General features: G+C 63.7%; 56 protein-coding genes and 2 pseudogenes (1 of these 58 cut by a window edge). 38 read left to right on the forward strand and 20 right to left on the reverse strand.

Annotation, left to right across the window (positions count from 1 at the left end; genetic code table 11):
- The coding region (locus GEU01_RS01505; protein WP_019084660.1) for an IS5/IS1182 family transposase at positions 1-369 on the forward strand (369 nt) is incomplete at its 5' end.
- Between the two features lie 56 nt (positions 370-425).
- On the opposite strand, the gene GEU01_RS01510 is transcribed toward GEU01_RS01505, so the two are convergent.
- The 4 genes from GEU01_RS01510 to rpsD form a co-directional block, all read right to left on the reverse strand.
- A complete protein-coding gene (locus GEU01_RS01510) occupies positions 426-1,211 on the reverse strand; it encodes an RNA methyltransferase (protein ID WP_026018400.1) in 786 nt (261 codons plus the stop codon).
- Entirely contained in the window at positions 1,208-2,572 is a 1,365-nt protein-coding gene (gene cysS, locus GEU01_RS01515) for a cysteine--tRNA ligase (RefSeq protein ID WP_019084662.1), read from the reverse strand. Before cysS ends, GEU01_RS01510 begins: the two co-directional genes overlap by 4 nt.
- An 86-nt stretch (positions 2,573-2,658) precedes the next feature.
- Positions 2,659-4,221 (reverse strand): peptide chain release factor 3, encoded by a 1,563-nt coding sequence (locus tag GEU01_RS01520; RefSeq protein ID WP_010506991.1) that lies wholly within the window; start codon positions 4,219-4,221, stop codon positions 2,659-2,661.
- Positions 4,222-4,339: 118 nt separating this feature from the next.
- Positions 4,340-4,957: a 30S ribosomal protein S4 gene (gene rpsD / locus GEU01_RS01525; protein WP_010506989.1), complete on the reverse strand. Its 618-nt coding sequence runs from the start codon at positions 4,955-4,957 to the stop codon at positions 4,340-4,342.
- A 315-nt stretch (positions 4,958-5,272) separates the two neighbouring features.
- Between rpsD and GEU01_RS01530 the strand changes: the two genes are divergently transcribed.
- The gene (locus GEU01_RS01530; RefSeq protein ID WP_010506987.1) at positions 5,273-5,821 is read left to right on the forward strand and encodes an HdeD family acid-resistance protein; all 549 of its coding nucleotides are present in this window, start codon (positions 5,273-5,275) and stop codon (positions 5,819-5,821) included.
- Here the strand turns inward: GEU01_RS01530 and GEU01_RS01535 are convergent.
- The gene (locus GEU01_RS01535) at positions 5,800-6,573 is read right to left on the reverse strand and encodes an NADPH-dependent F420 reductase (protein WP_019084663.1); all 774 of its coding nucleotides are present in this window, start codon (positions 6,571-6,573) and stop codon (positions 5,800-5,802) included. The genes GEU01_RS01530 and GEU01_RS01535 overlap by 22 nt on opposite strands.
- 123 nt (positions 6,574-6,696) lie before the next feature.
- Between GEU01_RS01535 and GEU01_RS01540 the strand changes: the two genes are divergently transcribed.
- Entirely contained in the window at positions 6,697-7,044 is a 348-nt protein-coding gene (locus GEU01_RS01540) for a hypothetical protein (RefSeq protein ID WP_019084664.1), read from the forward strand.
- Between the two features lie 13 nt (positions 7,045-7,057).
- On the opposite strand, the gene GEU01_RS01545 is transcribed toward GEU01_RS01540, so the two are convergent.
- From GEU01_RS01545 to alaS, 3 genes are all read right to left on the reverse strand, one after another.
- Positions 7,058-7,921 carry an endonuclease/exonuclease/phosphatase family protein gene (locus tag GEU01_RS01545; protein ID WP_019084665.1) on the reverse strand — a complete coding sequence of 288 codons (864 nt, stop codon included), beginning with the start codon at positions 7,919-7,921 and terminating at the stop codon, positions 7,058-7,060.
- 52 nt (positions 7,922-7,973) lie between these two features.
- Positions 7,974-8,666, reverse strand: coding sequence for a carbonic anhydrase (locus tag GEU01_RS01550; protein ID WP_019084666.1), 693 nt, complete (start codon positions 8,664-8,666; stop codon positions 7,974-7,976).
- 295 nt (positions 8,667-8,961) lie between these two features.
- Entirely contained in the window at positions 8,962-11,604 is a 2,643-nt protein-coding gene (alaS, locus tag GEU01_RS01555) for an alanine--tRNA ligase (protein WP_019084667.1), read from the reverse strand.
- 167 nt (positions 11,605-11,771) lie between these two features.
- On the opposite strand from alaS, the gene GEU01_RS01560 reads away from it, so the two are divergent.
- The gene (locus GEU01_RS01560; protein WP_019084668.1) at positions 11,772-12,476 is read left to right on the forward strand and encodes a TenA family protein; all 705 of its coding nucleotides are present in this window, start codon (positions 11,772-11,774) and stop codon (positions 12,474-12,476) included.
- Here the strand turns inward: GEU01_RS01560 and GEU01_RS01565 are convergent.
- The 4 genes from GEU01_RS01565 to aroB all read right to left on the reverse strand — a co-directional run bounded on the left by GEU01_RS01565 (position 12,398) and on the right by aroB (position 17,794).
- Complete coding sequence (locus tag GEU01_RS01565; protein ID WP_019084669.1) at positions 12,398-12,922, reverse strand: GtrA family protein; 525 nt, start codon at positions 12,920-12,922, stop codon at positions 12,398-12,400. The genes GEU01_RS01560 and GEU01_RS01565 overlap by 79 nt on opposite strands.
- Before the next feature lie 160 nt (positions 12,923-13,082).
- Positions 13,083-14,177 (reverse strand): OmpA family protein, encoded by a 1,095-nt coding sequence (locus tag GEU01_RS01570; RefSeq protein WP_010506977.1) that lies wholly within the window; start codon positions 14,175-14,177, stop codon positions 13,083-13,085.
- Positions 14,178-14,583: 406 nt separating this feature from the next.
- Positions 14,584-15,783: an OmpA family protein gene (locus GEU01_RS01575; RefSeq protein ID WP_010506976.1), complete on the reverse strand. Its 1,200-nt coding sequence runs from the start codon at positions 15,781-15,783 to the stop codon at positions 14,584-14,586.
- Between the two features lie 277 nt (positions 15,784-16,060).
- Positions 16,061-17,794, reverse strand: a complete 1,734-nt coding sequence (gene aroB, locus GEU01_RS01580) for a 3-dehydroquinate synthase (RefSeq protein WP_019084670.1) — start codon at positions 17,792-17,794, stop codon at positions 16,061-16,063.
- Between the two features lie 128 nt (positions 17,795-17,922).
- Here aroB and GEU01_RS22200 point away from each other — a divergent pair, with 128 nt between their 5' ends.
- The 3 genes from GEU01_RS22200 to GEU01_RS01595 all read left to right on the forward strand — a co-directional run bounded on the left by GEU01_RS22200 (position 17,923) and on the right by GEU01_RS01595 (position 20,136).
- Complete coding sequence (locus GEU01_RS22200; protein WP_042710754.1) at positions 17,923-18,168, forward strand: hypothetical protein; 246 nt, start codon at positions 17,923-17,925, stop codon at positions 18,166-18,168.
- Between the two features lie 12 nt (positions 18,169-18,180).
- Positions 18,181-19,104, forward strand: a complete 924-nt coding sequence (locus GEU01_RS01590) for a tyrosine recombinase (RefSeq protein WP_019084672.1) — start codon at positions 18,181-18,183, stop codon at positions 19,102-19,104.
- 75 nt (positions 19,105-19,179) lie between these two features.
- Complete coding sequence (locus GEU01_RS01595) at positions 19,180-20,136, forward strand: acetyl-CoA carboxylase carboxyltransferase subunit alpha (RefSeq protein WP_026018403.1); 957 nt, start codon at positions 19,180-19,182, stop codon at positions 20,134-20,136.
- 112 nt (positions 20,137-20,248) lie between these two features.
- Here the strand turns inward: GEU01_RS01595 and GEU01_RS01605 are convergent, their stop codons facing one another.
- Positions 20,249-21,007, reverse strand: coding sequence for a competence/damage-inducible protein A (locus tag GEU01_RS01605; RefSeq protein ID WP_026018404.1), 759 nt, complete (start codon positions 21,005-21,007; stop codon positions 20,249-20,251).
- Between the two features lie 96 nt (positions 21,008-21,103).
- Between GEU01_RS01605 and GEU01_RS01610 the strand changes: the two genes are divergently transcribed.
- The gene (locus GEU01_RS01610; protein ID WP_019084673.1) at positions 21,104-22,021 is read left to right on the forward strand and encodes an SMP-30/gluconolactonase/LRE family protein; all 918 of its coding nucleotides are present in this window, start codon (positions 21,104-21,106) and stop codon (positions 22,019-22,021) included.
- Between the two features lie 116 nt (positions 22,022-22,137).
- Here GEU01_RS01610 and mutT read toward each other — a convergent pair.
- The 3 genes and pseudogenes from mutT to GEU01_RS01625 all read right to left on the reverse strand — a co-directional run bounded on the left by mutT (position 22,138) and on the right by GEU01_RS01625 (position 25,407).
- Positions 22,138-23,146 (reverse strand): annotated as a pseudogene (mutT, locus tag GEU01_RS26650) (8-oxo-dGTP diphosphatase MutT).
- The gene (locus tag GEU01_RS01620; RefSeq protein ID WP_026018405.1) at positions 23,143-24,264 is read right to left on the reverse strand and encodes an aromatic ring-hydroxylating oxygenase subunit alpha; all 1,122 of its coding nucleotides are present in this window, start codon (positions 24,262-24,264) and stop codon (positions 23,143-23,145) included. Before GEU01_RS01620 ends, mutT begins: the two are co-directional and overlap by 4 nt.
- Positions 24,265-24,534: 270 nt before the next feature.
- The gene (locus tag GEU01_RS01625; protein WP_019084678.1) at positions 24,535-25,407 is read right to left on the reverse strand and encodes an ATP-binding protein; all 873 of its coding nucleotides are present in this window, start codon (positions 25,405-25,407) and stop codon (positions 24,535-24,537) included.
- Positions 25,408-25,579: 172 nt separating this feature from the next.
- On the opposite strand from GEU01_RS01625, the gene yajC reads away from it, so the two are divergent.
- Together yajC and GEU01_RS01635 are read left to right on the forward strand one after the other, a co-directional pair.
- A complete protein-coding gene (yajC, locus tag GEU01_RS01630; protein ID WP_010506956.1) occupies positions 25,580-25,969 on the forward strand; it encodes a preprotein translocase subunit YajC in 390 nt (129 codons plus the stop codon).
- Between the two features lie 86 nt (positions 25,970-26,055).
- Positions 26,056-27,489 carry a sugar porter family MFS transporter gene (locus GEU01_RS01635; RefSeq protein WP_198284433.1) on the forward strand — a complete coding sequence of 478 codons (1,434 nt, stop codon included), beginning with the start codon at positions 26,056-26,058 and terminating at the stop codon, positions 27,487-27,489.
- 77 nt (positions 27,490-27,566) lie between these two features.
- On the opposite strand, the gene GEU01_RS01640 is transcribed toward GEU01_RS01635, so the two are convergent.
- Positions 27,567-28,175: a superoxide dismutase gene (locus tag GEU01_RS01640; protein WP_025437554.1), complete on the reverse strand. Its 609-nt coding sequence runs from the start codon at positions 28,173-28,175 to the stop codon at positions 27,567-27,569.
- A gap of 129 nt (positions 28,176-28,304) precedes the next feature.
- Between GEU01_RS01640 and GEU01_RS01645 the strand changes: the two genes are divergently transcribed.
- Positions 28,305-29,159: a squalene/phytoene synthase family protein gene (locus GEU01_RS01645; RefSeq protein WP_026018407.1), complete on the forward strand. Its 855-nt coding sequence runs from the start codon at positions 28,305-28,307 to the stop codon at positions 29,157-29,159.
- 132 nt (positions 29,160-29,291) lie between these two features.
- Here GEU01_RS01645 and GEU01_RS01650 read toward each other — a convergent pair whose 3' ends face one another.
- Positions 29,292-30,194, reverse strand: a complete 903-nt coding sequence (locus GEU01_RS01650; protein ID WP_265000850.1) for an NAD(P)-dependent oxidoreductase — start codon at positions 30,192-30,194, stop codon at positions 29,292-29,294.
- Positions 30,195-30,349: 155 nt separating this feature from the next.
- Between GEU01_RS01650 and GEU01_RS01655 the strand changes: the two genes are divergently transcribed.
- Positions 30,350-31,303, forward strand: a complete 954-nt coding sequence (locus tag GEU01_RS01655; protein WP_019084683.1) for a bifunctional enoyl-CoA hydratase/phosphate acetyltransferase — start codon at positions 30,350-30,352, stop codon at positions 31,301-31,303.
- A 343-nt stretch (positions 31,304-31,646) separates the two neighbouring features.
- Complete coding sequence (locus tag GEU01_RS01665) at positions 31,647-33,143, forward strand: malate:quinone oxidoreductase (protein WP_019084685.1); 1,497 nt, start codon at positions 31,647-31,649, stop codon at positions 33,141-33,143.
- A gap of 55 nt (positions 33,144-33,198) precedes the next feature.
- On the opposite strand, the gene GEU01_RS01670 is transcribed toward GEU01_RS01665, so the two are convergent.
- Positions 33,199-33,807: a LabA-like NYN domain-containing protein gene (locus tag GEU01_RS01670; RefSeq protein WP_010507757.1), complete on the reverse strand. Its 609-nt coding sequence runs from the start codon at positions 33,805-33,807 to the stop codon at positions 33,199-33,201.
- Between the two features lie 194 nt (positions 33,808-34,001).
- Here GEU01_RS01670 and folK point away from each other — a divergent pair, with 194 nt between their 5' ends.
- The 20 genes and pseudogenes from folK to gloA all read left to right on the forward strand — a co-directional run bounded on the left by folK (position 34,002) and on the right by gloA (position 53,273).
- Positions 34,002-34,538, forward strand: coding sequence for a 2-amino-4-hydroxy-6-hydroxymethyldihydropteridine diphosphokinase (folK, locus tag GEU01_RS01675; RefSeq protein ID WP_026018408.1), 537 nt, complete (start codon positions 34,002-34,004; stop codon positions 34,536-34,538).
- Between the two features lie 82 nt (positions 34,539-34,620).
- A pseudogene (rpoZ, locus tag GEU01_RS22210) lies at positions 34,621-35,016 on the forward strand (DNA-directed RNA polymerase subunit omega).
- A gap of 60 nt (positions 35,017-35,076) precedes the next feature.
- A complete protein-coding gene (locus GEU01_RS01685; RefSeq protein WP_019084688.1) occupies positions 35,077-37,362 on the forward strand; it encodes a RelA/SpoT family protein in 2,286 nt (761 codons plus the stop codon).
- A gap of 3 nt (positions 37,363-37,365) precedes the next feature.
- A complete protein-coding gene (gene acpS, locus GEU01_RS01690; RefSeq protein ID WP_019084689.1) occupies positions 37,366-37,779 on the forward strand; it encodes a holo-ACP synthase in 414 nt (137 codons plus the stop codon).
- 126 nt (positions 37,780-37,905) lie between these two features.
- Positions 37,906-38,712 (forward strand): signal peptidase I, encoded by an 807-nt coding sequence (lepB, locus tag GEU01_RS01695; protein ID WP_010507752.1) that lies wholly within the window; start codon positions 37,906-37,908, stop codon positions 38,710-38,712.
- A 2-nt stretch (positions 38,713-38,714) separates the two neighbouring features.
- The gene (rnc, locus tag GEU01_RS01700; RefSeq protein ID WP_019084690.1) at positions 38,715-39,491 is read left to right on the forward strand and encodes a ribonuclease III; all 777 of its coding nucleotides are present in this window, start codon (positions 38,715-38,717) and stop codon (positions 39,489-39,491) included.
- Positions 39,488-40,402: a GTPase Era gene (gene era / locus GEU01_RS01705; protein ID WP_019084691.1), complete on the forward strand. Its 915-nt coding sequence runs from the start codon at positions 39,488-39,490 to the stop codon at positions 40,400-40,402. The genes rnc and era overlap by 4 nt, the downstream gene beginning before the upstream one ends.
- A gap of 115 nt (positions 40,403-40,517) precedes the next feature.
- The gene (gene pyrH, locus GEU01_RS01710; RefSeq protein WP_019084692.1) at positions 40,518-41,258 is read left to right on the forward strand and encodes a UMP kinase; all 741 of its coding nucleotides are present in this window, start codon (positions 40,518-40,520) and stop codon (positions 41,256-41,258) included.
- 75 nt (positions 41,259-41,333) lie between these two features.
- Complete coding sequence (gene frr / locus GEU01_RS01715) at positions 41,334-41,900, forward strand: ribosome recycling factor (RefSeq protein ID WP_019084693.1); 567 nt, start codon at positions 41,334-41,336, stop codon at positions 41,898-41,900.
- 128 nt (positions 41,901-42,028) lie between these two features.
- Positions 42,029-42,703 carry a polyprenyl diphosphate synthase gene (gene uppS / locus GEU01_RS01720; protein ID WP_231289832.1) on the forward strand — a complete coding sequence of 225 codons (675 nt, stop codon included), beginning with the start codon at positions 42,029-42,031 and terminating at the stop codon, positions 42,701-42,703.
- Entirely contained in the window at positions 42,687-43,541 is an 855-nt protein-coding gene (locus GEU01_RS01725; protein ID WP_019084694.1) for a phosphatidate cytidylyltransferase, read from the forward strand. The genes uppS and GEU01_RS01725 overlap by 17 nt, the downstream gene beginning before the upstream one ends.
- 44 nt (positions 43,542-43,585) lie before the next feature.
- Entirely contained in the window at positions 43,586-44,743 is a 1,158-nt protein-coding gene (gene dxr, locus GEU01_RS01730; RefSeq protein ID WP_019084695.1) for a 1-deoxy-D-xylulose-5-phosphate reductoisomerase, read from the forward strand.
- Between the two features lie 48 nt (positions 44,744-44,791).
- Positions 44,792-45,898, forward strand: coding sequence for an RIP metalloprotease RseP (gene rseP / locus GEU01_RS01735; protein ID WP_019084696.1), 1,107 nt, complete (start codon positions 44,792-44,794; stop codon positions 45,896-45,898).
- A gap of 192 nt (positions 45,899-46,090) precedes the next feature.
- Entirely contained in the window at positions 46,091-48,505 is a 2,415-nt protein-coding gene (gene bamA / locus GEU01_RS01740; protein WP_019084697.1) for an outer membrane protein assembly factor BamA, read from the forward strand.
- A 7-nt stretch (positions 48,506-48,512) separates the two neighbouring features.
- Positions 48,513-49,358, forward strand: coding sequence for an OmpH family outer membrane protein (locus GEU01_RS01745; protein WP_019084698.1), 846 nt, complete (start codon positions 48,513-48,515; stop codon positions 49,356-49,358).
- Positions 49,315-50,454 (forward strand): UDP-3-O-(3-hydroxymyristoyl)glucosamine N-acyltransferase, encoded by a 1,140-nt coding sequence (gene lpxD, locus GEU01_RS01750; RefSeq protein ID WP_019084699.1) that lies wholly within the window; start codon positions 49,315-49,317, stop codon positions 50,452-50,454. Before GEU01_RS01745 ends, lpxD begins: the two co-directional genes overlap by 44 nt.
- Before the next feature lie 90 nt (positions 50,455-50,544).
- Entirely contained in the window at positions 50,545-51,030 is a 486-nt protein-coding gene (gene fabZ, locus GEU01_RS01755; RefSeq protein WP_026018411.1) for a 3-hydroxyacyl-ACP dehydratase FabZ, read from the forward strand.
- A 131-nt stretch (positions 51,031-51,161) separates the two neighbouring features.
- Complete coding sequence (lpxA, locus tag GEU01_RS01760) at positions 51,162-52,013, forward strand: acyl-ACP--UDP-N-acetylglucosamine O-acyltransferase (protein WP_019084700.1); 852 nt, start codon at positions 51,162-51,164, stop codon at positions 52,011-52,013.
- Positions 52,003-52,869 (forward strand): LpxI family protein, encoded by an 867-nt coding sequence (locus tag GEU01_RS01765; protein ID WP_010507734.1) that lies wholly within the window; start codon positions 52,003-52,005, stop codon positions 52,867-52,869. Before lpxA ends, GEU01_RS01765 begins: the two co-directional genes overlap by 11 nt.
- Positions 52,870-52,883: 14 nt before the next feature.
- Positions 52,884-53,273 carry a lactoylglutathione lyase gene (gloA, locus tag GEU01_RS01770; RefSeq protein ID WP_010507733.1) on the forward strand — a complete coding sequence of 130 codons (390 nt, stop codon included), beginning with the start codon at positions 52,884-52,886 and terminating at the stop codon, positions 53,271-53,273.
- Between the two features lie 15 nt (positions 53,274-53,288).
- Here gloA and GEU01_RS01775 read toward each other — a convergent pair whose 3' ends face one another.
- Complete coding sequence (locus tag GEU01_RS01775; protein ID WP_019084701.1) at positions 53,289-53,516, reverse strand: hypothetical protein; 228 nt, start codon at positions 53,514-53,516, stop codon at positions 53,289-53,291.
- Positions 53,517-53,668: 152 nt separating this feature from the next.
- Here GEU01_RS01775 and rpmH point away from each other — a divergent pair, with 152 nt between their 5' ends.
- The 5 genes from rpmH to yihA form a co-directional block, all read left to right on the forward strand.
- The gene (gene rpmH / locus GEU01_RS24125; protein WP_010507731.1) at positions 53,669-53,803 is read left to right on the forward strand and encodes a 50S ribosomal protein L34; all 135 of its coding nucleotides are present in this window, start codon (positions 53,669-53,671) and stop codon (positions 53,801-53,803) included.
- Between the two features lie 76 nt (positions 53,804-53,879).
- A complete protein-coding gene (rnpA, locus tag GEU01_RS01780) occupies positions 53,880-54,230 on the forward strand; it encodes a ribonuclease P protein component (RefSeq protein WP_010507730.1) in 351 nt (116 codons plus the stop codon).
- Positions 54,227-54,523, forward strand: coding sequence for a membrane protein insertion efficiency factor YidD (gene yidD / locus GEU01_RS01785; RefSeq protein ID WP_010507729.1), 297 nt, complete (start codon positions 54,227-54,229; stop codon positions 54,521-54,523). The genes rnpA and yidD overlap by 4 nt, the downstream gene beginning before the upstream one ends.
- A complete protein-coding gene (gene yidC / locus GEU01_RS01790) occupies positions 54,523-56,283 on the forward strand; it encodes a membrane protein insertase YidC (RefSeq protein WP_019084702.1) in 1,761 nt (586 codons plus the stop codon). Before yidD ends, yidC begins: the two co-directional genes overlap by 1 nt.
- A 13-nt stretch (positions 56,284-56,296) precedes the next feature.
- A protein-coding gene (gene yihA, locus GEU01_RS01795) for a ribosome biogenesis GTP-binding protein YihA/YsxC (RefSeq protein ID WP_010507727.1) crosses the window boundary here: on the forward strand, positions 56,297-56,347 show its start. It continues 615 nt past the right edge of the window; the window shows 51 of its 666 coding nt (coding positions 1-51); its start codon is at positions 56,297-56,299; its stop codon lies off the right edge, out of view.

Below are 56,347 nucleotides of genomic sequence, written 5' to 3' on the forward strand. Positions count from 1 at the left end.
GCCATGACCGACGCCCTGGGCAATTTGGTCCGCTTTACGCTTATCCTCGGCCAGCATTACGACACGGTCGGGGTGGCGCCGCTTCTTGAACCGGCTGATTTCGAGGGACTTCTTGCCGACAAGGCGTTCGATGTCCACTGGATCATGGACACCATACGCGCGCAAGGGGCCCGCGTGGTCATTCCCCAGCGTCGGAACCGCCTCGACAGGCGCCCCTTCGATGGAGCCCTGTTCAAGGCACGCCATCTCATCGAGAACTTCTTCTGCAAGCTCAAAGAGTTCAAGCGCATCGCCATGCGAAGTGACAAGACCGACAGATCATTCGCAGCGATGATTTATCTCACTGCTGCAATCATCAATTCGCGTTAATTCCCAACAGGCCCTGGAAAAAGCTTCACCAAAAACTTTTGTTTTTTAACAGTTATTTATGACTTGTTGCCCTGCCGTGCTTTGCGCCCACGGGACAGTTCCGTCACCACGCCGTGCAGCGTGCGCAGTTCCTGCTCCGTCACTTCGCCACGCAGGAAGAAGTGGCGCAGGTTGCGCACCATGCCCGCGCGCTTCTGTTCATTGCGCAGGAAACCGCATTCATCCAGATCCGCGATCAGGTGGCGCATGAAATTGTCCAGTTCGCCACGGGTCGCCACATGCGTCTCGTTGGTCATGAGCGTGCGCGGCGGCGTGTCGTCGGCTGCCATCCACCATTCATACGCCATGATCATCACCGCCTGCGCCAGGTTGAGTGACATGAACGCGGGATTGAGCGGGTAGCGGATCAGCGCATCGGCGCGGGCCATATCCTCGTTATCCAGCCCTGCGCGTTCGGGGCCGAACATCAGCCCCACCTTCAGCCCGCGATCCGTCATTTCCCGCAGTTCCGCAGCGCCACCGCGCGCGGTCAGCACCGGCTTGACGATATGGCGCGGGCGGGGACAGGTGGCGAATACGTGGTGCAGGTCGGCTACCGCGTCATCCACCGTATCAAACACCTGCGCGGATTCCAGGATACGGTCGGCGCCAGACGCGCTGCGCCACGCGCGTTCGAGCGGCCAGCCATCACGCGGCGCAACCAGACGCATGTGGAATAGCCCGCCATTGGCCATGGCGCGGGCCGTGGTGCCGATGTTCTCGGCCATCTGGGGCCGGACAAGGATCACGACCGGGCTGTTGCCAATGGGGCCGATATCCGCCCCGCCGTCGCGGCCGGTCATGCCTGCCTCCATGTCGTGCCCTGCGGGCCGTCTTCCAGCACGATGCCCTGTGCGGCAAGATCGTTGCGGATTTCATCCGCGCGGGCAAAATCACGTGCCTTGCGCGCGGCCAGCCGTTCCGCGATCAGGCGTTCGATATGGGCGGGGTCCACTTTCGCATCACCACGGAACCATGACTCCGGCGTGTCCTGCAACAGGCCAATCAGGTTGCCCGCGGCTTTCAGCTGTGCCGCAGCCCCGCTGTCACCCGCCATGGCGGCATCGGCCAGTGCGTGCATTTCCGCCAGCGCGCGCGGGGTGTTCAGGTCGTCGCACAATACCTGCACCACGCTGTCCGGCGCGGGCACGGCGTCCTGCATGGGATCAAGGTTTTCCAGCGCACGGTAGAAGCGGTCGAGCATCTGGCGGGCTTCATTCAGCCCTTCGCGGGTAAAGTTCAGCACGGAACGGTACTGCGCGCGCAACAGCAGCAGGCGCAGGGCCTCTGCAGGCGTATCGCGCAGCACGTCGCGCACGGTCAGGAAGTTGCCGAGGGATTTCGACATCTTCTCCCCGTTCACCAGCAGCATGGCGTTATGCACCCAGTGATTGGCGAAGCGGCCATGCGGGTGGCAGCACATGCTCTGTGCGCGTTCGTTTTCATGGTGGGGGAACAGCAGGTCAGACCCGCCGCCATGAATGTCGAAACTTTCGCCCAGGTAACGCTGCGACATGGCCGAACATTCGATATGCCAGCCCGGGCGGCCCCGGCCCCACGGGCTGTCCCAGCCCGGCGTCTGGTCGTCGGACGGTTTCCACAGCACGAAATCACCTGGATCACGCTTGTAGGGCGCGACTTCCACCCGTGCGCCGGCAATCAGGTCATCGGGCGTGCGGCCCGACAGCGCGCCATAGGATGGATAGGTGTTCACCGCGAACAGGACGTGTCCTTCGGCCTCATAGGCGTGGCCGCTTTCGATCAGGCGGCGGATCATGTCCTGCATCTCGCCAATATGGTGGGTCGCGCGCGGTTCCACATCCGGTGGCAGGATGGAAACGGCGGCCAGGTCCTCATGGAAATCGTGGATGGTGCGCGCGGTCAGGTCGGCAATGGATTCGCCATTGGCATGGGCGCGGGCGTTGATCTTGTCATCCACGTCCGTGATGTTGCGCACATAGGTCACGCGCTTGTACAGGTGCCGCAGCAGGCGCACCAGCACGTCCGCCGTCAGCATGGCGCGCAGGTTGCCGATATGCGCCAGATCATAGACCGTGGGACCGCAGTAATAGACCCGCACGTTGTCGGGTGCCAGCGGGACGAAGGGAACGGTGCTGCGCGTCCTGCTGTCGTGCAGGTGCAGGCGGGGCTGTGTGTCGGACATGATGCGCCTAGATGCGACAGACGGGCGGGATTACGCAAGACCTCATCTGTGCCTGTAATGCGGGCCAGTCACGCTGGCACGTCCGGTCAGGCGATTTCCTGCCCGATCTGCTTGATGTCATGGAACGTAAGGTCCGGGTTGCCTTCCGCCGTGCGCTTCATCATGAACGCCGATGACGCAAGGAAGACCGGGTCACCGTCAATGTCATCCGCCATGGCCGTGCGATTGGCCATGCAGAAGGCTTCCAGCTTTTCACGCGGGCCGGTGACCCAGCGTGCAAGGTTGTACGGTGTCGATTCGAAGCCGATCGCAACCCCGTATTCCCCCTTCAGCCGCGACTGAAGCACGTCAAGCTGCAGCGTGCCGACCACGCCCACGATCGGCGGGGCGCCATCCTGCGGGCGGAACAGCTGGACCACGCCTTCTTCCGCCAGTTCGGTCAGGGCCTGCCGCAGCTTCTTGGCCTTCATCGCATCATCCAGCCGCACGCGGCGCAGGATTTCAGGCGCGAAATAGGGCACGCCGGTAAAGCGCAGGTCCTCGCCTTCGGTCAGCGTGTCACCAATACGCAGCGTGCCGTGGTTGGGAATGCCCACCACATCGCCCGCGAAGGCTTCCTCCGCCAGTTGCCGGTCACGCGCGAAGAAGAATTGCGGCGTATGCAGCGCGAACTGCTTGCCGATCCGCACGTGCTTGAGCCGCATGCCGCGCTGCAGCTTGCCCGAACAGATGCGCGCGAACGCCATGCGGTCGCGATGGTTGGGGTCCATGTTGGCCTGGATCTTGAACACCAGCGCGGTCAGGGCGGGTTCATCGGCGCGCACGTTGCGTGTTTCCGTCGCCTGGTCGCGTGGCGGCGGGCCAAAGGCGGCCAGCGCATCCAGCAGGTCGGTGACACCGATTTCCTTCATCGCACTGCCGAAGAACACCGGCGTCAGGTGCCCGGCATTGAAGCTTTCCAGATCGAATTCCGGCAGTGCCGCCTCAACCAGTTCCAGTTCCTCGCCCAGTTGCACCATGCGCGGGTCGGTCTGGTCCAGCGGCTCGGTGACGTGCAGTTCGCGGTGGCGGATATCGTAGGTGCCCACGAATTTGGCGGCACGGCCCACCGGCCATGTGGCGGGCGAGGTATCGAGTGCCAGCGAGGATGAGATTTCATCCAGCAGGGCAAACGGATCCTGCGATTCGCGGTCCATCTTGTTGATGAAGGTGACGATGGGAATATCGCGCAGGCGACAGATCTCGAACAGCTTGCGCGTCCGGGCCTCGATGCCCTTGGCGGCGTCGATCACCATCACGGCGGCATCGACCGCCGTCAGCGTGCGGTAGGTATCTTCCGAGAAGTCTTCATGGCCCGGGGTATCGAGCAGGTTGAAGATGCAGCCGCCATATTCAAACGTCATGACCGATGTCACGACGGAAATGCCGCGATCGCGCTCGATCCCCATCCAGTCCGAACGCGTGCGCCGTCGTTCGCCCTTGGCCCGCACGTTGCCCGCCATCTGGATCGCGCCACCGGCGCGCAGGATGCGTTCGGTCAGCGTGGTCTTGCCCGCATCAGGGTGGGAGATGATGGCGAATGTGCGCCGCCGGGTAATTTCGGCGGCGAGCGGGTTATCGGCGGCGGTGGCGGTCACGGTCTTGTCCATTCCTGCGGCTGGCCCGATGGACGGAAGGCGGAACCGGGCAGGGGCCAGAAACGCGGACGCCGGACGCGGGGACAAAACCCCACGCCCGGCGTCACGCCTGCCCGGTTCCGGGACTTGATCAGCGAGAGTAGAATTCGATGACCAGGTTCGGTTCCATCTGGACCGGATACGGAACGTCCGACAGCTTGGGGCTGCGCAGGAACGAACCCTTCATCTGGCGGTGGTCCACTTCCATGTATTCCGGCACGTCGCGTTCGCCGCTCTGCGCCGCATCCAGCACGATGGCCAGCTGCTTGGACTTTTCACGCACTTCGATCACGTCGCCATCACGCACCAGGTAGGACGGGATGTTGACCTTGCGGCCGTTGACCGTGATGTGGCCGTGGCTGATGAACTGACGCGCCGCGAACGGGGTGATCGCGAACTTCAGGCGGTAGACAACCGCGTCCAGCCGGCGTTCCAGCAGGTCGATCAGGTTTTCGGAGGTATCGCCCTTGCGACGCACGGCCTCGTCATAATACTTGCGGAACTGCTTTTCGCCGATGTTGCCGTAATAGCCCTTCAGCTTCTGCTTGGCCATCAGCTGCACGGAGAAGTCGGACGGCTTCTGCTTGCGGCGCTGACCATGCTGGCCGGGGCCATATTCGCGCTTGTTGACCGGGGACTTTGCACGGCCCCACAGGTTTACGCCAAGGCGACGGTTGATTTTGTACTTGCTCTCAAGGCGCTTGCTCATCTGCGCGCTCTCTCTTCATTCATCTGCATGGCATGCGGCACAGCCGCCTGTCATGTTGTTGCACCGGTAGGTCCTGTTCCGCATGAACAGGACGGGCGCGATCCGTATTACCGGCACCGGGGAGCAATCACCCATGGGCACCAGCCGTATCGTCCACGTTCCCGGCAGTCGGGCGCGTATAGAAGTACTGTGCCCGTCCTGTCAATCACCGCGCAGCATGGCGCAGGCCGCAAAAGCCTGTATCGCACAGTGCTGCTGGCCTGTTATTAAACGGGAACCGGAAGAATACATTACAGGAATAAAGGGGTTTTGTGCATGGAAACGCCATTTACGCAGCGCTGGGGGCTGTTTGTCGGCCTTGGCGCCATATCGTTCGGCCTGGGCATCATGGCGTGGGTGGATGCGCTGGCGGTGTCGCTGGCCAGTACCATCCTGCTTGGGGTCCTGCTGTTTGTCGCGGGCACAGTGCAGCTTGTGCATGCCTTTGTCGTGCGCGACTGGAGCGGGCGGTTCATGTCCATCCTGGGCGGCGCGCTGTATATCCTGGCGGGCACGATGATGATGGAAGAACCGACCACCGGTTCCATGGTCATCACCATCTTCATTTCCGCCTGCCTGGTCGTGTCGGGCATTGCGCGTATTGTCATGGCGTTCCAGCAGCGCGGCCTGCAGGGATGGTGGCTGATCCTCCTGGGGGGGCTGATCAGCCTGCTGGTGGGTGTATGCCTGTATGCGACGCTGCCATGGTCGGGGCTGTGGCTGATCGGCACGTTTGTCGCGGTTGAACTGATTGCCGCGGGCATCGGCTGGATCCAGTTCGGCCTTGCCCTGCGGCAGGCCGCCTACATCCCGCCCGAGAACTGAGTGGCAAGGTTTCGGTCAATGGGATTGTTGGCCGAAACCCCCAGCAGGTTGCGCAGGTCGGTGGCGTTCATCCGGGCCTCGAACCCGGGATTGCCGGGCTGGAACAGCATGGCCGTCGAAAGGGACCCGACCATGACGGGGTCGAACCCCGCGTCATGGATCAGCCAGCCCGCCACATACAACGCCTGCACCACATCGCCCGCCATGGGCAGGGCCAGGCGGGGCGGCGTGCGGAATGTCTCGGCTTCCAGCGTGGTCATGTCCTCGGAATTGAAGGCCCGCACGACCGACGCCTGCGGGAACAGCGCCTGCGTGGTGACACCCGCCCCCTTGCGCAGCGCCAGCCGCCCGATCTTCCCGTCCCGCCAGCCATAGGGATTGGTCGGGTCGATAAGCGGCTTGGTCCCCACGATCGACCCGATGGTGTGCCGCAACTGGGGCAGCGCGCCATAGGGGACCGCCAGCACCACCGCATCGCCAAACTTCGCGGCCTCCTGTGGCGTGCCCTCACGGGCGAGGGGATACAGTTCCGACGCCAGTTTTTTGGCAGGCCCCTTATGGATGTCGGAAAACATGACCTGATGCCCCGCCCGGGTCCACAGATGCCCCAGCGTGCTGCCGACATGGCCCGACCCGATCATGCCGATGCGCAGGGGGCGGCGTGCATGGGCCACCCCCGGCAGGCTGGCAGGCACCAGCGTAGCCAGTGCGGCAAGCAGGCCGTGTCGGCGGGTCAGTTTCAGGGCTGGCATGCATCTCTCCTGTTCTGGCGGCATGTGGTAGTATGGCACGGGATGGCCTAATCCAATGGTTGGTTCTTTGCCGACCTGTCGGATATATGACACAGACTTGGCTGAAGCAGGAGTACAGCGTCAATGACCGATACCCCCGATCAGGACCGGACCGTGGTCGCGCAGTCCGCTGTTCCCGCAGGCGTGGAGCACCCGGTGGAAGCCCTGCATGAAGCCGTGCAGGAAGATGAGGCGGCCCTTGCGGCCACCACCGTCCCCGATCCCGGCCCGGTGCCCGAAGCCCAGACACAGGTCGTGCCTACCGACAGTGACGCCGTGGCGACAAGCCATGCGGCCGCCACGGCGTCCATGGCCCCTGAATTCATGCCCTACAGGGAACTGTTCCAGCTTATGGGCGCGATCGTGTTCGTGCTGATCGTGCTGGCGGTAGGGTGGAACGCCATGCATGCATCCGGTATCTGGCCGGAATGAAGTCCTGACCCGTTCAGGGCGTGCCGTGCGCATCAGGTAGCGACAGCCTGACCGATACGGGACAGTGATCGGACAGGCGCGTGGTGTCGTCGTGTCCGTTTTCGCGGTACAGCATGACGCGCAGGCTGTCTGGCCGCAGCCATTCACGCGCGGGGCCACCGGCGATGATATGATCGATGAAATAATTTCCCTGGGCGCAGGGACTGGCGCGACCGGCCGTGGCCAGTGCCAGCGGGCCGTTTTCGGACAGCGCACGCCATGCGGGATCGTCTGGTGCCAGCAGACGGTTGAAATCACCCATCACGACAAAGGCCTCGCCTTCGTCCTGCCGTTCCATGATCCAGTCCTGGACGATTGCAATCTGCCGCATCAGCGTCTGGCAGGCCGGCTTGCGGGCCGCTGGCTGCGAATCGCGGCATCCGGCTTTCAGGTGGACCACCAGCACGCGCAGGCTGTCAGCACCCTGGCCTATCGTCACATCCAGCCCGGTGCGCAGGTGATGGGGGGCGGAAGGGGGATAGACATCCAGCGCCGTCACGTCCCCATGCCGCATGACTACAAGGTCCACCCGCACAGCCAGTGCGACTTTCTGCACGACAGGGTCATTGGACATGATGATGCGGTAGTGCTGTGCGGGAAACAGCCGGGCGGCAAGCTGTGGGCTGTCAACTTCCTCCAGCGCTGCGATATCGGGGGCCAGGCGGCTGGCATAATGCGCCAGCCGATCCAGTTCCGCTTCCGTGCGTGGCGTGACATCGGGGGGCAGGGCAGGATCGCCCTGCGGGCGCGTGGTCAGCCATTCAAGGTTCCATGTGGAAAGCCTGAGGCTGCCCGTGGCCTGCGCGCCCACGGGCAGGGCAAGCAGCGCAAGGGCCACGGTCAGGCAGGGCCATGCCCGCCGCAGCCCCCGTGCCGGAAGTGGCCCGGGATTATGGCGTGGCGGTATCAGCCGCCTGCTGTGCCCGCAGCTTGGCGATGGCTTCGTCCACGTGGATGAACGTGCGCGACGTTTCATCCAGCACGACAACTTCCCCACTGGCGATGTCATAGAACCATCCATGCAACGTCAGGGTGCCACGGGCAAGTCCCGCCGCGACGGCGGGATGGGTACGCAGGTGCGCAATCTGCAACTGCACGTTCTGTTCCGACAGGCTGCGCACGCTGGCGGGGCCTGCGTCAGATGCCTCCAGCACGGCGCGCGCGGCTTCGGCATTGCGCAGCCAGCTTGCCACGGTGGGCATCCTGTTCAGGTTGCTGGCTTCGGGATCGAGCAGGGCCTTCATCGCGCCGCAGTTGGAATGGCCGCATACGATGATATGCGAAACCTTCAGGGCGCTTACGGCATATTCAATGGCGGATGACACGCCGCCCAGCATTTCCCCGTAGGCGGGCACGATATTGCCGATGTTGCGCAGCACGAACAGGTCGCCCGGCTGGGTCTGCGTGATCATGCTGGGATTTACCCGGCTGTCGGCACAGGCAATGAACAGCGTGTCGGGGGACTGGCTTTCCGCCAGGCTTGCGAACAGTTCGCGGTTTTGCGGAAAGACTTCGGTATTGAACCGCTCCACGCCATGCAGCAGGTCAATAAGGGTATCACGGGCAGTATGGGTCGCGGCCATTGTAAAATCCTGTCACCTGAATGTCCGGATAAAGGCAAATCCGCCCACCGCAATGACGTCGCGGCACAATCCGGCGGCTGGGGTGGTATCCCATGATATCTGTATCATGGGAACACCTGTTGGGCACAATTGTTTCGTCATGATGGTTGCGGGAAATACTATGTAACCACAATATAATTAAGAAACATTCACTTTCTGTATTGCAGTATTCATGCATCGCAGGCGGGGGCGTACAGAACAACGGCGCACCAGGTGCGCCGTTGCGTGTCCATCGTGCCTGAACGGGGCCGTTGGATCAGCCCGCCTGCATGGCGGCGCGCACGGCGTCCAGTGCGGCCTCCACCTTGCTGGTGTCCGGACCACCGGCCTGCGCCATGTCGCGACGGCCACCGCCGCCCTTGCCACCCATGGCGGCGCTTGCGGCGCGGACCAGGGTCACGGCATCAACCTTTTCCGCCAGGTCAGGTGTGGCGGCGACCACGATGCTGCCCTTGCCATCCGCAGTGGAGATCAGGGCAATCACGCCCGACCCGATTTCCTTGCGCAGGGAATCGGCCAGCGGCTTGAGTTCCTTGGGCGGCAGTTCGCCCACGTTGCGGGCATCCAGCCTGATGCCATTGATTTCCACGATCGATGCCGCCGACTGGCTGCCCGATGCCAGCTTGCGCTGCAGGTCGGAAATCTGGCGTTCCATCACCTTGCGTTCGTCCAGCAGCACCGCAAGGCGCTCGGGCGCTTCCGCAGGCGGCACGCGCAGCATGGCGGCCATCTGGTTCAGGCGTTCTTCGGTGGCGACGGTGGCATTCTGCGCGGACAGGCCGGTCACGGCCTCGATCCGCCGCACGCCTGATGACACGCCACTTTCGGACGTGATGCGGAACAGGCCGATATCGCCGGTGCGGCGCACATGGGTGCCGCCGCACAGCTCGATCGACCAGCCCGCGCGCCCGTCCTCGGGGCCACCCATGGACACAACGCGGACCTCATCACCATATTTTTCGCCAAACAGGGCCATGGCGCCCTGTTCGATGGCCTCTTCCGGCGTCATGTGGCGGGTGGTGACTTCGGTGTTTTCACGGATGCGGGCATTCACCTCGGCCTCGATATCCGCCAGTTCTTCCGGTGTGATCGGGCGTGGCTGGCTGACGTCAAAGCGCAGGCGGTCGGGGGCGTTCAGGCTGCCCTTCTGCGTGACATGATCGCCCAGGCGGCGGCGCAGGGCTTCATGCAGCAGGTGGGTGGCGGAATGGTGCGCGCGGATGGCGCTGCGGCGATCGTGATCGACCTGCGCCGTGACCGCCATGCCGGGCTTGACCGTGCCTTCGATGACCGTGCCGTAATGCACCAGCAGGTCCCCCAGCTTCTTCTGCGTATCGGTAATGGCGATATGCAGGCCGGGGGCCGTGATGGTGCCGGTATCGCCCACCTGGCCACCGCTTTCGCCATAGAACGGGGTCTGGTTCAGCAGCAGGGCGACCTTGGTGCCCGGGCCTGCCGCGTCCACCTGCGCGTTGTCCACCACCACGGTCTGGACTTCGGCATCCGATGTCTCGGTGGTGTAGCCGAGGAATTCGCTGGCGCCGAAGGTATCGCGCGCCTCGAACCATACGGTTTCGGTGGCGCTGTCGCCCGATCCGCTCCATGCCGCGCGGGCGCGCTTGCGCTGCACGTCCATGGCCTCGTTGAAGCCTTCCACGTCCACGCCGTGGCTGGTGCCGCGCAGGGCGTCCTGTGTCAGGTCCAGCGGGAAGCCGAACGTGTCATACAGCTTGAACGCAACGGCGCCGGGCAGGGGCGCGCCGTCGCCCAGGTGTTCCGTCTCGTCCGCCAGCAGTGACAGCCCACGGTCCAGCATGGCCTTGAAGCGTTCTTCCTCGCCCTTCATCGTGCCCTCGATCAGGGCGCGGGCGTGGACCAGTTCGGGATAGGCCTCGCCCATCTGCCGGATCAGCGCGGGAACCAGTTTGTAGAATGTCGGCTCCGTCGTGCCCATCATGTGCAGGTGGCGCATGGCGCGGCGCATGATCCGGCGCAGCACGTAGCCACGCCCGTCCTTGGAGGGCAGCACCCCATCGGCAATCAGGAACGAGGTGGAGCGCAGATGGTCGGCCACCACGCGGTGGCTGGCGTTGAACGGCCCGTCCGGATCCTGTCCCGTGACCTCGGCCGAGGCCAGGATCAGCGCGCGGAAGGTGTCGGTATCGTAGTTGTCGCGCTTGCCCTGCAGGATCGCGGCAAAGCGTTCCAGCCCCAGCCCGGTGTCGATGGACGGGCGCGGCAGGGGCGAGCGGGTGCCGGGCGGATTCTCGAAATACTGCATGAACACGAGGTTCCAGATTTCGGTAAACCGGTCGCCGTCCTCATCGGGGGAGCCGGGCGGGCCACCCGCGACTTCGGGGCCGTGATCGTAGAAGATTTCGGAACACGGGCCGCATGGGCCGGTATCGCCCATGCGCCAGAAATTGTCGGAGGTAGGAATGCGGATGATCCGGTCATCGGACAGGCCCGCAATCTTGCGCCACAGGGTTGCTGCTTCCTCATCATCGGCATAGACGGTGGCCAGCAGCTTTTCCCTGGGCAGCCCGAACGTGCCGGTCACCAGCTTCCAGGCCAGTTCGATGGCTTCGGCCTTGAAATAATCCCCGAACGAGAAATTGCCCATCATCTCGAAAAACGTGTGATGGCGGGCGGTATAGCCCACATTGTCCAGGTCGTTGTGCTTGCCGCCCGCGCGCACGACCTTCTGGGCCGTTGTGGCGCGGGAATAGGGGCGCGTTTCCTGCCCGGTGAACACGTTCTTGAACTGCACCATACCAGCGTTGGTAAACAGCAGCGTCGGATCGTTGTGCGGCACCAGGGACGAGGACGGCACGATCTGATGCCCGTTCCCCGCGAAATAGTCGAGGAAGGTGGCACGAATGTCGTTTGTTGTGGGCATGGCGGGAAACAGACGATCCTGTATTGAAGGTATAGATGTAAAACCGGTTTCATTCACCTAGCGCACGTAGCGCCAGACCGGAAGTATGAACATGCGTGTTGTGCCCATATGGCTGTTGCGTGCCATGCGTGGCGCAGGGCGGACAAAACCGCACGAAGGGAGGAAACATGACCGGGGAATGGCATGCGGAACGTGACTGGCCGTTGCTGACGCAGGGGCTTGCTGGCCGCCTGCGCCAGGATTGCATGAAGCAGTGGCTGGATTTTGTGGACCATCCGTTCGTACATGGCGTGGCCAATGGCACGCTGGCGGAGGGGGCGTTCCGCAACTTCCTGATCCAGGATTATCTCTATCTGATCCAGTACGCCCGCGCCTGCGCCCTGCTGGTTCACAAATCGGATACCCTTGCGGCCATGCGGCATGCGGCCGGCCTGCTGTCGGGCATACTCGATACCGAACTGTCCATGCATGTGGGGTATTGCCGGCAGTGGGGCATAGGGGAATCGGCGCTGGAACAGGCAGAGGAATCAATCGAATTACTTGCCTACAGCCGTTTTATACTTGACCGTGCCCAGACGGGCGACATGCTCGATCTGCTGGTGACGCTGGCGCCATGCCTGATCGGTTATGCCGAGGTGGGCGCGCGACTGCATGCCAGTCCACGCACGCTGCGTGAAGGCAATCCGTACTGGTCATGGATCGCGTTATATGGCGGGGGGGATTATACCGCGCTGGTGGAAGACGGAATCCGTCGTCTGGATGAAGTCGGTGCGGCCTGTGGCGCGCAGGCGCGTTATCCGAGCTTGCTGCGGGAGTTCACAACCTCCGTGCGGCTGGAGACCGTATTCTGGACCACGGCGCGTTCGGACTGAAACGGGACGATTTCCGCCGTCGTGCGTTCGGGCTGGCTGGATTCGGAATGAAAGACAAGCTTCCGGCTGATATGGAAGTTCGCCATCATTCCCGCTGCCGCCCCGGCCGCCAGCGCCAGCACGGGATAGGCCTTGAACACGGGGGAAAGGTGAAACAGCGTGAACACGCACCCGCGGTTGAGGAAGAAGCCCAGTGAATTGCCAGCAAGGAAACGCAGCCACTGAATGACGAAATGATGCTGGTTGCCAACGTTGCGGAAGGTCCAGAGGCGATTGATCAGCCAGTTGATCGACGCTGCGATGAAATACGCGGCAATCGTTGCAATCGTCAGGCCCACAAAGGGGCGAAGGCTGTAGACCGTTCCCGTATCCCAACACAGCCCCAGAAGTCCGACAACACCAAATTTCAGGAACTGTGTAATTTTCTTGGAAGATAGAATTGGCAAGACATTATCCTTCTGCCTGTGGACAGGCGACCATCACATGAACAGACCTGCATGTGACATTGAGGCTCCGCACTGCGCGGATATGTCATACGGTATAATACGATCTGAATGAAAGGAGAAAAGAGGCAGATCAAAGCCTCTTTTCTTTTCTTTACATTGATTAGTGCAGGATGATCTCGACGCGACGGTTCTGGGGCTCACGCGTGTCGGGGCCGGTCGGCACCAGCGGGTGCGCTTCACCATAACCATGGATGTCGATGGCGTTGGCGGGCACGCCGTCACGGATCAGTTCAGCCTTCACGCTGTCTGCACGACGCATGGACAGGCCAAGGTTGTACTTCTCACCACGCGGGCCAGGATGGGCCGAGGTGTTGTCGGTGTAGCCGTTGACTTCGATGCGGGTCGTCTGGACGTGGGTAGAAGCCTGGGCGGCCTCTGCCACGATCTCACGCGAGCGGCCGGTAAGGGCTGCGCCGTCCCAGTCGAAGAACACCAGGTAGGTACGGGCTGCGGTCGGCGCGGGCGGCACGACGGCAGGGGCCGGCGGCGGCGGCGGCGGCGCGTTGTTGAACGCGTAGCGGACGCCGACGATGAACTGGTGGTTGAAGCGGTGGTCGAAGCTGGCATGACCCGACGCTTCCGGCCCGCTGGCGGTGTAGTTGCCCATGGTGAAGGAGGAGGGCTGGCCGATCATGCGGTATTCGGTGGTCATCTGCAGGCCAGGGACACCGGGGATGTCGTAGGCCGCACCGACGATGCCCTGGTAGGCGAAGCCGCCCTTGGTGCCGCTCAGGCTGCGACCGGGGCTGTTGCCCACGCTCACGTCATGTGCGTTCTGCCACAGGTAGCCGGCGCCGACACCGACGAACGGGGTGACGGGCACGTCGATGTTGAACAGACGCTTCAGGTCGATGTCATACAGCACGTTGACGAAACCGCCATAGGAGCGGTCGCTGCCCTTGTCATTACGGGACTTGCTGTAGATTTCGGACCAGTTGTAGTCGCCCTCGATTTCAGCACGCAGACCGTTGCCGAAGCCCCAGCCGAATGCGCCGAAGCCGGTCCAGCCATGACGGTGGCCCAGCTTTTCGCGGCCCGGGCCGTCTTCCGTGTCGGCAAAGTGCCCGTGCTGGGTCTGGGTCAGGTTGTAGCCGCCGCCGATATCGACATACGGGCCGGTGATGGTCGTGGCTTTGGCGGCGAACGGTGCCGCTGCCAGCAGGCTGGTAGCCAGTAACGCTGCGCGAAGACGCATGTTTCAGTCCTTAACTCTGTTGTTGCAGGGCAGAGCCCTATCTTGTGGTCGGGCAATGGATTTGCCCCGAGACAGGGCAGCCTGAGATTACCCGCAAGCTATGATGCGGGATTAGCCTGTCTGGACCGACTTGAGAATGGGCAAAATGCCGCATGCCAACGAGGTGTGGCGAAAAACACACATATCTTTCAGGGCATTTGGAGGTATTCCGTAAAAAGTCCCGATTTTATAAGGTTTTTTTTGAAGTCCGATAATAGACCCCTTTATTTTGCATAGGACAGTGCCGGAAACGGAAGGGCTGATTCATGGCCTGTGATGCATCGGAACGATTCGATATGGAAAGGGGCGCATCCTGTGCGCCCCTTTGTAAAAAAGCCTATTTATCAATTTATTGCAGTATGTGTCGTCAGTGCAGGATGATTTCGACGCGACGGTTCTGCGGCTCACGCGTATCGGGCTGGGTGACCACCAGCGGATGGGCTTCGCCATACCCGTGGATGTCGATGCCGCCAGCGGGTACGCCGTCACGGATCAGTTCAGCCTTCACGCTGTCTGCGCGCCGCATGGACAGGCCAAGGTTATACTTCTCCCCACGTGGTCCGGGGTGGGCCGAGGTGTTGTCGGTATAGCCGTTGACTTCGATACGGGTCGTCTGGACATGCGTGGAAGCCTGCGCCGCTTCCGCCACGATCCCGCGCGCGCGATCGGTCAGGACCGCGCCATCCCAGTCAAAGAATACGAGATAGGTACGGGCCGCGCTGGGGGCAGGGGGCGCCACGGCGGGCGCGGGCGGCGGCGGCGGTGGCGCGTGGTTGAAGGCGTAGCGGACGCCGACGATGAACTGATGGTTGAAGCGATGGTCGTAGCTCAGCGTGCGGTCACCGCCGCCAGTCTGGCTGATATTGCCCATGGCGAAGGATTCCACCTGTCCGATCATGCGGTATTCGGTGGTCATCTGCAGGCCGGGCACACCGGGGATGTCATAGGCCGCGCCGACGATGCCCTGATAGGCGAAGCTGCCATTCGTGCCGTTCTGGCGCACGTTCAGGTAGCGGGTCACGGATGTGCTGGCATCCACGTTCTGCCACAGGTAACCGGCGCCAACGCCGACGAATGGTGTCACGGGCACGTCAATGTTAAACAGGCGCTTGAGGTCGATGTCATACAGGACGTTGACGAATCCGCCATAGGACCGGTCGCTGCCGCTGGACTTGCCGCTCTGATGATTGTTGCCATAGGCGGAACCGGAAACCGAGTTGTAGCCGGTCAGGGCGGACCAGTTGTAATCCCCCTCGATTTCCGCGCGCAGGCCGTTGCCGAACCCCCAGCCGAACGTGGCGAAGCCGGTCCAGCCATCGCCATGTTCCATGCGTTCGCGTGAATGGGCTTCCTTCAGCAGGCGGGCGTTGTCCGTTGCATCAAGATACCCGGCCGTATTTGCGTTGTTTTCGTACTGGTTCTTGTCAAAGCCATGGGCATGCTGGGTCTGGGTCAGGTCATACCCGCCACCGATATCGACATATGGCCCTGTAATCGTCGTGGCCATTGCGGTGGCGAATGGCGCTGCGCCAAGTGCAGTCGCCAGTAATACCATGCGAAGACGCATATTCCCGTCCTTAAAGATACTTGATCAGACGCCTTCTTGTTTGTGGAGATGGGGGCATGTTCCACACTGGCCTGATGCATGTTGATACAGTTGGCCTGAGGCCATTATCGCAATGCCAGCGGGAAGGAGCTGAAACGGGAATGCCGGGAAACCTGCCCGCACCTGTCCATGGCTGGATCGTTGTGCAGACCAAAGATTGAGATAATATTAAACGCCCTTTCCCGGCGGGCTGGCGGGAAAGGGGCGTTGTAAAAATATCACATGGATCGGTAAGGAATCAGGGCGTGCAGCCATCCGCGCGCAGCACGTCCAGCACGGCATCATCGGGCACGTCACGGCAGGTGAAGGCCCGGCCAATGCCGCGCACCAGCACGAAGGACAGGCGGCCGTCGCGCATCTTCTTGTCGCGCTGCATGTTGCGCACCAGCTGGGTCGCGGAGAAATTCCGCCCCGTATCGCTGATCCGCGCGGGCATGGACAGCCGTTCAAGGTGACGGGTCACGCGGTCCAGGTCTTCCGCTGGACAGTAGCCCAGACGGACCGACAGCATGAACGCCAGCCGCAGGCCGATGGACACGGCCTCCCCATGCAGCAGGCTGCCGTTATAGCCCATCTCCGCCTCCAGCGCGTGGCCGAAGGTATGGCCCAGGTTGAGCAGCGCGCGGCCATCGGCCCTGCGTTCCTCGCGCTCATCCGCGACGACCACCCGCGCCTTGAACGCGCAGGCCATGCGGATGGCTTCGGCCTGCATGGCCGGGTCGCCCGCCAGCACGTCCGCCCCATGGCGTTCGCACCAGTCGAACAGGCCGGCATCCCCCAGCAGCCCCGACTTGACGATTTCGGCATAGCCCGCGCGCAGTTCGCGCACCGGCAGGGTCGCCAGGGCGGATGTGTCGGCCAGGACCGCGATGGGCTGGTGGAACGCGCCCAGCAGGTTCTTGCCAAACGGGGTGTTGATGCCGGTCTTGCCGCCGACGGACGAATCCACCTGCGACAGCAATGTGGTGGGGATCTGCACGAAGGGCAGGCCACGCAGCGTGGTGGCGGCGCAGAAACCGGCCAGGTCCCCCACCACGCCGCCGCCAAGGGCCACGACCGTGGTGCCGCGTTCGACATGCGCCTCCAGCAGGGCATTGGTCACGTGTTCATACATGCCGATGGTCTTTGATCCCTCGCCGGGGGGGATCGTGATGACTTCGGTGCGGATCCCGGTTTCCTCCAGTCCTTCCAGCAGGCGGGGCAGGTGCAGGGGGGAGACGGTTTCATCCGTCAGGACCATCACGCGCTTCTGCGGCAGGACAGGGGCCAGCAGCGCGCCCGCGCGCCGGATCACGTCGGGGCCGATCACGACGTCATAGCTGGCGCGGTCCAGCCGCACGGGCACCCGCAGCGGCTGCCGGTTATGTTTCAGGGCCTGCATGACATGGTCGGCGCTGTGTTCCACGTTGTCGTCTCCACAATCCACGATGATATCGGCTTCGGCATAGACCGGATGGCGCAGTTGCATGAGATTCGCCAGCACCGCATGCGGGGACGTCGCGTTCAGCATGGGGCGGTGCGTGCGGTCGGCCACGCGCTGCACCAGCACCGGCAGCGGGCAGCGCAGCCAGATGGAGATCGCATGTTCCCGCACGCCCGCACGCGTGCGGGAATCCATGAATGCCCCCCCGCCCGTCGCCAGCACCACGGGGGGGCCGGACAGCAGGCGGCGGATGACCAGGCGTTCGCCGCGGCGGAATTCGGGTTCGCCGTATTTCTGGAACAGGTCGGCGATGGTGTAGCCGGCTGCCCGCTCGATTTCCTCATCCGAATCGACAAAGGGCACACCCAGCCGTGCGGCGAGGATGCGCCCGATCGTCGTCTTGCCCGCCCCCATCAGCCCGACCAGCACGATGGTGCGTCCACTGCCCGGCTGCCGTGGCGTGGCGGGGCCGACGGCATTGAGGTCAAGCGGTATGGCGAGCGATGAGGCGGCCGGCGTATGCCGGTCGGGGGGAATCTGGCGTGACATGCCGGACAACCTAACATACAGCAGGATGGAACCGGTAGAGTCCGCGCCTGGGTCCCGCCATGCGCGTGAAAGTGTTTCACCGGCCCGGTCATGTGTCACCGGGTATGCTGGATATGGAAAGCGGTTGGATGATCCGTATTGTTATTGCCGTGATTGGCGTCCTGGTTGTGTGTGCGGTGGGGGGATTCTTCTCACTGGGCGCCTTTCCGCCCGCGCTGGTGCAGCAGGATGTGCACAGGGATATCACGTTCGCGGCCCCCGTGGCGGCGGTGCCTGCGGCGCTGGGCACGCCCGCACCCCTGCCCGTGGCGCCACTGGCCCCAGTGGCGACCCCGGTGGCGGCCCCGGTAGCTGCTGCTGCTCCCGCGCAGTAAGCGGCGGATCGCATGTCCGGGGACGGGGTTGATGCCTTTCTGGAAATGCAGGCGGCCGAGCGCGGCGCGGCGCTGAATACAATCAGCGCCTATGCCCGCGATCTTGGGGACATGATGCAGGCCCTGCATGCACGGGGCATCTCCCCCCTTGATGCGGGGGAGGGCGACCTGCGCGATTATCTGTCCGGGCTTGCGCGGCAGGGGCTGGCCCCGCGCACGCAGGCGCGCCGGCTGTCGTGCCTCAAGCAGTATTTCCTGTTCCTGGCGCGTGAAGGGCTGCGGCCCGACAATCCCGCCGCCCTGCTCGAGGCCCCGCGCTTGGACACGCCGCTGCCACGTTTCCTGTCGGAAGCCGAGGTCACGACGCTGCTGGCCGCGTGCGAGCCGGAAGGGGACGCGACCCCCGCACGCAGGCGCAGGCTGCTTATGGCGCGGGCGGCGCTGGAGATGCTGTATGCGTCGGGTCTGCGCATATCCGAACTGCTGTCGCTGCCACGCCGCGCGCTGGATGCGGCGCCGGGCATGATGCTGGTGCGCGGCAAGGGCGGGCGTGAACGCATGGTCCCCATGTCCGCCCGCGCCCGCGCGGCCGCCCGGACGCTAATGGACCTGGATGCGGGGCGGAAAAGCCCATACCTGTTCCCCGGCCGGGGGGCGGCCCGGCCCATGACACGGCAGGGCTTTGACCGGATCATGCATGACGTGGCGCTGCGGGCGGGGCTGGACCCGCAACGGCTGTCGCCCCATGTGCTGCGGCATTCCTTCGCCACGCACTTGCTGGCCCACGGGGCGGACCTGCGGGCGCTGCAGGTGCTGCTGGGCCATGCCGATATCGCCACGACGCAGATCTATACCCACGTGATGCTGGACCGTCTGCGTGACGCGGTGGCGCAGCATCATCCGCTGTCGGCAATGCATGACGCGGCGGCGACATAGACAAAAATGCATGGCAGGGCGGATTCCCTGCGTGAAAATGTTTGGCTGGCGTGCAGGCTGTGCTATCGGCAGCGCATGCGCCAGTTTCTAGATTTCGAAAAGTCGGTCGCCGAACTTGAGAACAAGATCGACGAGCTTCGCAGGATGTCCGGTCCGGACGGGATCAACATCGCCGAAGAGATCACCCGGTTGAGCGAAAAAGCCGACCGGCAGTTGCGTACGGCCTATGCCAAGTTGACGCCGTGGCAGAAGGTGCAGGTGGCCCGCCATGCCCAGCGCCCGCATACGCTTGACTACATCAATGCGCTGATTACCGAATTCGCGCCGCTGGCCGGTGATCGCCTGTTTGGTGATGACAAGGCCATCATTGGCGGCGTCGGCCGGTTCAAGGGTACGCCCGTGGTGGTGATCGGGACCGAACGCGGGGCCGAGATCGAAACGCGGCTCAAGCACAATTTCGGCATGGCCCGGCCCGAAGGCTATCGCAAGGCGCAGCGGTTGATGAAGCTGGCCGGGCGATTCGGCCTGCCGGTCCTGACATTTATCGACACATCCGGCGCATGGCCGGGCATTGACGCGGAAGCGCGCGGGCAGGCGGAAGCCATCGCACGGTCCATCGAAACCTGCCTGAACGTGCCGGTGCCGGTGATCGCCACCGTCATTGGCGAAGGTGGCTCCGGCGGGGCCGTGGCGCTGGGGGCCGGTGACCGGGTGATGATGCTGGAACACGCCATCTATTCCGTGATCTCGCCCGAAGCCTGCGCCTCCATCCTGTGGCGTGATCCCAAGCAGGCCTCCACGGCGGCGGATGCGCTCAAGCTGACGGCGCAGGACCTGCTGCAGTTGCGGCTGATCGACCGGATCATTCCCGAACCGCTGGGTGGCGCGCAGCGTGAACCGGCTGCCGCGATTCGCGCGGTGGGTGACGCCATTGCCGCGGAACTGCCCGGGCTGCAGGCCAAGGATCCCGTGCTGCTCAAGGCGCAGCGGCGTGAGAAATTCCTGGCCATGGGGCGTGACGCCGTCGCCTGACCCGCGACAGGTGTGCCGCCTTTTTTCTAAAAGATGGCATTCCCCATGGTGTTTTTCAGACAGCGCTGCCCGACGCGTCCCGTCTGGCGCGCGGGCCGTCGCACGGCAGGCATCAGGCCTTTGACGGTTCCCCTGCCTGCGGGGTGAAACCCAGGCGTTCGATCAGGTCGCGCACGGCGCTGGATGCCGCCTTTACGCCTGCCGCGTCCGTTCCCTTGCACAACAGGCACACGCCCCGGCTGCTTTCATCAAGGCGGTAGGGATAGGACCCGATGTCGATGTCGGGATGGCGCTGCTGTATCATTTCCAGCCCGGCGGCCAGGCTGCCTTCGTACAGGCCATTGGCATGCCATGCCTCTGACACGACCGGCGTGCCGTGGGGCAGGGTGGGCAGCACTTCCTCGAACATCGCACGCATGATGCGTGGCACGCCCGCCATGACATGGACATTGCCCATGGTGAAGCCGGGGGCGACCGAGACGGAATTGCGGATGGGCACCGCCCCCTGTGGCATCGTGGCCATGCGCTGGCGGGCGGCATTGAATTCGGCGGGCGTGAAATGGGCTTCAAGCAGGCGGAACGTCCCGGGATGGTGGACCCATGGCACGCCAAACGATTCCGCGACGCAGGCGGAGGTGATATCGTCATGCGTCGGCCCGATGCCGCCGGTGGTAAAGACATTGTCATAGGCGGCGCGGGCTTCGGTCACGTTGCGCACGATAACGGTGCGGATGTCGGGTATGATCCGGACTTCGCTCAACGTAATGCCGGTTTCCGACAGGCGACGGGCAATATACTGCACGTTTACGTCCTGTGTGCGACCGGACAGGATCTCATTGCCTATGACCAGCAGGCAGGCGGTGGGGTTCATGATGCATGTTTCCACTAGGTTGTGGGTAGGGGCATTTCCCGCCACCCTATAACGACAGCCAGCCTACCGGAAGGAGAAGCCATGAGTACGGCAGCAATGCCAGACCTGCACTGTGTATGGGACATCCGGGCGGAACTGGGCGAAGGCCCCGTGTGGTCCGTGCATGAACAGGCACTTTATTTTGTCGATATCGTCGGGCAGGCCATTCACCGCGTCCATCCCGCCAGCGGCGCGCGCGCGTCATGGCCCACACCACAGCGCCCCGGTTTCGTGACGCCGGTCAGTGACGGCACGCTCCTGTGCGGGCTGAAGGACGGGTTGTACGGCCTGAATCCGGCAAGCGGTGAATTCCACAGGGAAGTCGCGGTTGAACCTAGCCTGCCGGGCAACCGGATCAATGACGGCTGTGTCGATTCGAAGGGACGGCTGTGGTTCGGCACCATGGATGATGGCGAAAGCACCCCCAGCGGCGCGCTGTATTCCGTGACCCGCAGGAAAGGCGGGCTGGATGTGCTGCGCCATGATGAAGGGTATATCGTCACGAATGGCCCCGGCATTTCCCCCGATGGGCGGCGGCTGTACCATAACCATTCCCCCGCCGGGATCATTTACGTATTCGACCTGGCCGATAATGGCGCCCTGTCGAACCGGCGCGTATTCGCACGTATCAGCGACGGCTATCCCGATGGCGTGGTGGTCGACAGCGCGGGCACGTTGTGGGTCGGTGTGTGGAACGGGGGGCGGATTGCCCGGTTCGGACCCGATGGCACGGCCCTGCCATCCATTCCCGTGCCCGGGGCGCTGAACGTGACGAAGGTGGCCTTTGGCGGTCCAGACCTGCGCACGGCCTACATCACCACGGCGCGGAAGAACACGCCGGCTGAACGTCTGGCGCGGATGCCGCAGGCGGGCAGCCTGTTCAGTCTGTCTGTCGATGTGCCGGGACAGGAGCCTGTTGCCTTTCCTGCCACCGAATTCGACGCCATGCATGGCATGACGCTGGAACGGGACTGATCGCGCCGCCTGTGCGGGGCATATCCCGCGCACGCCCCAAGGGTCTTCCTGAAGGCTGTTTGAAAAAGCTTCACCAGGAACGTCTTCATGATTTGCAGGCTTTTTCAGGCAGCCCCTTACAGCAGGTCCTGTAGCAGCGGGATCAGGGGACGGTCCGCATCGGGCATGGGATAATCCCGCAGGTCGCTGGCCGCTACCCATTTCATGGTCTGCCCTTCGCGCGGGGCAGGCGTGTTTTTCCACCGATGGCAGACATAAACGGGCATGAGCAGGTGAAAATGCCCGTAATCGTGGGAAACGAAGGTAAACGGCGCAAGGCAGGAGCGCGCGACGTCCAGCCCCAGTTCCTCGTCCAGTTCACGGATCAGGGCTTCTTCGGGCGTTTCTCCTGCCTCGACCTTGCCGCCGGGGAATTCCCACAGGCCCGCCATGGACTTGCCTTCGGGCCTTCGGGCCAGAAGCACGCGGGTATCCGAATCCACCAGGGCCACGGCCGCGACCAGCACGACCTTGCGGGTGCTGTCTGCCGCCTGTGCCATTTCCTCGGCCATGGCTTCCCCCGACAGGTCGGCATGGCGTGCTTCGAACAGGCGGACGGGATATTCCCCCCCGCGTGAGACGAATTCCTGCGATCCCGTCCCGTTTTCCCGAAACCCGATCCGCTTCAGCACCGCGATGGAGGCATGGTTGTCGTGTGCCGCGGATGCCGTCAGGCGGTCTACCGGCAGGTTGGNNNNCCCAGCGCGCCAGCCTGCCCGCCGTGGTGGTGGCGACCTTGCGGTTCCAGTGCGCCCGTCCCACCCAGTACCCCAGTGAACAGGACCGGTCGGCGCTGTTGATGCGCAGGCCGATGCACCCGATCAGCGAATCCGGCTGGTCGGAGTCCGGGCATGTAATGGCGAAATGATAGGCCTCGCCACGCTGGGACTGTTCGATGGTGGCGGCGATCCAGTCCTCGGTCAGCGCCAGCGAGTAGGGGAACGGAACGCGGCTGAGCATCCGCACCACGCTCCAGTCATTGATCAGCCTGTGCATGGTGCCCGCATCAGACGTGCGGACTTCACGCAGGCGGTATTCCCCGGCATCCAGTAAGGTGCCCGGACCATGTGATCCCTGTACGCTCATACGGGCGTGGCGCCCCTGGCGGCTGGTGCCGGCGCGTCCTGCCCGGCCGGCAGGCCGCATTCCACCAGCAGTTCGCGCAGGTTGCAGATGACCGGGAAGATCTCCTGGTTCCGGTCGCCGCCCTGTTCGTACCAGGCGTTCTGTTCCAGTTCCACGATTTCGCGATCCTCACGGAATATCCGTTCGGTAAACGCGGTCAGGAACGACCATGCCAGGTCCAGAATTCCCGGAATTCCCGGCCGCCGGATCGACAGCAGCCCGAAAACCCGGTTGGTCAGTTCCGCCTCGTCCTGCGGCACGTACGCGATCCACAGGTCCATGACCGGCGCATTGTCACCCGTCTGGATATGCAGTGTCTGGTATGGATAGGTCGTGCGGATGGTCATGACGTCGCGATGGGCGAATTTTTCGCTGTTGTCGCGCTTCTGGCCAAAGATCAGGGCCTCACCAATCGGCTGCTTGCCGCTGGTGCGCGCGAAGCTGTAGCGCGCTTCCACCAGTCCCGGCCCACGTTCCTGCCCCAGGAAGCGTGGCTTCATCTGACCCATCTGCTTCATATGCATGAACTGGTGGTTCATATCCATCAGGTTCTCATGCATGAAGCTGTAGTGGCAGTGCACGAGCTGGCCAAAGCGGCGGGTCTTGTACGCCGGGTTGGCCACTTCCGCCAGGCGGGGGAAGGGCGTTGTCTCCGCCTTGGCCGCATCTCCGGGGAAAATGAAGATCAGGCCATCGACTTCCCGCACGGGATAGGTGCGCACCCCGTTGGGCAGCTTGCCCTTGCCCAGATAGGGCACGTCAATGCAGCGGCCCGAACGGCCATAGGCCCAGCCATGGTAACAGCACTGGACCGATTCGCCCTTGACGGTGCCCTTGCTCAGCGGAACCTGGCGGTGCGCGCAGCGGTCTTCCAGCGCGAACACGCTTCCGCCTTCCTTGGGGCGGACAAGGGCGATGGGCTGCCCGGCATAGCGGGTTCCTATGGTTTTGCCTGGCTTCAGCTCCCGCGACCAGGCGACGGGGTACCAGAAATCGGGGTTGGCACGAATTCGGCGCAGGTCCCGCCCGGTGACCGGGGCGGAAGACTGCATGCTGTCAGGCGATAACGACTGATCCATTGTCTCTCTTGACTGTTAACAGGGCATGGCAGCCGGATGTGCCATGGGACAGGATACCGGTCACATGCCGGAAGGGAGTGCACGTCCGACCCGTATCGTGCCGCCATGGCGATATTAAGGATGTTTTTTAGCCTCAGGGCAAATGGTTCAGCGCCATAATGTTTTGTAATATATTGCTGCCCCATTTCCCGGCTGCTTCCCCCTGCTGCCATGGTGGTTGATGGTAAGGCCAGCATGGCAGGCAGGACATGGATCAATCCATGTTATGGATCATGGTCGGGGGGAAAGTTCAGCGCTCAGGTCTTCAATGAACTGGAACGCGACCCGTCCCGACCGGCCACCTCGCGACAGCGACCACGCATTGGCCCGCCGGGTCAGGTCCGCATCCGTGATCGGCAGGCCGCGTTCCTTTGCATAAGCACGGACCATGTCCATGAAGGTGTCCTGCGCGCAGTTGTGGAAGCCGATCCACAGGCCGAAACGGTCGGACAGCGAGACCTTTTCCTCTGTCGCTTCCGCGGTGTTGATGGCGGTTGAACTCTCGTTCTCGATCATCTCGCGCGGCATCAGGTGGCGGCGGTTGGATGTGGCGTAGAACAGGACGTTCCGGGGCCGTCCGGCGATGCCGCCATCCAGCACCGATTTCAGGGCCTTGTAATCCGCGTCCTCACGCTCGAACGACAGGTCATCGCAGAAGACGATGAAGCGGCGCGGGCTTTCGCGCAGCAGCGCCAGCAGGTCGGGCAGGGTGGACAGGTCCTCGCGCTGGATTTCGACCAGCACCAGCCGCCCCCTGCCTGGCGCCGCGGGCCTGCCGTCCACCAGGTTCGCCTGCGCGTGCGCCGCCTTGACCAGCGACGACTTGCCCATGCCGCGCGCGCCCCACAGCATGGCGTTGTTGGCGGGCAGGCCTTCCGCGAAATGCAGCGTGTTGTCCAGCAGCATCTGCCGCTGGCGGTCGATGCCCTGCAGCAGCGCCATGTCCACATGGGCAACATGGGGCACGGCCGTCAGGCGGCCAAGGCCGGGATGCCAGATGAAGGCATCCGCCCGGTCCAGTCCGGCAAGGGAGGGCGCAGGCGTCGACAGCCGCTCAAGGGCGGCGGCGATGCGTTCGAGAAGGGGAAGGGCGTTGCTGTCCATCGTCGTTCCTGATTCCAGCATGACTGTGTGCGATGGCGTATGCCACCAGGCGATCCGGAGCGCGTTGGCCAGCCGGGGCAGGCGAACGCCTTGACGGGAAACAGGCGAAAACTATGGTCCGCATGGCAAACCCGCAACCCGTTCAATTCCTCATTAGGCCGGAAAGATCATAATGCCTTCTATAATCAATGATTTGTTGACCACACCCGCCCATGCCCAATCGGCTGGGGGCGGCCTGCTCAGTGGCGACGGCATCATGGCCGTGCTGCCGTACGTGGCCATGTTCGCCATTTTCTATTTTCTGCTGATCCGTCCGCAGCAGGTCAAGCAGAAGCAGCTGCGCAGCCAGCTTGCCGGCCTGCGCCGGGGCGACCGGGTGCTGACGGCTGGCGGCATCATTGGCGTGGTGCAGAAAGTACAGGCGGAATCGAATGAAGTCGAAGTCGAGATCGCGCCGGGCGTGCGGGTGAACGTGCTGCGTGACACCATCGGTTCGGTCATCACCAGCGCGGGCACCCCCGCCAACGATTCCACCCCTGACAAGCCGGCAAAGAACGGCTGATGCCCTTTATCCCCGCCTGAGTGCCGCCGGGGATGAACTTCCCCCGCATTGTGCCGTTGCTTACTGTAATATCAGGAGTAGGCATGATGCACAGGCAGCCTGGCGACGCAGAGACTGGCCCCACCATCCGGCATGGGCCGGTCCTGCGGGGGCGTGCGGGGTTGATCGGTGGTCTTGCGGCGCTGTCGGGTATCCTGTTCGGGCTTGATACGGGTGTCATGTCCGGCGCGCTGGACCTGATCACGCAGGAATTCATCCTGTCGGATTTCCAGCGCGAATCCATGGTGGGCATCATGCTGCTCGGCGCGGCGATGGGCGTGCTGGGGGCGGCATGGCTGTCGCACCGGATCGGGCGCAAGCGCACGCTAGTGCTGACGGCGGGGCTGTTCGTGATCGGCCCCCTGTTATGTGCCGAATCCATGTCCTACCGCACGCTCATGCTGGCCCGGATGCTGCTGGGACTGGCGACCGGGGCGACCACGTTCGCCACGCCGCTTTATATCGCCGAAATTGCCGATTCCGGACGCCGGGGCGCGATGATACTGGGCTATCAGCTCATGATTTCATGCGGGTTGCTGGCGGCGTTCGTGTCCGACGGGCTGTTTTCCTATTTTGGCGGATGGCGGTGGATGCTGGGCGTCGTGGGCTTTCCGGGCCTGGTGTTCATGATGGGGGTTCTGTTCCTGCCCCCCAGTCCGCGCTGGCTGCTGGCGCAGGGGCGCGAGCGTGACGCCCGCCGCGTGCTGATCGAACTGCGTGGCCTGCCCCGGCTGGTCATGGCCGAACGCAACGCCATCATGGCCCGCCTGGCCGCGCGCCGTGACGGGATTGGCAGTTTCATGAAGGATTCGAACTGCCGCCGCGCCATGTGGCTGGCGGTGGGGCTGCAGGTGGCGCAGCAGTTTTCCGGCATCAACGCCGTGCTGTATTATGCGCCCTACATCATCGGGCTGGTGGGATACGGCCATTATGTGCAGGTCTGGGGGCCGGTGGGGATCGGGATCATCAACCTTCTGTCCACCTGTATCGCCACGACCTGCGTGGACCGGATCGGGCGCAGGCCCATGCTGATCGGCGGTTTTGCCGTCATGGCGCTGGCCATGGCGGGCCAGGCGGCCATGGTGGCGGGTGGCATGCCGCCCATGCCGGGCATGCGGCTGCTCATGGGGGTGTTCATGCTGCTGTTCGTCGCGGCGTTCGCGTTCGCGGCGGGGCCGCTGACGTGGCTGCTCTGTGCCGAAATCCTGCCGCTGCGCGGGCGTGAATTCGGCATGGCGTGTTCCACCTGCGCCAACTGGATCGCCAACATGCTGGTCAGCGCTACGTTCCTGACCGGGCTGGAAATCCTTGGGGCGGATCGGGTGCTGTGGGGATATGCCGGGCTGAATGCGGTGTTCATGGTCATGGTGGCGCTGCGCGTGCCCGAGACGCGTGGCATGACGCTGGAACAGATCGAGGTGGAACTGATGCGCGGCACCCCGCTGCGGGCGTTGGGCGGGCGGGCGCATTCCGGGGTGTGAGGCACGACCCATGACCCGGTACGCAAAAAACCCGGCGCAAGGCCGGGTTTTTCGGTCTACTGCCTGAAATCAGGCAATCAGGCGGACTGCAGCTGCGCTTCGGCGAATTCGTAGTTGGCCAGCTTGTCCAGGTAGTTGGTGATGTAGTCGGGGCGACGGTTGCGGAAGTCGAGGTAGTAGGAGTGCTCCCACACATCCAGACCCAGCAGTACCTTGCCCTGGCCTTCGGCCAGCGGGTTGGAGCCGTTGGCGGTCTTGGTCACCTTCAGCTTGCCATCGGAACCCAGCACCAGCCATGCCCAGCCGGAGCCGAACTGCGATGCGGCAGCGGCCTTGAAATCGGCCTTGAACTTTTCAATGGTGCCGAAATCCTCGACCAGCTTCTTGGACAGGGCGTGGGGGATCTCGCCGCCCTTGGGGGCCAGGTTCTGCCAGAACAGGATGTGGTTCCAGTGCTGTCCCGCATTGTTGAACACGGGCGCCATGTCGGGCTTGCCCTTGACCATGAGGATGATTTCCTCAAGCGACTTGCCCTGCAGTTCAGGCTTGGATTCGACAAATCCGTTCAGTGCCGTCACATAGGCCTGATGGTGCTTGTCATGATGCAGTTCCAGCGTTTCCTGGCACATGCCACGGTTGGCAAGGGCATTGTAGGCGAAGGGAAGGGACGGCAATTCGAAAGCCATGAACATTCTCCTGGGAATTGCAAGGAGCGGCATGAAGCCGCCATACCAAGATTGCTATGGGTGTGGAGCGGGTGCGTCAAGTGACGGTCATATGAACACGCCCCTGCCACGCCTTGTGGAGCAAACGCCATGACGGGGCGGATGGATGCATCTCCTCCGGTGACGGGGGGCGTGTCGTTCCTGCATGATGCGCGTCGGGCGGACCCCGACCGCTTTTTCTGCGCCCTGTTCATGCCGTCCGCCGCGCGCATGGCCGCGATGGTGCTGATCGCCTTCAACCATGAATGCACGCGGGCTGTGGCGACGCCTGCATCCTGGGCGGTGGCCGGTCAGATGGCGGGGCTGATCCGGCTGCAGTGGTGGCGTGACGTGCTGGAAAGCGGCAATGCACAGCGCCACGATACGGCGGCAGCGCTGCTGGACCTGATGGCGCGGGGCGGGGTGCGGCGCGAGACGCTGGACGGCATCATCATGGCACGCGAATGTGAACTCGACGGCCTGCCCGACCGCGCGGCATGGCAGGCATCCATGCTGGATGGCGCGGGCGGCGTGCAGGTCGCCATGGCGCAGGCGGCAGGCTTCACCGACCCCACGCAACTGGCGCGCATACGTCTTATGGGCGGGATCTACGCGGTGGGGGCGCTGGTGCGCCATCTGCCTGCCGTGCTGCGCGCGGGGCGCTGCCCGTTACCCGAGGATGCACTGGCGGCGGTGGGGCTGACGCGCGATGGCCTGCGAACCGGGCAGGCCACGCTTACCCAGATCGCCACCCTGCGTGACGGGCTGCGCCAGCAGGGACGGGAATGGCTGGAGATGGTGCGCGAGGGACCACGCCTGCCCCGCGCGGCCCTTGCCGCCGGGCTGCCCGCCGTCCTTGGCCTGCGCGACATGCGCGGGCATGTGGGGGGCGATGGCGATGCATCCCCCCGTGGCGTGGGCGACCGGCTGGCTGTCATGGGCGCGCTGCTGCGCGGGTGGGTCTAGGGATCGTTTCAAAGCCAGTTGCTGGCAAAATAACAAGAGTTTCCGGGCGCCGCCTTTTTTCAAAAAGGCGGCGTTCTTTCGAAGCTTTGTGCAAACAGCTTCGCCAAAAACTTTTGCTGGTTTTCAGGGTGTTCAGGGCGTGTTGGCCACCATGCTTTCCATGACGGCGAACAGGGCGGAATAATCCTCATCCGGATGGCGGCGGCGGGTCAGCGACAGGCTCTGGGTCGCGGCGGCCATGGCGGGCAGGGGAGCGGTGTGACGGGCCGCGTCGGTCATGAGCAGGCGCATGTCCTTCTGCATGAGGCGGGCGGGAAACTGCGGGCTGAAATCGCCTGCCTTGGCCGCCTTCAGCTTGCGCTTGTGGTGGGGCGAGATCACCGGGACCTCATCCAGCGCGTCAAACAGCATGCCCCGCTCCAGCCCCGATGCCAGCCCGTACGTGACGCCTTCCGCCACGACCGCGAGTGTGGCCCCCATGATGCCGTTGATGACCAGCTTCAGCTTGGACCCGCTGCCTGGCGGCCCAGCATGGATGGTCAGGCGGCCAATGGCGTCAAACACGCCCTGCGCGCGGCTGATATCGGCCGCCGTGCCACCCGCCAGCACGATCAGGTTGCCCGATTCCGCTTCCGGCGTGCTGCCGGCCACGGGCGCGTCGATGACGGTAATGCCGTGCGCGTGGCCCGCCTGCGCCAGCGTGACGGAGGTTTCGGGTGCGACCGTGCTGGTGTTGACCAGCAGGCCGCCGGACTTCATGCCTGCCAGCACGCCGTCGGGGCCGTTCATGGATTTGTCCAGGGCCTCGTCATCCGGCACGCAGGCCACGACAATATCGGCTTCCTGCGCCAGCGCGCGCGGGGTGGGCAAGAAACGGGTGCTGCCATCGCCCCCCTTGCCAGATGGGGTATAGGCCACGATCCGGTAGCCAGCCTTGACCAGATTGGCCCCCATGCGGGACGCCATGGCCCCAAATCCGACAAAACCGACCAGTGGAGTGGTGGACATGCGGCTTCTCCTTGCCTGTTGCGCGATGGCCCATGGGCCGATGCCTGAATGTGGGCAATAGCATGCACCACGTCACGCCCCGATGACGCGCGGCGGCCATGCCTCGCATAAAGATGATGGCGGAAGGTGGTGGGGTCCTGTGGCATCACGGGCCGATACCCTGTCCGCCACGGGAAGGAGACATGATGCGCAGCCTGCAGTTTTTTGACGACCTTGCACGAAGCCTTGCCGGCCACCCGCCCATGGCGCTGGGCGTGGTCTATCCCTGCAGCGTGCCCGCGTTGCAGGCGGCGTGCGAAATCGCGCATGCGGGCCTGGCCACGCCGGTGCTGATCGGCCCCGCCGACCGGATTGGCCAGATGGCAGGGGAGGCGGGCATCACGCTGTCGGGCTGCCGGATCGTTGACGTGCCGACCGATGGGGACGCCGCGCGCGTGGGCGTGCGCATGGCGCATGAAGGAACGGTTGCGGCCCTGATGAAGGGGTCGCTGCATTCGCGCATTTTCCTGCATGAACTCGGCCACCACGAAGGCGGCCTGCGCACGACCCGGCGCATGAGCCATGTCTATGTGCTGGACGCGCCACAGGCCCCGCGCGTGCTGCTGGTGACGGATGGGGCAGTGAACATCGCCCCCGATCTCGAGGCCCGGCGCGATATTGTCCAGAACAGCATCGATCTTGGTCACATGCTGGGCATCGCGCAGCCAAAGGTGGCGGTCCTGTCGGCAGTAGAGATGGTCAATCCCGACCTGCCATCGACGCTGGATGCGGCCATATTGTGCAAGATGGCCGAACGCGGCCAGATTACCGGCGCGGTGCTGGACGGTCCGCTTGCGCTTGACAACGCCGTCAGCCCCGAGGCCGCGCGCTGCAAGGGCGTGGTCTCCCCCGTGGCGGGACAGGCGGACATACTGGTGGTGCCGGATCTGGAAGCCGGGAATATCCTGGCCAAGCAGATGACCTTCATCGGTCAGGCGCAGGCGGCGGGCATTGTCATGGGCATGCGCGTACCCGTGATCCTGACCAGTCGCGCCGACCCCGTGCCGGTGCGCGTGCTGTCATGCATGGTGGCGGCGGTCATGATCCGGCAGGGTTACGGCGGGAATCCGGCGGCCAGCATGGATCAATGCGGATGACGGTCCCGTGTGATGCGTGTAAGGAAGGGCGGCCCGCTCGCGCGATGTTGTCCATGCGGGCCGGTGGCGTTTTCCCGCCGGTGGATGCGGCGCGAACCGTGGCGTCCGGCGCCGCGTGCGCCGATACGGGTTGCCTTCCTCGCGCAGAGATGATGCCCCGCCCTGGCGCACATGGTGGCAAGGAAAGGGCTGACGACTGCCCGGCCGGTGGGGCCATGCCCCGTGTGCCGGTGACTGACATGAACGTGCAATCAGGCCGGGTTCCCCGCGCCACCGGGTGGCTGCCCGGTCCAGCCGATGAACAGCCACGCAGCGGGTTTCCGATGCCGATCCGGAGAATGCCATGACCTCGAATCCCTCCTCTGCCGCTTCCACCTATGATGTGGTCCTGATTGGCGGCGGAATCATGAGTGCAACGCTGGGCGCGCTGCTGCGCCAGCTTGAACCGGGCCTGTCCATTGCCCTGTTCGGGCGGCTGGATGACGTGGCGCTGGAAAGTTCCAATGGCTGGAACAATGCCGGCACCGGCCATTCCGCCCTGTGCGAACTGAATTACACGCCGCTGCGCCCCGACGGGGTGGTGGATATTTCCAAGGCCGTGAACGTCAACGAAGCCTTTCAGGTTTCACGCCAGTTCTGGTCCTATCTGGTGGAATCGGGGCAGATCGCCTCGCCGCGCGACTTCCTCAACCCCATTCCGCACATGAGCTTCGTCTGGGGACCGGAAAATGTCGATTTCCTGCGCAGGCGTCATGCGGCGCTGCAGGAACACCCGCTGTTTGCAGGCATGTCGCTGTCAACCGATGAAGGGCAGCTGCGCCAGTGGATGCCGCTGGTCATGCAGGACCGCAAGCCGGGGCAGCCTCTGGCCGCCACATGGCACCCGGCGGGCACGGATGTGAATTTCGGCGCGCTGACCCATCGCCTGATCGACCTGCTGCGGGGCAGGCCGGGCTTTGACCTCAACCTCGCGCATGAGGTGGAAGATCTCAAGTTCGCGGGCAGCAACGGGTGGGATGTGTCCGTCCGCGCCATGCATGGCGGGGGCGAGCGCAGGGTGCGCGCCAAATTCGTGTTCATTGGCGCAGGCGGCGGCGCGCTGCACCTGCTGCAGAAAAGCGGCATACCCGAGGCCCGTGGCATTGGCGGTTTTCCCGTCAGCGGCCAGTTCCTGCGCTGCACCAACCCCGAAGTGGTGCAGCAGCACCATGCCAAGGTGTATGGCAAGGCGTCGGTCGGCGCGCCGCCCATGTCGGTGCCGCATCTGGACACGCGCGTGATCGACGGGCAGCGTGGCCTGCTGTTCGGCCCGTATGCCGGTTTCTCGACCAAGTTCCTCAAGCAGGGGTCGTGGCTGGACCTGCCGCGTTCCATCCGCATGGACAATATCGGGGCGATGCTGGCGGTGGCGCGTGACAACATGCCGCTGACCAAATACCTGATCCAGCAGGTCATGCAGTCCAGCGAGGATCGCCTGAAGGCGCTGCGCGACTTTGTCCCCACCGCGCGCAAGGAAGACTGGGAACTGATCACCGCGGGCCAGCGCGTGCAGGTCATCAAGAAGGATGCAAAGCGCGGCGGCGTGCTGCAGTTCGGCACCGAAGTGGTGACCGGGGCTGGCGGGTCGATCGCGGGCCTGCTGGGCGCATCGCCCGGTGCCTCCACGGCGGCGCCGATCATGTTGACGGTGCTGCAGCGCTGCTTTGGCGACCGCCTGCCGCAGTGGGAGTCCCGCCTGCGGGAGATGATTCCCTCCTACGGCACGAAGCTGGGGCAGGATGCGGCCCTGTGCGCGCAGGTGCGCGAACGCACGCGCACGGCATTGCAGCTGGACGGCTGAACCCGATGAAAAAACCCCGCCCGGCCATGATCTGGCGGGCGGGGTGGGGTCTGTCTCAGTCCTCGTCGTGTTCGCTCATCTGGTCGGCGGGATGGCGCACGGGGGGGGCTGCGTTGCGCTGTGGCCGGTTTTCGATATGGCGGCGCATGAAGTGGGTCGCGATATCCGCCAGTTCAATGAACTGGTCCGCCTGGCGGCGCAGTTCGTCCCCGATCAGTGGCGGCGAGGTCTTGATCGACCCGACCACGGTGGTGCGCACGCCCTGGCGCTGCATGGATTCCAGCAGGCGGCGGAAATCCGAATCCCCGCTGAACAGGACGGCATGGTCGATGTGCGGGGCCATTTCCATCATGTCCACCGCCAGTTCCACGTCCATGTTGCCGCGTACGCGGCGGCGGCCGTTATGGTCGATGAATTCCCGCGCGTTCTTGGTCACCAGCGTATAGCCATTATAGACCAGCCAGTCTGTCAGCGGCTTGAGGGGTGAATACTCCTCGGTGTCCAGGACGGCGGAATAGTAATAGGCACGCAGTACATTCGATTTGGAACGGAAAAACTGCAGCAGCTTGCGATAATCGACCTCAAATCCAAGATTGCGGGATGCGGAGTACAGGCTGGTGCCGTCTATAAAAAGACAAAGCCGCTCCTGAGATTGAAAAAACATTTATGGTCTGTCCCTGAAACAAAAAAAGTGAATACGTCACAGCCGTGTCAAATTTTGCGTTGCATGTATTTTGCAGCGCAGTGAAAGTTGTCTGGCAGAAATGAACCCTGCATATGTAGAAGCCGGATCCTTTCCGGAAGTTCCCTATGGGGGGATTACTAACCGACAGCAACCATCCCGGACACTGTTTTTACATGACAATGCTGCAATCTGCGCCCATTTCTGGTGACATAACAATCGCCATAGGCGCCAACCTGCCACGCGAAAGTGGTGAAACTGCGGCCGGGACCTGCCTGTGGGCGGTGGATCGGCTGGCCTGCCTGCCGGGCCTGTCGGTGGTGGCGGTCTCACGCTGGTATGAAAGTGCGCCGGTGCCCCCTTCGGACCAGCCGCCCTATGTGAACGGAGTCGTGCGCCTGTCGGGGCAGGCGGACCCGGCATGGCTGCTGGCGCGCCTGCATGAAATCGAGGCCGCGGCCGGACGCAGGCGCACGGTGGCCAACGCCGCCCGCCCGCTGGATCTTGACATCATCACGATGGGCGATCTTGTCCGCGCCAGCCCCGATCCCGTCGTGCCGCACCCGCGCGCGACCGGCCGCGCCTTCGTGCTGCTGCCGCTGCGTGATGTCATGCCCGACTGGCGGGACCCGGTGACGGGGCGGGGGATCGACGCCTTCCTGCCCGCTATCGCGGGGCAGGACATCGCGCCCATGGCCGCGGGGGCGGACTGAAATGCTTGCATCAGGACAGGGGTGGGCGTAATAAGGTAAATTCTGATTAACACAACCAATTAACAACCGGAGTTCAGGCCTGATGGCACGCGTCACTGTCGAGGACTGCGTTGAGCGGGTTCCCAATCGTTTTGAACTGGTGCTGCTGGCGGCCCAGCGCGCACGCGCCCTGTCGCGTGGCGAGGAAATGACGATTGACCGCGACAACGACAAGAACCCCGTTGTCGCCCTGCGTGAGATCGCGGACCAGACCGTCAGTCTGGACCAGATCCGCAGCGACCTTGTCCGCTCGCTGGCCCGCGCGCCGGAGCCGGAACCCGCTGATGAGGAAGTGGTCGACCTGATCCCGACCTAGCAAAACATCTTCGGCCTGCAGGATGTCTCGGCCGAGGAAGAGGCGCGCAATTCCGGCGGCGGCATGTCGGCTGAAGAACTAGAGGCCTCGGTCGAGGCGGCCCTGAGTGGACGGGGCCGGTAACATCTGACGAAGGGGTGGAAGGTGACTGACCCGGTCAGATCGGAAACGACATCTTCCTCCATGCCCGTGCCGGTCACGGGTGGAGTGACGGCAGACGCTGCCGCCCTTCCCGCCACGCGGGGGGCAGGGGAACGCGCGGTTTCCTGCGACGGTCTGATCCGTCGCGTGCTGGCGTATGATCCCGGCGCCGATACGGACCTGATCCGCCGCGCCTTTGACGTGGCGAAGGCCGCCCATGCGGGGCAGGCGCGCGATAACGGCGATCCCTACATTACCCATCCGCTGGCCGTCGCCAACATACTGGCGGGCTTCCATCTTGATACCGCCTCGATCATCACGGCGCTGCTGCATGACACGATCGAGGATACGGGCGTTACCCAGCAGCAGCTGCGCAGCGAATTCGGCAATACCGTTGCCGAGCTGGTGGATGGCGTCACCAAGCTGACACGGCTGGAACTGCAGTCGGACCGCACCAAGCAGGCGGAAAACTTCCGCAAGCTGGTGCTGGCGATGTCGCGCGACATCCGCGTGCTGCTGGTCAAGCTGGCCGACCGCCTGCACAACATGCGCACGCTGCATTACGTCCAGCGTCTGGACCGCAGGCAGCGCATCGCGCGCGAAACCATGGAAATCTACGCCCCCCTTGCCGGCCGTATCGGCATGGACAAGGTGAAGGTGGAACTGCAGAACCTGTCGTTCGCGGCGCTTGAGCCCGAAGCGATGGCGACCATCCGTGCGCGCCTGAACTACCTGCGCGGGCAGGGCGCGGATGTTATCGAGGAAATCCGCCGCGAACTTCAGGCCCTGTGCGCGCAGGCCGGGCTGGAAGGCGTGGAGGTGACGGGGCGGGAAAAGACGCCCTATTCCATCTGGGAAAAGATGCAGCGGCGCAATGTCGCCTTTGAACAGCTGTCCGACATCATGGCGTTCCGCATTCTCGTGCCATCGCGGGAAGCCTGTTATGTGGCGCTGGGCGCGGTGCATGCCGCCTATCCGGTCATTGCCGGGCGGTTCAAGGACTATATCTCCACCCCCAAGGCCAACGGTTACCAGAGCCTGCATACCGGCGTGACCCTGCGCCATCCGCGCAACCAGAAGATCGAGGTCCAGATCCGCACGCCGGAAATGCACGACGTGGCCGAAAACGGCGTCGCGTCGCACTGGCTGTACAAACAGTTGCCCGATGCCGCGACGGGCAAGGAGGCGAAGGGCGTCGTCTCCGGCCTGCGCTGGGTGCAGGACCTGCTCGACATCCTTGAGGACTCGGCGGCCCCTGACGAGTTCCTTGAGAACACCAAGCTCGAACTCTATCAGGATCAGGTTTTCTGCTTCACGCCCAAGGGACAGCTGATTTCGCTGCCGCGCGGGGCGACGCCGGTCGATTTCGCCTATGCCGTGCATAGCCAGGTGGGCGATAGCTGCGTGGGCGCGCGCATCAATGGCCGCCTCATGCCGCTGCGCCATGAACTGCAGAATGGCGACCAGGTCGAGATCATGACCGCGCGCGGGGGCACGCCCTCGCCGTCATGGGAACGTTTTGTCGTCACGGGCAAGGCGCGTGCGCGGATCCGCCGCCATGTGGCGCTGCAGCAGCGCGAGGCCCATCTGGAAAGCGGTCGCGTGGCGCTGGCCAAGGCCTTCCGGCAGGAAGGGGTGGACGGGTCGGAAAAGGTGCTTGAAAGCCTGCTCAAGGACCTGCGGATGCAGTCGGTGCCCGACCTGTACGTGGCGGTGGGCAACGGCAACCAGTCCGCGCGTGAAGTCGTGCAGACGGCCTATCCCGAACTGCGTCGTGCGCCGCGTGCGCCGCGCATGGTGCCCGGCCTGTCCATGCGCGCGCCCATGTCCGCCCCCGGTGGGGCGGCGGGGCGGCGCAAGCCGGCCGCTGGCATGGCGCTGGCGGGCGTGGGTGCTGGCATGGCGGTGCATTTCGCCGGGTGCTGCCACCCGCTGCCGGGTGACCGGATCGTGGGCATCGTTTCCACCGGAAAGGGGATAACGGTGCATACGCTGGGGTGCCAGACGCTGGAAAGTTTTGCCGCAACCCCCGAGCGGTTCATGGACCTGGATTGGGATTATGACCTGATCGCGCGCAACGCCACCGGCCATTACACCGGGCGGCTGAGCGTGGTGACCGCCAACGAACCGGCCATGCTGGCGACGCTGACCAATATCGCCGCCAAGCATGAGGGCGTGCTGGTCAACCTGCGTATCGTCAACCGCCAGCTTGAATTCATGGAAATCCTTGCTGATATCGAGGTACGGGACCTGCGGCACCTGACCGCCATCATGGTGGCGCTGCGCGCCGCCCGTGGGGTGGTGCAGGTCGAACGGGCCAGGGGCTAGGCCATGCTGATCGGCATCGGGTCCGACCTGTGTGACGCAAGGCGGATCGAAACCGTCCTGTCACGACATGGAACACGGTTCGAGCAGCGGGTCTTTACCGCGTCCGAACGGGCCGCCGCCGCGCGCAGGCAGGGAACCGCGCGGCTGGGAACCTATGCCAAGCGGTGGGCGGCGAAGGAAGCCTGCGCCAAGGCGCTGGGCACCGGCTTTGCGCAGGGCGTGTTCCATCGTGACATGGGGGTTGAAAACCTGCCCACGGGCCAGCCGGTCATGCGGCTTGCGGGCGGGGCGCTGGCGCGGCTGGAGGCGTTGTTGCCCGACGGGTATGTGGCGCGGGTTTTCCTGACCATGACCGATGAACATCCCTATGCCTTCGCACAGGTCATGATCATGGCGGAAAAAGCGGGCGCATCCTGATCACCTGCCTTGCCCGCATGGGCAATGCTTGACAGGTGGGGGGTGCGCGGGCTTGATCCGCACGTTATTCGTCCGGCGCTGCCTGTCCGGTCGATGCCAGATCCGGATTGAAGAACAAGTATGCCAATGGACGATAACAAGACGATTTCCTCCCAGCCGGGACCAGACGCCGCGCGTCGGGACGGTGGCCTGCTGGACCTGCTGCGTACCGTCGTGATCGCCGGAATCCTGGCCATCAGCGTCCGCACGGTGCTGTTTGAGCCATTCAACATCCCGTCCGGTTCCATGATCCCGACCCTGCAGGTGGGGGACTACGTGTGGGTGGCCAAATACAGCTATGGCTATTCGCGTTACGCGCTGCCCGGTTCCCCCAACCTGTTCGAGGGGCGGATCTTCAACAGCCCCCCGCACCGGGGCGACGTGGCGGTGTTCCGTTTCACCAAGGACACGTCCATCGACTACATCAAGCGTATCGTCGGCCTGCCCGGTGACACGGTGCAGATGCGCGAAGGCAGGCTGTTCCTGAACGGGCAGCAGGTCCCGCGTGAGCCGGAAGGCGAATACACCGCGATAGATGAACACCGCACCCGCATGGAAGGCGACCGCTACCGCGAGATCCTGCCCGGCAGCGGCGGCCATGGCCCGGTGGCCCATGACATCCTGAAACTGACCGATGAGGGCGGCAAGAACGACACCCCGGAATACGTCGTGCCGCCGGGTTATTTCTTCGCCATGGGCGACAATCGTGATGACAGCGCCGACAGCCGCTTCATGGGGGATGAACCGCAGGACCTTGGCTTCGTTCCAATGGAAAACCTGGTGGGGCAGGCCAAATGGATCTTCATGTCCGTCGATAACGCCCATCCGTTCTGGCAGGTCTGGTACTGGCCGGTCGAGATCCGCTGGAACCGCCTGTTCATGGGGATTCACTGACCATGGAGGCCGAACGCGTGCCCGCGGCGGAAATCACCCGGCTGGAGGCGTGTCTGGGGTACCATTTCACCCGGCCCGACCTGCTGCTGCGCGCATTGACCCACCGTTCCGCAGCGCATGAGCGCAATGGCGGCCGCCGCACGCGCCAGAGCGTGGCAAGACGCGGGGCCGGGTCCAACGAACGGCTGGAATTCATTGGCGACCGGGTGCTTGGCCTGCTCATGGCCGAATGGCTGCTCGAACGCTTCCCCGATGAGCAGGAGGGCGCGCTTGGCCCCCGTCACGCGCATCTCGTCTCCCGCACGGTGCTGGCGCAGGTGGCCCACGTCATGGGGCTGCAGTCGGCGCTGGACGTGGCCGAGCACGAGGCCCGCGCCGGCGTGCGCCAGATGGCCAACGTGCTGGCCGATGCGGTCGAGGCCATACTGGGGGCCATGTACCTGGATGGCGGGCTGGACCCCGCCCGCGCCTTCGTGCGGCGGATGTGGAATGAATCCATCGTGGCCCAGGCCCGTCCGCCCAAGGATCCCAAGACCGCATTGCAGGAATGGGTGCTGGGGCGCGGGCTGCCGCTGCCGCAGTACCGTGTGGTGTCCGCCGACGGGCCATCGCACGCGCCGCGTTTCGTCATTACGGTGGACGCGCAGGGCAAAACCGGGCAGGGGATCGCTGGCAGCAAGCGCGCGGCCGAAAGCGATGCCGCATCGGACCTGCTGCGCCAGCTGGGCGCGGGCGGACAGGCCGCTTCTTCCACCGACCGCAAGGGGCAGGGAAAATGACCGGGCAGGATCAGGACAATACGACACGCTGTGGCTTCGTGGCCATTGTGGGCGCGCCCAATGCGGGCAAGTCCACGCTGCTGAACCGCATGGCGGGCACCAAGCTTTCGATTGTCAGCCCCAAGGCGCAGACGACGCGCTTCCGGGTGCTGGGCATCCTCATGCGCGACCGGACCCAGATCCTGCTGGTGGACACGCCGGGTATCTTCCAGCCGCGCCGCAAGCTGGACCGCGCCATGGTCGCAGCCGCGTGGACGGGATCGGAAGATGCCGACATCACGCTGCTGATCGTGGATGCGCGCGCGGGCATGACCGACGCGCTGCGCGCCATAGCGACCCGGCTTGCGGAACAGAAGCGCAGGCTGTGGCTGGTGCTGAACAAGACCGACCTTGTCCGGCGTGACGCGCTGCTGCCGCTGACGGCGGAACTGTCCGCCATCCTGCCGGTCGAGCATGTGTTCATGGTCAGCGCACGCTCGGGCGAGGGGGTGGACGACCTGCTGGACCGCCTGGCGGCCGACCTGCCGGCGGGACCATACCTGTATCCCGAAGACGACCTGACCGACCTGCCGGATCGCCTGCTGGCGGCCGAACTGGTGCGCGAACAGATCTTCCTGCAGACGCATGAGGAAGTCCCCTATGCCGCAACGGCCGAGACCGAGGGCTTTGCCGAACGGCCCGACGGGTCGGTGCGCATCGATGTCACGATCTATGTCGCGCGCGGGTCGCACAAGGCCATCCTGATTGGCGAACGCGGCAGCCGGATTCGCGCGATCGGCGAAAAGGCGCGCCATGAACTGACGCGGCTGCTGGGGCGCAAATGCCATCTTTTCCTGAATGTGAAGGAACGCGCGGGATGGGATGAGGAACGCGCCCGCCTGCGCGCGATCGGCCTGGATGATGCGTCCTGAATCCTCAAAAGAGGGATCATCGGCTTGTGGGGGGGGGCATCCCTCTATATGACAGGGCATGGTCGGGCGGCCTGCCCGTCCCTAGCCCCGTCTGCCTGATCTGCGCCGAGGACCAATGACCCAGTCCGACACATCCCCCGCACCATCATACAAGCGCGTCCTGCTGAAAGTATCAGGGGAAGCCCTGATGGGCAGCGGGTCATACGGGGTCGATCCCGCCACGGTTGACGCCATCGCGGCCGACGTGGCGGCCGTGGCCCGGACGGGGGTGGAGGTCTGCCTGGTTATCGGCGGCGGCAATATTTTCCGTGGCGTGGCCGCGGCGGCCCGCGGCATGGACCGTGCGCAGGGCGATTACGCCGGCATGCTGGCGACCGTCATCAACGCGCTGCTCATGCAGAACTCGCTCGAACGCCATGGCGTGCCGACGCGGGTCATGACCGCCATTCACATGTCCTCCATTGCGGAACCCTATATCCGTCGCCGCGCCGTGCGGCATATGGAAAAGGGCCGCGTCGTGATCTTCGCGGCGGGGACCGGCAACCCGTTCTTCACCACCGATACGGGGGCGGCGCTGCGTGCGGCGGAAATGGAATGCAACGCCCTGTTCAAGGGCACGCAGGTTGATGGCGTCTATTCCGCCGACCCGCGCAAGGTGCCCGATGCAAAGCGCTATGACACGCTGACCTATCGTGACGTGCTGGCCAATGACCTGAATGTCATGGATGCGGCGGCGATCAGCCTTGCGCGCGAAAACCGGCTGCCTATCGTGGTATTCAATATTCATGGAAAGGACCCCTTCACCCGCGTCATGCGCGGCGAGGGACGTTTCACCACCATCGTGGCGGCTGACTGAAACCGGGATATCCCTGTCGCCCGTTCGCGGGTGTAGTCATGCCCGGTGGATCAGGAATCAAAAAGGAGGGCCACAGTGTCTGTCGATCAGAAAACCTTGCTGGCGGATCTGACCCGCCGTATGGACGGCGCCATTGAAAGCCTGCGCCGTGACTTTGCGGGGCTGCGTTCGGGTCGCGCCAATCCGGCATTGCTGGAACCCGTGCGGGTGGAAGCCTATGGCGGCGAAGTGCCGCTGACGCAGGTTGGATCCATCGCCGTGCCGGAAGCGCGCATGCTGACGGTTCAGGTATGGGACCGTACCCTGGTGGGTGCTGTGGAACGCGGCATCCGCGATGCGGGCCTGGGCCTGAACCCGGCGGCTGATGGCCAGACCGTGCGCGTGCCCATTCCCCAGTTGACGGAAGAGCGCCGTAACGAACTGGCCCGCGCGGCCGGCAAGTATGCGGAAAATGGCAAGATCGCCGTGCGCGGCGTGCGTCGTGATGGCATGGACCAGACCAAGAAACTGGAAAAGGCCAGCGAGATCAGCGAAGACGATGTCAAGACATGGTCGGACGCGATCCAGAAGCTGACCGACCAGTACGTCAAGCGCATTGATGATCTGCTGGTTGAAAAAGAACGCGAGATCAAGCAGGTCTGATTGATGCGTGAATGCCGTAACCCCTGTGCTCCATCGTGTGTGTGACTGAGGAGGGCGATCAGGTCTTGTCCGGGTCAGATCATCCAGCCACAGCCCATACGTGCCTGCCGGAACATGTCGCCATCATCATGGACGGCAACGGCCGGTGGGCCAGCACGCGTGGCCTCCCGCTGCTGGCGGGGCACCGTGCGGGGGCGGAAGCCGTGCAGCGCACCGTTCGCGCCGCCACGGCACGGGGGGTGCGATGGCTGACGCTGTATGCCTTCTCATCCGAAAACTGGCGGCGCGCACCGGGGGAGGTCGCGGACCTGACCAGCCTGCTGCGCTATTACCTGCGCCACAAGGTGGCCGAACTGTCGCGCGAAGGGGTGCGGCTGCGCATTATCGGCGATCTTGCACGTTTTCCCCGCGATATTCAGGAAGAAGCCCGTCGCGCCGAAGAGGTGACGCGTGGCAACACCCGGCTGGTGCTGGTGCTGGCGCTGTCCTATGGCGGGCGGGCGGATATCGTGCAGGCGGCGACCCGCATGGCGCAGGCTGTCGCGCGGGGTGAACTGCGGGCCGAGCAGATTGACGAAACCGTTTTCGCCAGCGCCCTGCTGACGGCCGGCATGCCGGATCCCGACCTGGTGGTGCGGACAAGCGGGGAATGCCGCCTGTCCAATTTTCTTTTATGGCAGTCGGCTTATGCCGAACTGGTTTTCCTTGATATTCCCTGGCCGGATTTTGACGCGACGCATTTTGACGCCGTGCTGGATATCTATTCACGGCGTGAAAGGCGATTCGGTGCAAGACCAGCCTGAAAACAGGAGCAGGGCAGCCCCCGCTGCCGCGGCAGGGAAATCAGGGAACTGGAAAGATCTGCGCGCGCGCGTCCTGTCCGCCGCCGTGCTGGTGCCGTGTGTCGCGCTGTGCGTGTGGTATGGCGGCCTGCTGTATGGCGCGCTGATCGTCGGGGCCATGGCGGGCATGGCCATGGAATGGGCGCGCATGTTCGGCTTCGGGCTGGAAACGCGGCGCGGCCAGTTGTGCATGGCGTGGGCGGCCTGCGTCGGGATTGCGGCACTGGCGGGGCACTGGGGCGGGGCGCTGCTGGTCATGGCGGCGGCGATCGTGCTGGGTCCGGCCCTGTGGGCGGGGCAGGTGGCCATTGGCTGCGCCGGACTGTCGCTGCTGTGGCTGCGCTACATGAGTGAACCGGGAGCGGGCGTTGTCCTGTTTCTCGTCGCATGCGTGGCGCTGAGTGACACCGGGGCCTACATGACCGGGCGGCTGTTTGGTGGCCCGAAGCTTGCGCCGCGTATTTCACCCGCCAAGACATGGTCCGGCTCCATCGGTGGCCTGGGCTGCGCCGTGCTGGGCGGCATGCTGATTGCGGCCCTGCTGCCCGGCGCGCTGCCGGGCGCGCTGTGGCGCGGGGCGGTATTCGGCGCCCTTGTCGCCATCGCGGCGCAGGCCGGGGATCTTGCGGAAAGCGCGCTCAAGCGTGCCCGTGGGGTCAAGGATTCCGGTACGATCCTGCCCGGGCACGGTGGGCTGCTGGACCGTTTTGATGGGCTGCTGGTCGCCGCCCCGATGGCGGCCCTGCTGTCACTGGGGGCGGCGGGTGGTGCCGCTTTCTGGTATGTGGGTCTGCGCTGAGCCGATGGCCGGGGCCATGAACAGTTTTGGGGAATGACGTTACAATGAAGACAGTTTCCGTTCTGGGCAGCACGGGCAGCATTGGCTGTTCCACGGTGGACCTGCTGCTGCAGGCGCCTGACCAGTTCCGCACCGGCGCGCTGGTGGGCGGGCGTAATGTCACGAAGCTGGCGGAACAGGCCCGGGCGCTGGGTGCGCAGCGCGCCGTGATCGCCGATGAAAGCCTGCTGCCGGAACTGGAACGCCTGCTGGCCGACAGCGGCATCGAGACGGCCGGGGGCCGCGCCGCCGTGATCGAGGCGGCAAGCCTGCCGGTAGACTGGACCATGGCCGCCATCACCGGCGCCACGGGGCTGGAACCCACGCTGGCCGCCGTGCGCAATGGCCGGTCCGTAGCACTTGCCAACAAGGAAGCGCTGGTCTGCGCCGGTGATGTCATGCTCCGGGCCGTGGCGGATGCGGGGGCGACCCTGCTGCCGGTCGATTCCGAACATAACGCCGTATTCCAGTCCATGGCCGACAAGCAGGCCGATCAGGTCGAGCAGATCATCCTGACCGCTTCGGGCGGGCCGTTCCGCAGGGCAAGCCTTGAGGAAATGGAAAAGGCCCCGCTGGAGGCGGCGCTGAAGCACCCGACATGGACCATGGGGGCCAAGATCACCATCGATTCCGCCACCATGTTCAACAAGGGTCTGGAACTGATCGAGGCGGCGCGCCTGTTCAACGTGACCGAGGACAAGCTGGGCGTTGTCGTGCATCCGCAGTCCGTGGTGCATGGCATGGTGCAGTATACCGATGGTTCCATCGTGGCGCAGCTTGGCTCGGCCGACATGCGCATTCCCATTGCCCATACGCTGGCATGGCCTGCGCGCATGCCCACCAATTCGCCCCGTCTGGATCTGGCCGCACTGGCGCGCCTTGATTTCGAGGCCCCGGACGAGGTCCGCTTCCCCGCGCTGCGCCTGGCGCGCGAATCCCTGCGTGCGGGCGGGGCGATGCCCGCCATCCTGTCGGGGGCGAATGAAATCGCGGTCGAGGCGTTCCTGAAGCGCGAAATCGGCTTTCTTGATATTGCACGGATCGTCGAGGATGTGATGCAATCCATCGGGCCGCAGCGTGCGGATACGCTGGAAGAAGTGCTGCACTGGGATAATGAATCCCGCCGTGTCGCCCGCCAGCGTACGGTTGCCCGCGCGGCCTGACATGATTCTGGATGGTCTTTCTGGCCATCGGGAGATAGCGTAGCATTCATGCATGATCTGATCCGGACCATTCTGGCTTTCTCCCTTGTGCTGGGGGTGCTGGTTTTCATTCACGAACTTGGTCACTACCTTGCCGCGCGCTGGCGTGGCGTGCATGTCGAGGTTTTTTCGATCGGTTTTGGCCGTCCCCTCCTGCGCTGGCATGACAGCGTGGGCACGGAATGGCGGCTGTGCCCGGTGCCGCTGGGCGGATATGTCCGCCCGCATGGATTCGAGGGGCCGGAAGACGCGACCGAGGAACAGAAGGCCGCGTGGCAGCCCGGACGCACGTTCCATGACAAGCCGGTCCTGTCGCGGGCCATCGTGATCATGGCCGGGCCGGTATTCAACTTCCTGCTGGCCATCGTGCTGTTTACCGGCCTGTTCGCCATGTCGGGGCAGCCGCATATCCTCAATCAGGTGGCCCAGGTCATGCCCGATGGGGCTGCCGCCAGCGCCGGGGTGGAAAAGGGCGACGTAATCGTGCGCGTGGGTGACCACAGGGTGCGCGACGTGACCGACCTGCAGTCCTTTGTCAGCGGGCAGGCGGATGCCCAGACCACGCTGACGGTCCGCCGTAATGGTGCGGAACAGGTGCTGCCGGTCCATATCGGTGCGGTCGGGGACAAGGCCAACCGCCACGGCCAGATCGGCGTGTCCTTCGCCGCCGAGGTCGGCAAGCCGCAATCCCTGCCGCGGGCCTTTGTTTCCGCCATCAGGGAAACATGGAACGTATCGGTCCAGACGCTGGACGGGCTGTGGCAGATGATTACGGGACAGCACAGCACCAAGGACCTTGGCGGTCCGCTGCGCATTGCCCAGATGTCGGGTCAGGTGGCGCAGTATGGCGTGCCCAGCCTGGTGTCGTTCATGGCGCTGCTGTCGATCAACCTCGGGCTGATCAACCTGTTCCCCGTGCCGATTCTTGATGGGGGACGGCTAGTGTTTTATATATTTGAGGCTATTCTGGGGCGGCCGGTGTCTCGTCGGGTGCAGGAAATCAGCTTTCAGGCTGGCTTTGCGCTGATTGCCGGATTATTTCTGTTTTCAACCTTTAACGATCTGTCACATTTCGGCCTGTTCCAATGGCTCGCGTCGCGCGCCGGACAGGGCTAAGGTGCAGCGGGTGACACAAGTGCTTGCACAGTGTGGCGTATATCGGATAGGTCCGCCACGAAGACTGATACATGACAGGAAGGGAGCCGGCCCTCCATCCGGTCTTAATGCATGGCTGATCCGCATGCCGAGTGGTGAGGAATAGCGATTTTGTCGAGTAAACGTTCAGCGCTGCTTGCGTCTGTCTGCGTTATGCCGCTGTTCTGGACGGTCGGTGCATATGCACAGGAAGAAGCAGCACAGAACACGCCATTCGGCGGGGATATGGCGCCAGTGGACGGCGTGCAGCAGGAACCCGAGGTGGAGGCGATCAAGGCCCCGCCGCTTGAAGACCCGATCGAAGCGGTGGACATCAAGGGCAACAGCCGCATCGAAACCAGCACCATCCTGTCATACATGGTTGTCCAGCCGGGCGACCGCTTCAATCAGGATCTGCTCGACCGTTCGCTCAAGACCCTGTACGCCACCGGACTGTTTCATGACGTAACGCTCAAGCGCGTGGGCAACGTGCTTGAAGTGCATGTGGTCGAAAACCCGATCGTCAACCGTATCGTGTTCGAAGGCAATCATGCCGCCAAGGACGAGGACCTGACGAAAGTCATCTCGCTGCGTCCGCGCGCGGTCTATTCCCCGCAGGGCATTGCCGCCGACCGCACCAAGATCCTGGGTGTCTATGCGGAAAAGGCGCGGTACGCGGCCACCGTCACACCGCAGATCATCCGCCTTGCACATAACCGCGTTGATGTGATCTTCCACATCAACGAAGCGCAGAAGACGCTGATCAAGAAGGTCACGTTTGTAGGCAACCACGCATTCAGCAGCGCGGCCCTGGCGGGTGTCGTATCATCCAAGGAGACGGCATGGTACCGTTTCTTTGCTTCCAGCGACCAGTACAATCCCGAACGCATCAAGTATGATGCTGAATTGCTGCATCGTTTTTACCTGAAAAACGGCTTTGTCGATTTCCAGATCAAGAACGCCACGGGCGAACTGTCGGCTGACCGCAAGAGCTTCTACATCACCTATACGATGGAAGAAGGTCCACGTTACCGCCTGAACAAGATGGATGTACGCTCGTCCCTGCGTCATGTCAGCGCTGAGTCGATGCGCAAGTACATCTCGCTGTTCCACGGGCAGTGGTATGATGGCAGCGCCATCCAGCACAACGCGACGGACATGCAGGAAATGCTGCAGGGCAAGGGCTATCCCTTCGCCATGGTCCATCCCGAAATTGCCCGCAACCCGGAAAAACGCACCGTCAACCTGCTGTTTGACATAAGCGAAGGCCCGCGGATGTATGTCGAGCGTATCGACATCAACGGCAACACCATTACCGAGGACAAGGTCATCCGGCGCCAGCTGCCCATGGCCGAAGGGGACCCGTACACCCCGCTGGACCGCAAGTATTCCAAGCTGATCCTGGAAGACCTGGGCTTCTTCAAGACGGTCTCGATCGATCAGACGCCCGGTTCCGCGCCGGACAAGGTCAATATCTCGGCCGACGTGGTGGAAAAGCCGACGGGTGAATTCTCGCTCGGTGGCGGTTACTCGACCGATGCCGGCGTGCTGGGCAATCTCGGGTTGAAGCAGCATAACCTGCTGGGCACCGGCATTGACGCAGGCTTCACGGGTACTGCCGCGTATTATGAAGACCAGGCCGACATCTCGCTGACGGACCCGTATTTCCTCAACCGCAATCTTGTGGCGGGCATCGACCTGTTCGGTATCCAGAACCGCTACATGACGTACCAGAGCTATTCCGAAGCGCGTATCGGCATGACGCTGCGCATGGGGTATTCGTACAACAACCACCTGTCGCAATCGTGGAGCTATACGCTGACCGATCGTGACATTGGTGATACGTGGTCTGATTCGTCATATTACGTGCAGGACCAGAATGGCTGGTCGCTCCTGTCACAGCTCAGCACCACACTGACATACGATACACGCGACCGCAGGCAGCAGCCGCATAAAGGTTTCGTCATACGTGTGGGTGGCGATTTCGCCGGTATCGGCGGTAACGAGCGCTACCTGCGTGGCAAGGTGGATGCCGCCTACTACATCCCGCTTGACAGCATCATGGGCAACCATGACTGGACGGTCAGCTTCCGTGCCGGTGCGGGTGACATCATGAACTGGGGCGGTGGTCGCAGCGACATCATCGATAACTTCTACCTTGGTGGTAACTCGCTGCGCGGCTTCATGGATGGTGGTGTCGGCCCGCGAAGCTACGCCATCCCCGCGCGTGACGGCAACCCGATGCATTCGCAGCAGGACTTCCTGGGTGGCCGGTTCATGTACACGGCATCCGCGCAGGTGGATTTCCCCATTCCGTTCGCATCGGCCATGGGGATCAAGGGACGGTACTTCGTGGATATGGGCGGGCTGGACGGGCTGCGTGTCCGTCGGCGCTATACATCCATGAAGGATTGGCCGAAATATACCCCGGTGTATGATGATACGCTTACGCCCGTGGTCTCGACCGGCGTGGGTATCGCGTGGAAGAGTCCGTTCGGGCTTGTGAATATCGATCTGGGCGTTCCCCTGCACAAGGGAACGAACGACAGGACCCAGTTGCTCCGCTTCGGCTTCGGCCAACAATTCTGAGGTGATAATGTTGCGTAAATCCGGCATTCGTCTGCTTGCCGCAACCGCTCTGCTCGGGTGGGGATATCAGGCCGTATCGGGCGCGCATGCGCAGGGTTCGGGCGGGAACTCTGGCTGGTTCGTGCCCAAGGCGTCGCAGCCTGCCCCCCATCCCGCCGCGCATGAGGCGCCACCCCCCGTGCAACTGCCCGCCCCGCAGTCCGACAGCGAGGAGGCACAGTCACAGACGCCGCCCATCCTGCCGCAGCCGCCCGTGCCCAAGGCGCCGGACGTGCCCAAGAGCGCACCGCCCCCGGCCCCTGTCATCGGCGTGATCAGCGTGCCGGATGTCATGCGCATGTCATCCGCCGCGCAGCAGGCCGAACGCGTGCTGGGTGCGCGCCGTGACGACCTGGCCCGCGATGCGCAGAAGGAGCAGGCAGGCTGGCGTGACGAACAGCAGAAGCTGCAGGGTCAGGCCAAGACCATGTCATCCGACCAGATCCAGAGCAGCGAGCGCAAGCTGCAGGAACGCGTGCTGGCGGCGCAGAAGAACTTCCGCAACCGCAACCGCGTCATTCAGGAAGCGGCCCAGGTCGCGCTGGGGCAGATCGAACGCGAACTGGTCCAGATCATCCGGCAGGTTGCCGCCAGCCGTGGCATGAACCTTGTGCTGCATCTTGAGCAGGTGGCCCTGAGTCAGGAAAGCCTGGATATTACGCAGCAGGTGGCAACGCAGCTGAACGGCGTGCTGCCGACCGTATTCATTCCCGCCGCGGATGTGGACCCGGAGGTTCTGGCCAAGTCCGGCACCATGCCGACCACGGCGGATGCCGACCGTCCAGCCGCTGCCGCCGCGCCGGCCAAGCATTAAGGCCTGTTTCATGACAGTGACGCCGGATAACGTACCGGGCGATCCACGGTTTTTCGTAACGCAGGGACCGTTCGGGCTGGAACAGCTTGCGCAATGCAGCGGGGCTGAACTGCGCAAGGCTGCCGACGGGGCGGAAACCAGCACCCCGTTCAGCGGCATCGCGCCGCTGCAGTCCGCTACGCGGGGACAGGTCAGCTTTCTGGACAACCGGCGCTATCTTCCCCTGCTGGAAGGAACGGGTGCTGGCGCGGTAATCGTAGCCCCCGCCTTTGCGGACAAGGTGCCGCCGCATGCCGCCGTTCTGGTGTCAAAGGCGCCGTACCAGGCATGGGCCCGCATTGCGTCCCTGTTCTATCCGCCGCCACCGGTCCGGCCGGGCATCCACCCTTCCGCCGTGATCGGTACCGGGTGCGAAATCGACCCGACGGCCGCGATCGGCGCCTTTACGGTGGTGGGCGACGGCGTGCGGATTGGCGCGGGTTCCGCTATCGGCACCCATGTCAGCATCGGGAACGGGGTGGAAATCGGGGCGCGTTGCCGTATTGGCGCGCATGTCGCCATTTCCCACGCCCTGCTGGGTGAACGTGTCACGCTGCTGCCGGGGGCGCGGATCGGTCAGGACGGGTTTGGCTTTGCCGTGACACCCGAAGGCTTTGAAAGCGTACCGCAGCTTGGTCGCGTCATTCTGGAAGACGGGGTGGAGATCGGGGCCAATTCCACCGTGGATCGCGGGTCCATCCGTGATACGGTGATCGGGGCTGGCTCACGCCTCGACAACCTGGTGCAGATTGGCCATAATGCGCGGCTGGGGCGCTGCTGTATCGTAGTTTCCCAGGCTGGCATTTCGGGTTCGACCGAACTTGGTGATTTCGTGACGGTTGCGGCGCAGGCCGGGCTGATCGGACATATCAAGATTGGTGCCAAGGCCCGGATCGGCGCGCAGTGTGGTGTCATGTCCGATGTGGAATCCGGAGCCGATATGATCGGTAGTCCGGCCATGCCTTTTCGGGAATTTTTCCGGAACGTGGCCTTTCTGCGTCGGATGGCCAGGAAAACGACGCAGGATGGAAACAGGGAAAAGGCCGACAAGGGCTGATTGCCTGCTGCCATTGCATATTCAACCGGCAGGAAGCCACTGTTCCGTCTGGCGCGGGAGGCTTTCAGGCCGAACAAGTGGTTGGACGACGTGGATAAAGAAGTAGAGGCACTCCCAGCGGACGGCACGCCCGCGACGCTGGAATCAATTGATATCATGCGGATCATGGAAGCGATTCCCCATCGCTATCCGTTCCTGCTGATTGATCGCATGGTTGATATCGTGCTGGGGCAGTCGGCGGTTGGCATCAAGAATGTCACGGTCAACGAACCGCATTTTCAGGGGCATTTCCCCGCACGTCCCGTCATGCCCGGTGTCCTGATCATCGAGGCCATGGCCCAGACGGCCGCGACGCTGGTGGTCCTGACGCTTGGCCCGGCGTTCGAAGGCAAGCTGGTTTACTTCATGACAATCGATGGCGCGAAATTCCGTCGTCCCGTCGGGCCGGGCGACCAGTTGCGCATCCATGTCGAAAAAGAACGCAGCCGTGCGAATGTCTGGAAATTCAAGGGTATCGCACGGGTTGATGGCGTGTCTGTTGCCGAAGCAACATTCAGCGCCATGATCATGGGGTAACACCGCGGGAAACGGGTCGTGGCGCGGGTCTGTCCAACGGGCGGCCCGGTGTCCGCTTCCGGGTCTTTGGGCCATAGTTACTTGCGGGGATGGAGGCTATTCTGGCAGGAAGTTCATCTAGCGGTACCGACATGGATGAACGGCGTGGAAAAGCGCCTGAAATCCATTCGTCATCCATTGTGTCCAGCCGTGCGCGGATCGGCAGGGGCGTGCGCATCGGGCCATGGTGTTCGGTCGGGCCGGATGTCGAAATCGGTGATAATGTCGAACTGATTTCACATGTGGTGATTGACGGGCGCACGACCCTGGGGGATGGGGTGGTGTGTTATCCCTTCACCTCTGTCGGGATGGCGCCGCAGGACCTGAAATACAGGGGTGAACCGACATCGTGCATGATTGGTGCCCGCACCATCATCCGTGAAAACGTGACCATTCACCGTGGCACCGCCACCGGCACCGGTTTGACCCGCATCGGGCCGGACTGCCTGATCATGGCGAATTCCCATGTGGCGCATGACTGCACGCTGGGGCGGGGTGTCATTATCGTCAACAACGTGGTCATGGGTGGCCATGTGGTGATCGGGGATGATGCCCGGATCATGGGGGCGGCGGCGCTGCACCAGTTCGTGCGCATTGGCCATGCGGCGCTGGTCGGTGGTGTGTGCGGGGTGGAAGCGGATGTCATCCCCTATGGCAGCGTGCTGGGCAATCGCGCGCGACTGGTGGGGCTGCACTGGATCTGGCTGCGCCGCAATGGCGTCCAGCCAGAGGAAGTCCGGCGCATGCGCCAGGCCTTCCGCGCCTTGTACCCCAAGGCGGCCCATGCCACCGGCGCGGTGTTTCAGGACCGGCTGGAGCATGTGCGCCAGACCTATGCCGATGATGCGCGGGTTGTTGAAATCCTTGATTTCATCGCGGCCCCCAGCCATCGCGGGCTTGTGCGTGTCCAGAGCGGGGACATGATCGAGAGCGATGGCGCCTGAACCGGCAGCCGACCGGCAGGGGCCATGCGTTGGCATCCTTGCTGGTGGCGGCCCGCTGCCCGGTCAGGTGGCGCGGGCGGTGGAACAGGCGGGTGGCCGGGTTTTCATTGTCGGGTTCCAGGGTTTTGCCGAACCCGCGGTGATCGCTCACTGGCCGCATCGCATGATTCGCCTTGCGGCGGCGGGCGAAATCCTGTCCGCGTTACATGAACACCATTGTCATGACCTTGTGCTGATTGGTCCCGTAAGGCGGCCCTCCCTCGTCAACCTGCGTCCTGATGCGACGGGCGCGCGTATTCTTGCGCGTATCGGCAAGGCGCTGTTTGCGGGCGATGACGGGCTGCTCGGGGCAATCGTGCGCGTGCTGGGGGAAGAAGGGTTCACCATCCGTGGCGCGCATGAATACCTGTCCGGGTCGGTGGCGCGCCGGGGCGTGATGGGGGCGATCGGTCCCGATATGGCGGCACGGAACGACATCATGCTGGGCCGCCGCGTGGTGCGCGAACTGGGGCGGCTGGATATCGGGCAGGGATGTGTGGTGCAGGGCGGTCTCGTGCTGGCGGTGGAGGCCCTGGAAGGGACCGACCGCATGCTTGAACGCGTGGGCGGCCTGCGGCAACCTGACCGCCCGGGTGGTGTTCTGGTCAAGATGGCCAAGCCGGAGCAGGAACGGCGCGCCGACCTGCCAACAATCGGGCCGCGGACGATTGCGGGTGCCGTGGCGGCTGGCCTGCGTGGAATCGCGATCGAGGCCGGTGCCACGCTGCTGACCGATCCGGCCACCTGCATTGCCATGGCGGATGAAGCCGGGCTGTTCCTGACCGGAATTGGCGGCGAAGATGAAAAAATGGACTGAAGGGGAAATGTCCGATGGGAACCTACCTGCATACAATGGTGCGCGTGCGCAATCTGGAAGCCAGCATCGATTTCTATCAACTGCTGGGCATGCACGAACTGCGGCGCAAGGATGTACCCGAAGGGAAATACACCCTTGTCTTCATCGGTTATGCCGATAATGCGGCGGGGCAGGCGGAAATCGAACTGACCTATAACTGGGGTCAGGATGATGGATATGATGTCGGCACGGGATTTGGTCACTTCGCCCTTGGGGTGCCCGACGTGACGGCACTGGTTGAAAAGGTCCGTGCCGGTGGCGGCAAGGTCACGCGTGAACCAGGGCCGGTCAAATTCGGCACCACCTTCATCGCCTTTGTCGAGGACCCCGACGGCTACAAGATCGAGCTGATCCAGAAGCCCTGACCGGCGCGCGACCGGTTATGGCCTGCGGGCGGCAAGAAGCTGGCGCATCGCGCTGAGTTCTTCTGTCGCCGCATCCAGCGCCGCCAGGATGTCACGCGCCGCCTCCCGGGTACGTTCGTCCGTGCTCGACGCCAGCGAATCCGCCCGCAGCATGGCGGGGGACAGGTGGCCACGGATGTCATGGATGTGTCGCCGCAGCCTGTCATCGGTCGTATCGGCAGAGTCGCGTGCAGGTCTGGTCATGAAAATCATCCGGTTATGGTGCAAGGGGGGAGCAGCATTGACGTTGTTCGAAAGCATCAGTATAAGGCGCGGCTCAGGGTTTCCGTAGTGTACGGGGCCTGTTGGAATTTATTCCGTAACCTGTCTGTCATTGTCAATCTGGGAGTGCCGTTGTGAAGCGCACGTATCAACCCTCGAAGCTGGTCCGCAAGCGTCGCCACGGCTTCCGTTCGCGTATGGAAACCGTTGGTGGCCGCAAGGTTGTCGCAAATCGTCGTACCAAGGGTCGCAAGCGTCTTTCTGCCTGAGGCAGGTGACGTCTGTACGGTCCGGGCGCCTGTGTGCCCGGAACCATGAATGTCTCTATACAAGGGGCGGCTGAAAGTGGCCGACAAGTCCACGCGCCTTAAAAAACGTGCTGAGTTCCTGCGGGTTGCGGCCAAGGGTCGCAAGGCGCCCGTTCCGGGACTGGTGCTGCAGGCGCTTGAACGCGGCGATACGCAGGCTGCCCGGTACGGTTTTACCGTTACCAAGAAAGTAGGCAATTCCGTCGTGCGCAACCGGGCACGGCGGCGCCTGCGTGAAGTGGTCCGGCTGGTTGGTCGCGAACAGGCGCTTGCGGGCGTTGATATCGTGGTCATCGGGCGGGCTGGCACATGCGGGCGGCGGTTTGATGCCCTGATGGGGGATTACCGCAAGGCCCTGCGCAAGGCGGGAGTGAAGGAAGAATCGTGAGTACGTCTTCCATCAGCCTGCCTGCCCATATGCTGCGCGCGGTCATTCGCGCGTATCAGCTGGTGATCCGTCCCATATGGGGCGCGCATTGCCGATTCACTCCTTCATGCAGTCATTACGCACGCGACGCGATTGCCCGCCATGGGGCCATGCGCGGCAGTGTGCTGGCGGGGTGGCGCATCCTGCGCTGCAACCCCTGGAACGCGGGTGGTCACGATCCCGTTCCCGCCACGGCCTGCGGCTGTGACATGCATGACTCCATGAAAAACACGAAAAGTCTGGCGGGTCGCTGATGGATATCAAGCGTTTTATGGTGGCAACAGCACTGTCTGCCGTGGTGCTGGTTGGGTTCGAGTATTTCCTGCCACAGCAGAACCATAAAACGGTCGAGCAGCAGGCCGATACCGCCACGCCCGCACCGGCGCCCGTCGCGGGTGACGCCACGGCGGCGGCAGCGCCTGCGGATACGGGCCAGCCCGACCCGCGCGTTGCGATTGATGCCGACCGCGTGCATGGCTCGCTTGACCTGCGTGGCGCGCGCCTTGATGACCTTGTGCTCAAGAATTACCACGAGACGGTAAAGGACGGCAGCCCGCTGGTGCGCGTGCTGGAACCGCGCGGGCAGGCGGAACCCAACCTGGTTGAGGTCGGCTGGACCAATGTCAGCGGCGGTCATGTCAGCGTGCCCGACGCCAATACCGTCTGGACCGCCGACCATGATACCCTGACGCAGGCGCAGCCCGTTACCCTGTCATGGGATAACGGTCAGGGGCAGGTGTTCCAGATCGGCATCGCGATTGACCAGAACTACATGTTCTCGGTCACGCAGAAGGTCATCAACCATGGCGGGGAATCGGTTTCGCTGTATCCCTTCTCCCGCGTGGAACGTGCCTATACCCCGGTTGAGACGGGCGGCTACCTGGTGCATGAAGGGCCGATTTCCGTCATTGACCACAAGCTGGATGAGAGTTCCTACAAATCCCTGCGCAAGGGCGCCGTGCCGCCGGGCAACATCGCGTGGACCAAGGCGGGTCAGGGCGGATGGGCCGGGATTACCGACAAATACTGGCTGTCCGCCGTCATTCCGCAGCAGGACAGCGACGTGGCGGGCACCTATGCCTACCAGCCCACGGGCGGGGACAAGGGTATTTATGATGTCGGCTTCACCGCGCGCGCGCCGCTGGTGGTTGCCGCCGGGGGCGATGCCACAACCGCAAGCCACGTTTTTGCCGGGGCGAAGGAAGTGCCGCTGCTGGAAAAATATGAATCCAGCCTGAATATTCCCGATTTCTGGAAAGCGGTCGATTTCGGCTGGTTTGCGTTCCTGACGCGCCCGATCTTCACGGTGCTGGACTGGCTGAACACCATGCTGGGCAATTTCGGCCTGGCGCTGATGGCGTTCACCCTGCTGGTCAAGGCGCTGTTCTTCCCGCTGGCGACCAAGCAGTTCCATTCCATGGGCAAGATGCGGCAGCTCCAGCCCAAGATCAAAGCCCTGCGTGAGCGCTATAAAGACGACCAGATGGCGCTGAACCAGCAGATGATCGCGCTGTACAAGCAGGAAAAGGTCAACCCGGCCAGCGGCTGCCTGCCCATGTTGCTGCAGATCCCGGTGTTCTGGTGCCTGTACAAGGACCTGTACGTCACGATCGAGATGCGGCACGCGCCCTTCTTCGGCTGGATCCATGACCTGTCGTCCTTTGACCCGACCAACCTGTTCACCCTGTTCGGGCTGATCCCGTGGAATCCGTCGGTCATCTCCCCCATGCTCCAGCTTGGCCTGTGGCCGATCGCGTTCGGGCTGACCATGTTTGCCCAGATGCGCCTGAACCCCACCCCGGCGGCGGACCCGGCGCAGCAGAAGATGTTCCAGTTCATGCCGATCATCTTCACGTTCTTCATGGCGCGCCAGCCATCCGGGCTGGTGATCTACTATTGCTGGAACAACCTGCTGACCATGGCGCAGCAGACGCTGATCCAGCGCCGGATGAACAAGGCTACGCCCGCTGTGGCGGCCCCTGCGAAGCCCAAGCTTCCGGCCGGGAAGAAATAGGGACGGGATCAAGATGGTGGAATTTTCCTCCTCCACGCCAACACCGGAAGAAATGGAACGCGAC

Origin of the sequence: Komagataeibacter europaeus LMG 18890, from assembly GCF_000285295.1 — a bacterium.
Classification (GTDB): Bacteria; Pseudomonadota; Alphaproteobacteria; order Acetobacterales; family Acetobacteraceae; genus Komagataeibacter; species Komagataeibacter europaeus.

What these genes read in the sequence shown, in the direction of transcription:
- aroB (WP_019084670.1), bottom strand. Translation starts at nt 17,794, where the DNA reads ATGTCACGCCAGATTCCCCCCGACCGGCATACGCCGGCCGCCTCATCG.
- GEU01_RS01745 (WP_019084698.1), top strand. Translation starts at nt 48,513, where the DNA reads ATGTTGCGTAAATCCGGCATTCGTCTGCTTGCCGCAACCGCTCTGCTC.
- GEU01_RS01665 (WP_019084685.1), top strand. Translation starts at nt 31,647, where the DNA reads ATGACCTCGAATCCCTCCTCTGCCGCTTCCACCTATGATGTGGTCCTG.
- GEU01_RS01640 (WP_025437554.1), bottom strand. Translation starts at nt 28,175, where the DNA reads ATGGCTTTCGAATTGCCGTCCCTTCCCTTCGCCTACAATGCCCTTGCC.
- GEU01_RS01530 (WP_010506987.1), top strand. Translation starts at nt 5,273, where the DNA reads ATGGAAACGCCATTTACGCAGCGCTGGGGGCTGTTTGTCGGCCTTGGC.
- folK (WP_026018408.1), top strand. Translation starts at nt 34,002, where the DNA reads ATGACAATGCTGCAATCTGCGCCCATTTCTGGTGACATAACAATCGCC.
- lepB (WP_010507752.1), top strand. Translation starts at nt 37,906, where the DNA reads ATGGACGATAACAAGACGATTTCCTCCCAGCCGGGACCAGACGCCGCG.
- lpxD (WP_019084699.1), top strand. Translation starts at nt 49,315, where the DNA reads ATGCCGACCGTCCAGCCGCTGCCGCCGCGCCGGCCAAGCATTAAGGCC.
- uppS (WP_231289832.1), top strand. Translation starts at nt 42,029, where the DNA reads ATGGACGGCAACGGCCGGTGGGCCAGCACGCGTGGCCTCCCGCTGCTG.
- GEU01_RS01685 (WP_019084688.1), top strand. Translation starts at nt 35,077, where the DNA reads ATGCCCGTGCCGGTCACGGGTGGAGTGACGGCAGACGCTGCCGCCCTT.
- cysS (WP_019084662.1), bottom strand. Translation starts at nt 2,572, where the DNA reads ATGTCCGACACACAGCCCCGCCTGCACCTGCACGACAGCAGGACGCGC.
- acpS (WP_019084689.1), top strand. Translation starts at nt 37,366, where the DNA reads ATGCTGATCGGCATCGGGTCCGACCTGTGTGACGCAAGGCGGATCGAA.
- rnc (WP_019084690.1), top strand. Translation starts at nt 38,715, where the DNA reads ATGGAGGCCGAACGCGTGCCCGCGGCGGAAATCACCCGGCTGGAGGCG.
- rseP (WP_019084696.1), top strand. Translation starts at nt 44,792, where the DNA reads ATGCATGATCTGATCCGGACCATTCTGGCTTTCTCCCTTGTGCTGGGG.
- GEU01_RS01570 (WP_010506977.1), bottom strand. Translation starts at nt 14,177, where the DNA reads ATGCGTCTTCGCGCAGCGTTACTGGCTACCAGCCTGCTGGCAGCGGCA.
- yidC (WP_019084702.1), top strand. Translation starts at nt 54,523, where the DNA reads ATGGATATCAAGCGTTTTATGGTGGCAACAGCACTGTCTGCCGTGGTG.
- GEU01_RS01575 (WP_010506976.1), bottom strand. Translation starts at nt 15,783, where the DNA reads ATGCGTCTTCGCATGGTATTACTGGCGACTGCACTTGGCGCAGCGCCA.
- GEU01_RS01635 (WP_198284433.1), top strand. Translation starts at nt 26,056, where the DNA reads ATGCACAGGCAGCCTGGCGACGCAGAGACTGGCCCCACCATCCGGCAT.
- GEU01_RS01510 (WP_026018400.1), bottom strand. Translation starts at nt 1,211, where the DNA reads ATGACCGGCCGCGACGGCGGGGCGGATATCGGCCCCATTGGCAACAGC.
- gloA (WP_010507733.1), top strand. Translation starts at nt 52,884, where the DNA reads ATGGGAACCTACCTGCATACAATGGTGCGCGTGCGCAATCTGGAAGCC.
- lpxA (WP_019084700.1), top strand. Translation starts at nt 51,162, where the DNA reads ATGGATGAACGGCGTGGAAAAGCGCCTGAAATCCATTCGTCATCCATT.
- GEU01_RS01645 (WP_026018407.1), top strand. Translation starts at nt 28,305, where the DNA reads ATGACGGGGCGGATGGATGCATCTCCTCCGGTGACGGGGGGCGTGTCG.
- dxr (WP_019084695.1), top strand. Translation starts at nt 43,586, where the DNA reads ATGAAGACAGTTTCCGTTCTGGGCAGCACGGGCAGCATTGGCTGTTCC.
- GEU01_RS01605 (WP_026018404.1), bottom strand. Translation starts at nt 21,007, where the DNA reads ATGAACCCCACCGCCTGCCTGCTGGTCATAGGCAATGAGATCCTGTCC.
- GEU01_RS01765 (WP_010507734.1), top strand. Translation starts at nt 52,003, where the DNA reads ATGGCGCCTGAACCGGCAGCCGACCGGCAGGGGCCATGCGTTGGCATC.
- pyrH (WP_019084692.1), top strand. Translation starts at nt 40,518, where the DNA reads ATGACCCAGTCCGACACATCCCCCGCACCATCATACAAGCGCGTCCTG.
- yajC (WP_010506956.1), top strand. Translation starts at nt 25,580, where the DNA reads ATGCCTTCTATAATCAATGATTTGTTGACCACACCCGCCCATGCCCAA.
- GEU01_RS22200 (WP_042710754.1), top strand. Translation starts at nt 17,923, where the DNA reads ATGATCCGTATTGTTATTGCCGTGATTGGCGTCCTGGTTGTGTGTGCG.
- era (WP_019084691.1), top strand. Translation starts at nt 39,488, where the DNA reads ATGACCGGGCAGGATCAGGACAATACGACACGCTGTGGCTTCGTGGCC.
- GEU01_RS01775 (WP_019084701.1), bottom strand. Translation starts at nt 53,516, where the DNA reads ATGACCAGACCTGCACGCGACTCTGCCGATACGACCGATGACAGGCTG.
- GEU01_RS01535 (WP_019084663.1), bottom strand. Translation starts at nt 6,573, where the DNA reads ATGCCAGCCCTGAAACTGACCCGCCGACACGGCCTGCTTGCCGCACTG.
- GEU01_RS01655 (WP_019084683.1), top strand. Translation starts at nt 30,350, where the DNA reads ATGATGCGCAGCCTGCAGTTTTTTGACGACCTTGCACGAAGCCTTGCC.
- GEU01_RS01520 (WP_010506991.1), bottom strand. Translation starts at nt 4,221, where the DNA reads ATGGACAAGACCGTGACCGCCACCGCCGCCGATAACCCGCTCGCCGCC.
- GEU01_RS01540 (WP_019084664.1), top strand. Translation starts at nt 6,697, where the DNA reads ATGACCGATACCCCCGATCAGGACCGGACCGTGGTCGCGCAGTCCGCT.
- GEU01_RS01670 (WP_010507757.1), bottom strand. Translation starts at nt 33,807, where the DNA reads ATGTTTTTTCAATCTCAGGAGCGGCTTTGTCTTTTTATAGACGGCACC.
- GEU01_RS01560 (WP_019084668.1), top strand. Translation starts at nt 11,772, where the DNA reads ATGACCGGGGAATGGCATGCGGAACGTGACTGGCCGTTGCTGACGCAG.
- alaS (WP_019084667.1), bottom strand. Translation starts at nt 11,604, where the DNA reads ATGCCCACAACAAACGACATTCGTGCCACCTTCCTCGACTATTTCGCG.
- GEU01_RS01610 (WP_019084673.1), top strand. Translation starts at nt 21,104, where the DNA reads ATGCCAGACCTGCACTGTGTATGGGACATCCGGGCGGAACTGGGCGAA.
- GEU01_RS01550 (WP_019084666.1), bottom strand. Translation starts at nt 8,666, where the DNA reads ATGGCCGCGACCCATACTGCCCGTGATACCCTTATTGACCTGCTGCAT.
- GEU01_RS01590 (WP_019084672.1), top strand. Translation starts at nt 18,181, where the DNA reads ATGTCCGGGGACGGGGTTGATGCCTTTCTGGAAATGCAGGCGGCCGAG.
- GEU01_RS01620 (WP_026018405.1), bottom strand. Translation starts at nt 24,264, where the DNA reads ATGGATCAGTCGTTATCGCCTGACAGCATGCAGTCTTCCGCCCCGGTC.
- bamA (WP_019084697.1), top strand. Translation starts at nt 46,091, where the DNA reads ATGCCGCTGTTCTGGACGGTCGGTGCATATGCACAGGAAGAAGCAGCA.
- rpsD (WP_010506989.1), bottom strand. Translation starts at nt 4,957, where the DNA reads ATGAGCAAGCGCCTTGAGAGCAAGTACAAAATCAACCGTCGCCTTGGC.
- GEU01_RS01595 (WP_026018403.1), top strand. Translation starts at nt 19,180, where the DNA reads ATGCGCCAGTTTCTAGATTTCGAAAAGTCGGTCGCCGAACTTGAGAAC.
- GEU01_RS01625 (WP_019084678.1), bottom strand. Translation starts at nt 25,407, where the DNA reads ATGGACAGCAACGCCCTTCCCCTTCTCGAACGCATCGCCGCCGCCCTT.